Here is a 52,940-nt window from a genome sequence, read left to right on the forward strand (position 1 = left end):
TGTATTACAACGATTTTCGCGCTGTCACGGGCGTTGACCTTGCATTTGGCTCGAAAGAAATCACGGCGCTTATCGGCCCGTCCGGCTGCGGTAAGTCAACCCTGCTCCGCTCACTCAACCGGATGAACGACCTCATCGACGGAGCCCGCGTCGAAGGTACGGTCACTTTTCAGGGCGAAGACATCTACCACAAGGAAGTCGACGCCATCGAGGTGCGGCGCCGAATTGGGATGGTCTTTCAAAAGCCCAACCCGTTCCCCAAGTCGATCTACGACAACATCGCCTACGGCCCCCGAGTAATCGGTATGAAGGCATCAAACATGGATGATCTAGTGGAGGAGGCCCTCACCAGGGCTGCCCTCTGGACCGAGGTGAAAGACAAGCTCAAGCAATCCGCTTTCGGCCTCTCGGGCGGGCAGCAGCAGCGCCTCTGCATCGCCCGCACCATCGCCGTCAAGCCCGACGTGATCCTGATGGATGAACCCTGCTCCTCGCTTGACCCCATTGCCACATCGCGCATTGAAGACCTCATGTATGAGCTGCGCGAGGATTACACGATCATCATCGTCACCCACAACATGCAACAGGCCGCCCGCGTGGCCGATCGCACCGCGTTCTTCACGGCCCTAGCCAGCGAAGAATCCGGCGACCGCACCGGTCTCCTGGTGGAATTCGACCGCACCAAGAAGATCTTCGAGAGCCCGGCCGATCAGCGCACCGAAGACTACATCTCGGGTCGATTCGGATGACCCTCGTCGTTGAAACTCCAACCTGGCCGCTGCACGTGCTGGTCATCGACTCCCCCACACCGCTGCACCGTGGCAGCCCGGCCGAATTTCGCCGACGTGGCATCTCGCTCAGTCGATCGGTCAGCGGATTCGCGGCCCTACGAATGCTGGCGCACGAACCAGACTCGGTCGTCGTGGCCCCGACCGATATGACCGATATGGCCGTGCTCGATTTCATCGAAATTGTCGTTGAACTCGCCCACGCACCCGTTCTGATCGGCCTGACCGCCACTCTGCCAGACGGACTCGTCGCCGAGGGCCTCAGCCGCGGCGCGGCTGGTCTGGTCGCGCTTCCGCTGACACCGTCGCGTCTCGCATCCGCTGTGGGGCCGATGCGGCGCGGTCATGACCATGCGCCAGACGTGGAGCTGACCTGTGGTCGGCTCGTGCTCAACGCGGCAGAACACCGAGTGCTCGTGCGCGGCGTTGAGGTGAATTTCTCGCCGAAGGAATTCGAGGTTCTGCAGTACCTCATGCTCGGTTTTCCCAAGCTGGTGTCCCTCGATGAACTCGTGCGCAACTTCGCGGACGGAGATCCCACACACGCTATTCGCGTTCGAATCACCGTGTCGCGCATTCGCACGAAGTTTGCGCTCGCAGCGCCCGGCCTTCCGCCGATCATCGAGACAATTCGCGGGATCGGCTACCGGATCGCCGGCTGAACGCCCGGCCCCATCTCGGCCAAAAGTGCGTGTACTCGCGCGCTGATCTCATCACGAATGAGCCGCACCTCTTCCAGAGACTTGCCAACGGGATCCTCCAGATCCCAGTCCATGTAGCGGCGCCCGGGATAGATCGGGCAGGCATCGCCGCAGCCCATGGTGATGACATAGTCGGCGGCCTGCACAACCTCTTCGGTCAACGGTTTCGGAAACTCGGTCGCCAGCGGAATACCGATTTCGTCGAGGGCTTCAACGACGATCGAATTCACTGCCGCCGCCGGGGCTGATCCTGCCGTGCGCACGTGCACGGTATCGCCGGCAAGCTGGCGAAGAATGGCGGCAGCCATCTGCGATCGCCCGGCGTTCTGCACGCACACAAAGAGCACTTCGGGTGTGCCGCGGAGGACCAGACCTTCCACCGTTGCTAGCGCGCTGAGTCGGTCGGTGGCAAATTTGGCCGTCAGTGACGGCAGAAATCGAACGATCTGGGCACGTTCGGCGAGGAGTGAATAGCTTTCGGTGACATAGCGCGCCACGGTCTCCTGCGAGAACGTTGAGCTGAACCGGTAGGACAAATCATCGACTATTCGCGCGATCACGCCGGGAACAGCATCCGTTTGGGTGGGCGCGGTCACTGCGCTCTTCTGCTCTGTCTCGCTCGGCCCCGGCGAAGCCAGCAGGCGTCCGAAGCAAACCCAGGCATCTGCGGTCAACTGGTACTGACCACGAAGGTCCGAGGCCAGGAGGCCAACGGCAGCCAAATCCAAGAGCGCACCGCTGACCGTCGCGGCAGGCAAGACGAGGGCGCTAGCGAGCCAATTTTGGGAGTGCGGGGACTCGGGCGTCGCTGCAATCAAACTCAGCAACCTGAGCGTGACCGGGTCGGTGAGCGCGCTGATCTGGTGGGCGCGAGCGCGGGCCGCTTCCGGGTCGAGCGGGCGGCCAATCGTGCGGGGAACTTTAGACACGTGTCACCTCAGAAGATCGAGTATGGCGGATTTGCGACTGGTGGCAATGGAATGCCAGACCTGGCGCCCGCGCTGCTCCCGCACCAGGAGACCGTCGTCGACGAGGATGCGCAGGTGATGGGTGATCGTCGGCTGGGTCATCCCGAGCGTTTTCGCGAGATCGCCCACGGTCACCTCGCCCGATTGTGCGCCGGCGATCATGCTCAACAGCTGGAGCCGGGTGGGATCCGCCACCGCACGCAGGGTGCGCGCCAACAGCTCAGCGGACGTGCGGTCAAGTGGCATGACCGACTGCGCTGCGAATGCGTCGTCGTGACGAGCGGATGAGGGCATGCAATCAGTCTATGGGCGTGCCCCGACTCGGATTTCAGCGAGCTCACGACAGGGTCCAGCCTCAACCCAGCCGATGCCTGGCTTCCCTTCTCAACGTCGGGAAGCACGTAGGGAGCCGCCTGTCAGAATCGAACTGACGACCTTCTCATTACGAGTGAGATGCTCTACCAACTGAGCTAAGGCGGCGTTACCAGAATGCCCATAAGGCACGCGGTGACACAGCAGCCAAGCCTAGTCGTTTCTGCGGGTCATTCTGTACATCTCGGCGAATGAGGCGTTCACGAGCTTCGACAGTGGGCGCGCACCGTCACCCTCTGCCCAGCACCGCCACGCATGGCGGATCGCAGCGACGGCCACGAGTGTGAATAACAGGGCGCGCTGAGTCAACTCGACCCGGTCGCCGGCGAGAGCGGGAGCATCCGCTCTGAAACGTCTCTCAATGACCTGCTGCAACTGGTCTTCGAAGTCGCACAGGGTGGCCATGCGCATGCCGAACAGGTAGGAACTCTCTTTCATGACCGTGTAGCGGAGCTGATGAATTTCGCGATCGGCTTCGGTGCGCTCGAGGCTCTTGGAGAGCAGCACGGCCAGGTCATCGAGCACGTCGCCGTCTGGGCCACCGGCGACAAAACGCTCGATATCTTCAGCGGATGCCATTCCTGCCGCGTCCCCGATCAAGGCGGCATCTTTCGAGGGGAAGTAGTTGAAGAACGTGCGCGGTGAGACGTTGGCGACTCGGCTGATGTCCTCGACCGTGACGTGCTCGATGCCGCGCTCGCGCGACAGGGTCAGCACGGCGTGTTGGATAGCGCGCCGAGTGGCGAGGCGCTTGCGCTCGCGCAATCCGGGCGCTTCAGCTTCGAGAGACATGGGCCAATTGTTTCACAGCCCTGAGTTAGCACTGTGGGTCGGCGGCCGGAACTACCCCGTCGACTAGGTAGGAGTCCACGGCGTCATTCACGCAGGAGTTCGACTTGTTGTATGCGGTGTGGCCCTCTCCGGTATAAGTCACGAGGGTGCCACGCTCCAGTTGTTTGGCCAGTTGCTGCGCCCAAACGTAGGGGGTCGCTGGGTCATTGGTCGTGCCCACCACCAGAATCGGTGCGGCTCCGGCGGCGTGAATCTGGGTGCGTTCCCCGGTGAATGTATAGGGCCAGTTGGCACAGCCGATGTCGCCGAAACTCATGAACGGGCCGATCACGGGAGCCGCAGCCTCAAGTTCGGCGGCCTGCGCGCGCATCGCTGTCGGGTCGGCGTTGTAGGGATAGTCGATGCAGTTAATGGCCATGAATGCCTCGGTGGAGTTGTCGGTGTAGTTGCCATCGGCATCACGACCGTTGTACGCGTCAGCGAATTGGAACGCAGCGTCGGCGTTGCCGTGCAGAACGGTGTCGAACATGATGCTCAGCTGCGGCCACGCGGTGGCCTGATAGAGCGGATAGATGATCGCCGTGAGCAGGGCGTTACCGCCGAGCTGACGCCCATCCGCCGCCGTGATCGGGCTGACATCAACGGATGCCAGCAGCGCGCCAATCGTCGTCATCGCGCCCTCGACACTCCCGCGGAACGGGCAGTCCGCTCCCGCAATGCAGTCGGTGAGGTAGGAGCGCAGGGCGTTTTCGAAGCCGACGGCTTGAGTCTTGGTCACCTCAAAATTGCTCGTCGACGGGTCGACGGCACCGTCGAGCACAAAGCGGCCGACCATGTCGGGGTACAGCTCGGCGTAAGTGGCCCCGAGAAAGGTGCCGTAGGAGTATCCGAGGTAGTTCAGTTTCGTGTCGCCGAGCACCGCACGTAGCAGGTCGAGGTCGCGGGCGGCACTGACGGTGTCGACCGTTCCGAGCAACGGCCCGGTTTTCTCCGCACACGCGGTCGCGAAGGCGTCGGACGAGGCGGCGAGCTCAGCGATCCAGGCATCCGTACCGCGCTTGGCCGTGGTCAAACCATAGAGATACTCGTCCATCTGGGCCGAGTCGTAGCAGGCAACGGCCGAGGACCGGCCAACCCCGCGCGGGTCGAAACCGACGACATCGAAGCTCTCCTGCAGTTTTTCGTCGGTGGCGTAGTTGAGGGAATCCTTGATGAAGTCGTAGCCGGATCCGCCCGGGCCGCCGGGGTTCACCAGCAGCGATCCGATGCGGTCGCCTCCGGTGGCGACGTGGCGAATCAGCGCGAGCGAGATATCACCGGCGCCCGGATCGGTGTAGTCGAGCGGCGCGGAGGCTTCGGTGCACTGCATGCCGTCGCCGCAGTCCTTCCACTGCAATATCTGGCTGTAGAACGGGTCGAGCGCGTCGGCAACCTGCTCGCCGGTGGGGGTGGACTGGGCGGGGCCGGCATCCGTCGCAAACCAGGCGGCGCATCCGCTCAGAATGAGCGTGAGGGCCAGGGCTGCTGCCGTGGTACTGATGGCACGAATGCTGCGGTTCAACGGGGTCCTCTTTTTCGTGGCGAAGCGGATGCTGCCGCTCACGTTACCGAAAGCGGCTGGGAGTCAGTGTTTCGGTGTCACTGTTTTCGGTGTCACTGTGGGCGGCGTCACTGTGGGCGGCGTCACTGTGGGCGGCGGATCGCCGAGACGAGCATCGCCTCGAGGGCAAGGGCCGGTGCGACGTTGCCCTGGATGCGCTGCCGGGCGAGCGCGATGGCATCCATGGTGGCGACGGTGGCTTCTGGAGCGCTGGCCGCGCTCGCTGTACGCAGTTCGGCGAGCAGTTCGAGGTTGATCACGGCTTGTTGCCGGCCGAGCTGCATCATGCAGACGTCCCGGTAGAGCGAGGCGAGGTCGACCAGAATACGGTCGATTCCATCGCGCAGGCTGCGCACCGCGCGCCGCTTCTGGTCGTCTTCGAGGGCCTTGATCTGACTGCGCAGCCCCGGAGGAACCGACTGCCCGGCCTCGACCCCGAGCGAGCGCAGCATACCGTCTCGCTCGGCGGCATCCAGCTCGATCGTGATGGCCTTGGCGTCGTCACCGGCGATCGCGAGTAACCGGGCAGCCGCGTTGACGGCAGCAGACACCGAGCGGATGCCGAGGGCCGTTCGCAGCGTTTCCTCACGCCGGGCCCGCGCGTCGGCGTTGGTGGCGAGCCTCCGCGCCATGCCAATGTGACTCTGGGCGAGCCGGGCGCTGCTGGAGGCAATGACGGGGTCGACGCCGTTGCGGCGCACCAGCAGATCGGCGACGTCGGCGACGCTCGGAACGCGCAGGCGCACGGTGCGCACGCGTGAACGGATGGTGGGGAGCAGGTCGGCCTCGCTGGGGGCGCACAGAATCCAGACCGTTCGTTCTGGTGGTTCTTCGAGGGCCTTCAACAACACGTTCGAGGTGCGCTCGACCATGCGGTCGGCGTCTTCGACGACGACAACCCGGTAGCGACCCACCGACGGCGAGTACTGCGAGCGGGCGACGGCTTCCTTGACGGATTCCATCTTGATGATGACGCCCTCGGTGCTGAGAACACTGAGGTCGGGGTGCGTGCGGGCCTCCACCTGGCGGGCGGCGGCGAGGTCGCCGTCTGGCGTGCCGGGGCTCAGCAGCGCCGCAGCAAAGGCGAAGGCGAGGTTGGATCGGCCAGAACCGGGCGGTCCGGTGATCAGCCAGGCATGAGTCATCGAGGCGGACTCGGCGCTGCCGGTATCGGTCGTCGCGGCCTCCATTGTGGTGCCGGTATCGGAGTCGGAGCTGCTTGCGGACGGCACGCGTTGCGCCGCCGCCCGGAAGATGGCGATCGCATCGGCCTGTCCCGTTAGGTTGTCCCACACTGCCATGAGTCAAGGGTAACCCGCCCCACCGACACGCCCGCGCGCCCGCGCGCCCGCGCCAGTCTCCTGGCGGTCGGGGCCCGGGCCCCGTCCACGGGCCCAGTTTATAAACTAGGCCCAGGTTTCTAAGCTGGGCCCGGAAATAGTTAGAGAAGCGGGGCCACCCGGGCGCGGATGGTGGCGGCGATCTCGGCGGCGGGGGCGGCGGCATCCACGACCAAGAAGCGCGCGGGCTCGGCGGCGGCGAGCTCGAGAAAAGCGACCCGCACGCGGGCGTGAAAATCGTTCTTCTCGGCCTCGAGGCGGTCGAAGACCTTGTCGTCGGCGTCGAGGCGGGCCCGGGCGACGCGCGAATCGAGGTCGAGCAGCACGGTCAAATCGGGCAGCAGCCCCTCGGCCGCCCAGAGCGAGAGGTCACGCACCTCGGTGGCACCGAGCACGCGGCCGGCTCCCTGATAGGCAACGGATGAGTCCAGGTAGCGGTCCTGCACAATCACCTCGCCGCGGGCGAGCGCCGGTCGCAACTTCGTGCCAACGTGCTGGGCCCGGTCGGCCGCGTACAGCAACGCCTCGGCGCGCGGATCAACCTCGCCGCGGTGGTGCAGCACGATCTCGCGGATCCGGGCGCCGACATCCGTTCCCCCGGGCTCACGGGTGCGCACGACCGTGCGACCCCGCTCCTCGAGCCAATCGGTGAGCAGTTGCGCCTGCGTGGTTTTGCCCGCTCCGTCGCCGCCCTCGAGGGTGATGAAGAGGCCGGTCACGGCGCAGTTGCCGAACCGGCAGCCTTCTTCACGGTCGGCTTCTTCACCGCAACCTTCTTGGCCGGCGCCGCGATCGTGCCGGCAGCCGCAGCCTTCGCAGCCGCAGTGGCAGCCCGGGTCGCGGCCGCCTTCTTCGCCGTGGCAGCCTTCGCCGCAGCGGTCGGCACCTTGCGCACGGCCGGCTTCTTCACGACGGCCTTCTTGACCGGAGCCTTCTTCGCCCGCGGCGCAGCCGGGCCCTTCGCCCGCTTGTCCGCGAGCAACTGCACGGCCCGCTCGAAGTCGATCTCCTCGATATCCTCCGACTTGGGAATCGTCGCGTTGGTGACCCCATCGGTCACGTACGCGCCGAACCGGCCGTCCTTAATCTTGATCGCCTTGCCACTCTCCGGGTCGGGCGCTTCGAATTCCTTCAGGGCACTCGACGCCCGGCGGGCACCATACTTGGGCTGGGCGTACAGCTCGACCGCGCCCGGCAGGTCGATATCGAAGATCTGGTCTTCGCTGGTAAGCGACCGGGTATCGATACCCTTCTTCAGGTACGGACCGAATTTGCCGTTCTGGGCCAGAATCTCGGTGCCGGTCTCCGGGTCGAGCCCGACCATGCGCGGCAGGGCGAGCAGGCGCAGCGCGGTTTCCAGGTCGACCGTGGCCAGATCCATCGACTTGAAAATGGATGCTGTGCGCGGCTTGTCAGCAGCGGCTACATTTTTTACCGCCGGCTTACGCTTAGGCTTGGCGACCGTGACCTCGCCGGTGGCAGGATCGATAGTTTCCACGGGGGCGACCACGACGACCGGAGCAACCGGTTCGGCCGGAGCCGGCGCGAGCTCGGTGACGTATGGCCCGAAGCGGCCATCCTTGGCGACGATCTCCTTGCCGTTTTCCGGGTTCAGTCCGATGACGCGGTCGATGACGACCGGGGCGTCGATCAATTCGCGGGCCTTGGTCGCGGTCAATTCGTCGGGAGCGAGTTCCGGCGGAATGTTCACCCGGCGGGGCGGGGCATCCGCTTCAGCATCAGGGTCGATGACCTCGAGGTATGGACCGTATTTGCCGATGCGCAGGGTGATGTCGTCGCTGATGGTGACCGAGTTGATCACGCGCGGGTCGATCTCACCGAGGTTATCGATGACCTGGCGGAGGCCCCGGTGCTTGTCGCTGCCGAAGTAGAAGCTGGTCAGCCAGTCGAGACGGTTGGCTTCGCCGCCGGCGATGCGGTCGAGGTCGTCCTCCATCTCGGCGGTGAAGTCGTATTCGACCAGGTCGCCGAAGAATTCTTCGAGCAGGCGCACGACCGAGAACGCGATCCAGTTGGGAACGAGCGACTGGCCGCGCGGCGTGACATAGCCACGCTCGGTGATGGTCGAGATGATCGACGCGAACGTAGACGGGCGGCCGATGCCGAGCTCTTCGAGCTTCTTGACCAGGCTGGCCTCGGTGTAGCGGGCGGCCGGGGTGGTCTCGTGACCCTTGGCCTCGAGGCTCTGAAGCACTAGCTTCTGGCCCTCTTCGAGCGGCGGCAACTTCGACTCGGTCGCAACGGCCTCCGCGTTGCGCTCCTCGTCCTTGGACTCCTCGTAGGCGAGCATGAAGCCACGAAAGGTGATGACGGTTCCACTAGCGGAGAATTCGGCGAGCGCGCCCGACGCCGAAGCGTGCTCCGACGCGCCGGTCGGACCGGCCGCGATGGCCACCGAGGCGGTCGAGCCGGTGGCGTCCTTCATCTGCGATGCGACGGTGCGCTTCCAGATCAGGTCGTAAAGCTTAAAGTCGTTGCCGCGCAGGCTCGATGCCAGCGAAGCCGGGGTGCGGAAGGTATCACCGGACGGGCGGATAGCCTCGTGCGCCTCCTGCGCATTCTTACTCTTACCCTTGTAAGCGCGCGGGGCATCCGGAACCGTTTCGGCACCGTACAAGGCTGCAGCCTGCTTGCGAGCGGCCGTGAGGGCCTGTTGCCCAAGCGATGGTGAGTCGGTACGCATATACGTGATGTAGCCGTTTTCGTACAGCGACTGCGCAACGCTCATGGTCTGGCGGGCCGTGAAGCGCAGCTTGCGCGCCGCTTCCTGCTGCAGGGTCGAGGTCGTGAACGGCGCGGCTGGGCTGCGACGGTACGGCTTGGAGGTGACTTTGGTGACCTCGAGCTTCACGCCGGGGCTTTTGAGCGCGATCGTCAGCGCGTTTGCAGCGGATGCGTCGAGGGTGACCGCCTTCACGTTCGGCTTGAATGCCCCGGAATCGTCAAAGTCGCCACCGGTGGCGATGCGCTCGCCGTTTAGCCGCACGAGTTTCGCGTCAAAGGCCTGGTCGGTTTCTGAAGCGGATGCCGCCAGTCGCGCCAGCAGATCCCAGTAGCCGGCCGAGACGAACGCGAGGCGTTCCTTCTCCCGATCGACGACGAGGCGGGTCGCGGCGCTTTGCACGCGACCAGCGGACAGGCCGGGACCAACCTTGCGCCACAGCACCGGGGAAATTTCGTAGCCATAGATGCGGTCGAGGATGCGCCGGGTCTCCTGCGCGTCGACGAGGGCGGTGTCGAGGTCGCGGGTGTTGTCCTTGGCGGCCAGGATGGCGTCCTTGGTGATCTCGTGGAACACCATGCGCTTGACCGGAACCTTGGGCTGCAGCACCTGCAGCAGGTGCCAGGCGATGGCCTCGCCCTCGCGGTCCTCATCAGTTGCGAGCAAGAGTTCGTTCGCATTCTTGAGGGCACGCTTGAGTTCGCTGACGGTCTTCTTCTTGGCGTCGGAGACGACGTAGTACGGTTCGAAACCGTTCTCGACATCGACCGAGAATCGGCCGAGCGCACCCTTTTTCAGCTCCGGCGGCAGGTTTTTCGGCTCGATCAGATCGCGAATGTGACCGACCGAAGACAAAACCTCGTAGCCGTCGCCGAGATACGCGGCAATCGACTTCATCTTGGTCGGTGATTCAACAATGACCAGCTTCTTAGTGCCTGGCACCAGACTCCTCTTTATACGTAGTGGCCACATAACGGGCCAAGGCACACCATACACACTGGAATGGAGTGCCCGCCTCAGGTTCGGGCGCGGCGCGGCGCGTCTCGCTGGCATGCACGCCGCTCCCAGCCCTCATTCAGCTCGCTCTGGACGAGAGACCGGCCGCGGGTAAACCCTTGCCGTTTCGCTACCGGCGTGCAGAATAGTCCTATGGGTACAATGACGGCCACATACACCGCGAAGATGACGGACGGCCCCCTTCAGGGCAAGACAATCACGACAACCTTCCTCGACTCGGGTGATCCGCAGCCGCGCATTGAGATTCCCGCCGACGCCGGCAAACGCTATCTCTATGCGCGCGGCTCCGGCTTGGAGTTTGAGGGTTCCGACGCCTCTGGTCGCCCCAGCGCTGTTGAGTACCGGTACCTCGAGGCTCTGCTCTCTTAAGTCACTCTGGCCCGCAAGTCACTCTGGCCCGCAAGTCACTCTGGCCCATAAGTCACTCTGGCCCGTGTTCTCGAGCGTGCGCGGTAGTGCGCTATCGCTCGCGTGCGCCTCGTCGCGTGCGCTGTGGCAGGCGCCGCCTGCCGCGTGCACGCTGACTCGTTCTACCCGGGCGGCGGTCCCGCCCGGGCGCGCGCAGACACGTCAATGCCGTGCACTGTGCGCGCCACTGAAACGGATGCGATCGGTCCCGTCACCGAGCAGCGTGTGACGGTCACCTCGTTGAGTGTTGCCGTTGCATCCGCTGCCGCGCAAGGGTAGCCAGCGATCGCGCCGGACGCCGTGTCGGCAGCGGCGAGCGCTGCTGCGTCGGCAGCATTCGCAACCGACCGGCCGACGGTGAGCAGCGCGAGGATCGACACGACGAGGGTCGTCAGCAGCACTGTGGCGCCGAGGACCGCGATGGCGAGAATGGACCCTGCTCCCGTCTCTGACCCGCGCGACTGACCTCCCCCGCTCATTGGCCACCGGCGAGAGCGCAGGAACGCGAGTGGAGGGTGACCCCCGCAAACATCCCCGTTCCGGTTGCCGTGACTTGGGCGCAGACAAATTCGCCGCGGCGTTCCTCTGACAGGCTGGCCCCTGGCACTGCGCCGGCTACGAGGGCGCCGGCACGACCGACGCTATCGCCGCGGGATAGGGCGCGTGCGGCGGTGGCGGCGGCATCCGTCACTCGCACCTGCACCCCGACGACCTGAACGGCGCCGAAACAGCCGGCCAGCACGAGCACGACAGCCGGCAACGCGGTGGCGAACTCGGCGGTGATGCTGCCCCGATCTGCTCGGCTACCCGATGCTGAGCGCACGGCGCACCAGGTCGGTGAGCATGCCACGCACTTCATCGCTGCGCAGAATGACGATGAGCAGCCCGGCGAAACCGACAGCGGCCATCGTGGCCACAACGTATTCCGCCGTCGCGGCACCGGCATCATCGGCCAGCCGTCGCATCGCTCGTATCGGCACGCTGATCTTTGTATACACAGACTCGTCTCCTTTCGCGTCTATCGACGCGGGTTGGGCGGCACGAGCACGTTCATTCTGCCCGGAATGCCCGCACCGGCGGCAAGCGCGACGACTATTTGTGGACAGTTTCAGAAAGTGGCCAGTGTGGAGGAGAGCACGCTGATCAGCAGCGGCACGACGCCGACCAGCATGAACGCGGGCAGTACGCACAAGCCCAGCGGCAGCATGAGCGTCACCGACAGCGTCGCGGCCCGGCGCTGCCCCGCGCTGCGGGCGTCGCGACGAAGCTGTTCGGCCTCGCTGCGCAGTAGCTCCGCCGCCGGAACCCCGGCCCGCGTTGACAGATCAAGCACTCGCTCGATCGGATCAGCGGCCGGCGCAGAGCCGCTGGCGCGTGCGAGCGTACTCTCGTCGTCGATGCCTGACCCGATGCCGTAGCGCTCGGTGGCGGCAGACACGATCGCCCGGGAGCGGTCGATCGAGCCACCGCCGGACATGGCGATGGCCATGAGTTCTAAGCGCAGGCCGGGCGTCAGATCGGTCGGGGCCGCTCGGCGCACCAGGGCGCGGTTCCACCGGGCGGCCGCGAGCATGAGCAGGCCGCCGCCGGCGAGACAGACGAGTCCCGGAACGGTCGCAAATAGCGTGTGCAGCGAATCGAAACCCATCAGACTGCCGAAGAGAATTCCAATCAGCGGCAGCACCATCACGAGCCGACCGGTCGCTCGGGGCTCGGCGAGGGCGACTTCCAGGTCGCGCTGCACCTGGCCGAGTTCGCGCAGTGAGGCGGCAAGCTCGCGCAGGCAGCCGGCCAGCGGAGCTCCGGCTTGGGTGGCCACCTGCCAGGCCGCTGCGAGTCCGAGCCACGCCGATTCGGTCTGGCCCGACGCGTCGCTGGCACGCCGCGACGCTGCGCGGCCCGCCGATCGCGCTGCCTCGCGCGCCGGTGCACGCGGCTGATTTCGCGCCTGACCACGTGCCTCACCCCGCACCTGCCGCCGCGCGCGACCGCGTGCCTCACCGCGTGCCGTCCCAAGCGTCTGCCGCCGCGCCTGACCAGCAATCGCATCGGCCACGCCGTCTCCAGCCGCCGCGGCCCGCGCTGCCGCTCGAAGGATGCCCGTGGTCGCCGAAACCGTCGGGTTCGCGCCGCGCAATACGGCACCTGGAGCGCCCCGAGTACCCCCGGGTTCGGCACCGCTGGCCCGGCCCGGCGGCAGCAGATAGCCCCAGGCCGAAACCGGGGACACGCCGGCGCTCAGCAGCACGGCGAGACGCTGAGTCACGGCGGCCACCTCGTCGATTGGCGGGGGTGGCGGCTCCCGGCGGCGCATCAGTCGGCCACGATGCTGAGTCGGTCGCGGCCGTCGAGAACAAACCGGCCGAGCGCCACTAGGCGGCGCACCCCGTCGTGGCGTTCCAGGTGGAGCACGAGCCCGATCGCGCTCACGGTCTGCCGGGCAACGGCCGCCGAGCTCATGCCGGCCAGCGCACCGAGCGCCTCCAGCCTGGCCGGAACGTCGCCGAGCGAATTCGCGTGCAGCGTGCCGGCTCCCCCGTCGTGGCCGGTATTGAGGGCGGCGAGCAGTTCGCGAATCTCTGATCCGCGGCACTCGCCAAGCACCAGTCGGTCCGGCCGCATGCGCAGCGCCTCCCGTAGCAACGCCTCGAGGCCGATACGTCCGGCACCCTCCAGGTTGGCTTGCCTCGCCTCGAGTGCGACCACGTGCGGATGCACGATGCGCAATTCGGCGACATCTTCGATCGCGACGATGCGCTCATCGGCCGGCGCCTCACCGAGCAGTGCGGCCAGCAGTGTGGTCTTTCCGCTGCCAGCCGCGCCGGTGATCAGCAGGTTTTCCCGCCCGCGCACAGCGGCGCGCAGCCGGTCCACCCGGTTAACGGATGCCTCCCCCGCGCCAAACAGACCGGCCTCAGCGAGTGCACCGAGGCTGCGGTGCGCGGCGTGCGGAAGTCGAATGGACAGCAGGGTTCCCGTGCTCGATACCGGCGGCAACACCGCGTGTACCCGGATGCCATCGGCCAGCCGCACATCAACGCAGGGGCTGGCCTCGTCGATGTGCCGCCCGCCGAGCGCGATCAGGCGTACGGCCAGCTCGCGCACGGCCGGCTCGGCGAGGTGCCAGGCCGGAACACAGGCGAGCCCCTGCCCCGCATCGATCCACAGCCCGGAGTCTCCGTTGACGAAGAGGTCTGTGGTGTCAGGGTTCTCGGCATAGGCGGCCAGCGGGCCAAGCGCCCGCACATCACGTCGGCTGCTGTCACGTCGAGCCGGAGCAGAGACCGGTGGGGCTAACGGCGGTTCGTCTAACGGCGGTTCGACAAACGGCGACCTGACACCCCGCAGAGCAACGCCCGGCGATCCCGAAGCCTGCACAGCGACGATCTGCGGAGTGAACGTGTGCGCGGTGGCATCCGGGGCATCCGTAGTTACCGTGCCATGCCGAGGGGTGCGCGGCGGTACCGCGGCCGCGCGCTCACTCGCACCGGTCGCCGGACGAGCGATCGGGCCCGTCTCGGCGCCAGCGACAGAGCTGCGTGCCGTCGGAGGCGGAACGGCATAGGACGGTACGGCAACGAATGGCAGGCCCATGCTTCGACGGTACGACTGGTCACCCACGTCGAACCATGCACGGCCCCGATCTGTGCGGAATCCGGCGCACTCCTCTCTGTGGAGGAGTCGGGAATAACTCACCGGACCGGCAGCAGCACGATACGACGTATCGCGACCGCATGCCACAACTGCGCAGATTCAGACCGTACCGGGTCACCCCAAACCGAGTTCGAGGGCTGTGGATGGAAATTACCGCAGTTCTACATACGACCGAAGCGAAGTTCGAAGCGAAACCCACCGAGCCGAAACAGGCCAGGTCATGAAAAATAAAGGGGCGGCACCTATTGGGGGGAACAGGTGCCGCCTAGCAAAACGTCGATTGGGGGGAACCATACGTCTTGCTGGTCAGAACTTTCGTTCAGACGTGATTCAGTGTACGCGGCACGGGACAAATTGCAAGTCCGATGTCCCCCCAAGAGAGGACACTTTCTTGGGGGCGTATAAAAATTCGATTTCGTGGGCTTCATTCACCCAAAACATCTCTCTGTATACAGAGATTGATCGAGAACCGATAAGGTTCACTTGGGCTGGCAATGTCTTGCATGCACGTAACGCAAAGGAGCGAACTACACATATGACGGTTAACATCGATACCCTCCTCCACGAATCGCGCCGATTCGCACCGACTCCGAAGTTTGCAGCGCAGGCAACGGCTACACCGGAACTGTACATCGAAGCCGAGAAGGACCCGGCCGCATTTTGGGCTGATCAGGCCCGCAATCTGCTGCACTGGCACAAGCCGTTCACCAAATCCCTGGACTGGTCAAACCCGCCGTTTGCCAAGTGGTTTGAAGACGGTGAATTGAACGTCGCCTACAACTGCCTCGACCGTCACGTTCTGGCCGGAAACGGCGACCGTGTGGCCCTCTACTTCGAGGGCGAGCCGGGCGATTCGCGCAGCTACACCTATTCCGAGCTCACTACCGCAGTCAAAAAAGCCGCAAATGTGCTGCTCGGCCTCGGCGTCACGGCCGGCGACCGCGTGGCCATCTACCTGCCGATGATTCCCGAAGCGGTCATCTCGATGCTCGCCGTGGCCCGCATCGGTGCCGTGCACTCCGTTATTTTCGGCGGCTTCAGCGCGGAAAGCCTGCGCTCACGCATCGACGACGCCAATGCCGTGCTCGTGATCACGGCAGACGGCGGTTACCGCAAGGGCAAGATCAGCGCCCTCAAGCCGGCCGTCGACGCTGCCCTGCAGACCAACGATTCCTCGGTGAAAAATGTGCTCGTGGTCAAGCGCACTGGCCAGGACGTGCAGTGGAACGACCGCGATATCTGGTGGTCCGATGCCATGGAAACCGCCTCCCCCGAGCACGAGGCCGAAGCGTTCCCGGCCGAGAACCCGCTCTTCATTCTGTATACATCGGGCACGACCGGCGCGCCCAAGGGCATCCTGCACACCAGCGGCGGTTACCTCACCCAGAACGCTTTCACCCACCAGAACGTGTTCGACCTCAAGCCTGAAACGGATGTCTACTGGTGCACCGCCGACGTCGGCTGGATCACCGGGCACAGCTACGTGGTCTACGGACCGCTCGCCAACGGTGCCACCCAGGTGCTCTACGAAGGCACCCCCGATTCCCCGCACACCGGTCGCTGGTGGGAAATCATCGAGAAATACAAGGTCTCGATTCTGTATACAGCACCGACGGCCATCCGTACCTTCATGAAGCTGGGCCGGCAGATTCCGCAGAAGTTCGACCTGTCCAGCCTGCGCGTGCTCGGCTCGGTGGGCGAGCCCATCAATCCAGAGGCCTGGATGTGGTATCGCGAGGTCATCGGTCGCAACATCACGCCGATCGTCGATACCTGGTGGCAGACCGAGACCGGAGCGATCATGGTCTCGGCTCTCGCGGGTCTTACCGAGACGAAGCCGGGCGCCGCTCAGGTGCCAGTGCCGGGCATCACCATTGACGTGGTCGACGATAGCGGCGTGCATGTTGGGCACGGTAACGGCGGACTCCTCGTGGTCACGCGGCCCTGGCCGGCCATGCTCCGCGGCATCTGGGGCGACCCCGAGCGCTTCAAGGAGACCTACTGGGACAAGTTCGCGGGCACGACCGGCGCGAAGGACGGCCCGCTGTACTTCGCTGGCGACGGAGCTCGTCTCGACCACGATGGTGACATCTGGTTACTCGGCCGCGTCGACGACGTGATGAACGTGTCAGGTCACCGTCTATCCACCGCCGAGATCGAGTCGTCCCTTGTTGCCCACTCCCTCACGGCTGAAGCCGCCGTGGTCGGTGCCGCAGACGAGACGACCGGTCAGGCCGTCGTTGCATTCGTCGTGATCAAGTTCAGCCAGGCGGAGGTTGCCTCGCACGAAGACATCGTCGACATTCTGCGCGCGCACGTTGCCCAGCAGATCGGGGCGATTGCCCGCCCGCGCGACATCTACATTGTCGACGAGCTGCCCAAGACCCGCTCAGGCAAGATCATGCGCCGTCTGCTGCGCGATGCGGCCGAGGGGCGCCCCGGCGGCGACGTAACGACCCTCGCCGACACGATGGTGATGAACACCATCACCTCGCAGATGAAAAAGAAGTAACCGGCCACCGCCTACGTCGGCCGCCTTCCACCTGGAAGGCGGCCGACGCCGTGCCACCGGGCGTCGCAACTCCTACGATTCACGGCCGCAGTTCACCCGGCCTCTAAATTCAAGCGGATGTTTCGAGCGGCACATTCGCAACGCAGCAGTTATGCGGGTTTCCGCCCCGAAACCGGCGTGTGGTCCTACTGTGTGGGCATGACCGAAGCAGCCGCACCCGTGCGCGGTCGCCTGGGCCGGCTCGATGCACTGCGCGGGGTGGCCGCCCTCGTCGTCCTGGCCCATCATGTCTCCATGACGGTGCCGCAGATCGCCGCAGCCTACGAGTCGAGCGCCGGGGTCACGCTGTTTTCCACCGGGTGGTGGGCCACGCTCTCCCCGCTCAAAGTTCTTGTCGCCGGCCCGGAATTCGTGTTGGTGTTCTTCGTGCTCAGCGGTTTCGTGCTCGTTCGTTCCCCCCTGGCCGCCCAGATGGCTGACCCACGGTACGACTGGACTGCCTATTACGTGCGCCGCATCATCCGCTTGGCGGTACCCGTCGTGGTGTCGGTGGGGCTCGCCGTTGTCTGGATTGTCCTGGTGCCACGCGCCGTCGGCGCCGCTGGCGGGCCCTGGCTAGCCCGGCAGGACACTCCAGATCTCAGTATCGGCAGCCTCCTGCGGGAAGCCAGCATCATCGGTGCAACCCGGCGGCCCGACATCAACCCGCCGCTGTGGTCACTGGTCTGGGAAATGTGGTTCTCCCTGCTGCTCCCGGTGTTCGTGGTCCTCGGAGCGCTCACCCGCAGACCGGTCAGCAGCCCGGTGCTGCGGGTTCTGCTCTGGGGCGCCGCGCTGTGTGCCCTGGCCAGCATCGGCTATGTCACGTCGGCCCAGCCGCTCATGTACTTGCCACCGTTCGCTCTCGGCGCCCTGCTGGCGGCCAACTTTGACGAATTGCAACGCTGCGGTGACCGGCTGGTCAAGAGCACCACGGGCCGCGCCCTCGGGTGGACGCTGGCCGCGCTCGGCCCGTTTCTGCTCGTGGCCTACTGGATGCTGCGCCCCCTGACTGGCGGAATGTGGAGCGATGCCACGCTCTCGTTGCGGGTGGCCGGCGCGTTTGTGATCGTGGCAACCGTGGCCTTCTGGCCCGCCTCATCGTCGGAGCGGGTCCGGATCTCGAGGACGCGCCGAGCGCTGGCTTGGCTGGGCTCCATCAGCTTCAGCCTGTACCTCGTGCATTTTCCCATCGTGGTGGCCTTCGCCGTGCTCGCCGGGCCGGGCCGCTGGTGGCTCGGCGCCCTGGCTTCTGTGCCGATCAGCCTGCTACTAGCCCACGTCATGACGCGGTGGGTGGAACAGCCGGCGCAGGTATATGGAACGCAAGCCGGGGCATCCGTTTCACAGCGGATGCACCGGCTCGCAAACCGCCCGTAGGCGCCAATTCAGTTACCGCAAAGGCTGTTCAGTTACGCGAAGGCTACGACGAACTCGATCTCCACCGGAGCGTCAAGTGGCAGCACCGCAACGCCGACGGCGGAACGGGCGTGCCGGCCGATCTCGCCGAAGATCTGAACGAGCACGTCGGAGGCGCCATTGACAACGGTCGGCTGGCCGGTGAACGACGGGTCAGACGCGACGAAGCCGGTGACCTTGACCACCTGCGTGATGCGGTCAAGCGACCCGATCACGCTCTTGATGGCGGCGAGGCCGTTGAGCGCACAGGTACGGGCGTACTCCTGGGCGTCAGCGGCGGGAACCAGTCCGTGGCCGTCACCGACCTTGCCGGTTGCGGGCAGGGCACCGGAAACCATCGGCAGCTGGCCGGCGGTGTAAACGAAACCATTGCTGATCACGGCGGGCAGGTACGCGGCCACCGGCGGCACGACGCTGGGCAGTACGAGGCCGAGTTCGGCGAGACGGGCTTCAATTTTCGACACGTTTATGCCTCTTCCTTGGCTGCGAGCGGGCGTTTCAGATAGGCAACGAGACCGCCTTCCGGGCCGGGTACGATCTGCACGAGTTCCCACCCGTCAGAGCCCCAGTTGTTCAAAATGGCGGCCGTATTGTGGATCATCAACGGCGTTGTGAGGTATTCCCAGGCGGGCATGTGACTCCTATTGAGGCTGACTTTCAGATTTGTCGCTTACGCTCAAGTCTATGTCTGCCAAAAAACGAACCGTGAGCGGTGCCCTGGGGGGTTTTCTGGGTCTCGTCGGGATGAGTGCCGTCGCCGGTATTCTCGTGACCGCCGCCGTCGCCCCAGCCGTTGCCATTTCTGGCATGGCCGCCACGAACACCATCAACGTGTTCGACAGCCTGCCCGAGTATCTCTCCATCGATCGTCTCTCTCAGAAGAGCAATATCTACGCCTCGACCGACGCCGCCGACCCGATCGGTACCCGGGTGCTGCTGGCCTCGTTTTACGAACAGAACCGGGTCGACGTGCCCTCCGACGCGATCAGCCAGTTCGCCAAGGATGCCGCCATCGCCGGTGAAGACCCGAACTTCATGGAGCACGGCGGCGTTGACATTCAGGCGAGCTTCAATGGCGCAGTGCAGACGCTGGCCGGTGGCGGAACCCGCGGTGGCTCATCGATCACCCAGCAGTACGTCAAGAACGTGCTTATTCAAAAGTGCGAGGTGATGACCGATGCCGATGAGGCCGACGCCTGCTACGACGATGCCGTCCAGAAGACAGCCGACCGCAAGCTGCGGGAGATGCGCCTCGCCATCGGCATCGAGAAGAAGTACGAGAAGGCTGACATTCTTCGCGGCTACCTCAATATCGCTGGCTACGGCGGAACGGTGTACGGCATCGAAGCCGCCGCGAGCTACTACTTCAACACCACAGCGCTGAACCTGACGCTGCCGCAGGCGGCGAGCCTGGTGGCGATCGTGAACAACCCAGTCAAGTTGCAGCTCGACTACCCCGACAGTGAAACCAACGGGGCGGCCAATGGCTACGCGGCCAACAAGATTCGTCGTGACTACATACTCGACCGCATGCTCGAGTACAAGAAGATCAGCCAGGTCGACCATGACGCCGCCGTGGCCGCTGCGGTCGAGCCCGTCATTACCGTGCCGAGCACCGGCTGCCAGACCGCCGGCGACAGCGCCTTCTTCTGCGACTACGTGACCAAGATTCTCAAGAACGACGTGACCTTCGGCGCGACCGCAGAGGAACGCATCGAAAACTTCACCCGCGGCGGATTCGACGTCTACACGACCCTCGACCTCGGGCTTCAGGCCACCGCGGTGGCCGCCCTCAACGCTAACGTTCCCAAGACCTACAACGACTGGAACGTCGGCGGCGTGGTGACCAGTGTGGGCGTCGGCACCGGCAACGTGCTGGTCATGACCCAAAACAAGGACTATAGCCAGGACCCGACCGTTCAAGCCACCGGCGCCAATTACACCAGCGTCAACTACAACACCGACTTTGCCTATGGCGGATCCGGCGGATTCCAGCCCGGTTCTACCTACAAGGTGTTCACCCTGGCCGAGTGGCTCAAGGAGGGCCACGCCCTGACCGAGCGGGTCGACTCCCGGCGCAAGGCCAACTGGGGCAACTTTCAAGACAGCTGCCTCGGCGTGCAAAACTGGGACGGCAAATTCAACCCGCGTAATGACGCCAACGAGGGCGGTGCCAACTATTCCGCGTTGCAGTCCACCACCGGCTCGATCAACACCGGCTTCATCGGCATGGCCAAAAAGCTCGACCTGTGCGGCATCCGCAAGACCGCCGAAGCCTTCGGCGTGCACCGGGCCGATGGGAACGCCCTCGATCAGGGCGCCGCGGCGGTGATCGGTACCAACGAGATTGCACCGCTGACCATGGCGGCGGCCTTCGCCGGAATCGCCAACAACGGCATGACCTGCACCCCGGTCGCCATCACGAAGATGCTCGGTTCTGACGGCACCGAGCTGCCGATCCCCGCGTCGACCTGCACGCAGTCGGTTGAGCCCGGGGTCGCCGCTGGCATGCAGTACGCCATGAAAACGGTCATGGCGTATGGCGGAACGGCCTCAGCGTCAAACTACGCGACGTCTCCCCGCCTTCCGATGATCGGAAAAACCGGAACCACTGACGGCGCCAAGGACACCTGGATGAGCGGCGCCAGCACCAAGGTGGCCACCGTCGTCGGCGTGGTCAACGTCGGCGGGTTGAACTGGAAGAGTCAGCGCAGCAGTCGGAACAACCTGTTGGGCAAGTATGCCGCCACCGCGCGCCACCGCATCTGGCCGATCGTCATGTCGGCGGCCAACGCGAAGTACGGCGGAGACGACTTTCCCGAGGCGTCCTCCAGCGTGATCAACGCGGTTGCCGTTCCGGTGCCCGACGTGCGCGGCAAGTCGATGGCCGCCGCCAAGTCCACCATTGAAGCTGCCGGATTCCTGTTCGTGGATGGCGGCATCACCAGCTCCGCTATGCCAGCAGGAACCGTCGCGAGCACCGATCCGGCCGGCGGGTCGGCATCCACTCGCGGCTCGAGCATCACCGCATTCTCGAGTGATGGCGCCGGGGTGACCATTCCAGCTGTTATCGGCAAGAGTGAAGCGGATGCCCGCACCACACTCACCGCGGCTCCCTACGCGTTCGCCGTGGCTAAGACCGAACAGCCCACCACCGACAAGGCTCAGGACGGCAAGGTCATCGCCGTTTCGCCCGGGGAAGGAACGGCCGGTCGGCCGGGCGACGCCGTGACGATTGTGATCGGCAAGTACGCCGCTCCGGCTCCCGCCGCTACCGCCCCCGACAAGAAGAACGAATGACCGCGCTTCGTCGCAGCGGCGAGGGCGGTCGCCTCGTCGGCACGTCCCTCGCCGCCGCTGGCGCGATCGGCGTGGCCGCCTTCGCCTGGGGCGCGCTCGTTGAGCGCAAACGGTTCACGCTGCGCGAGGTGAACGTTCCGGTGCTCGCGCAGGGTTCCACGCCGATTCGCGTGTTGCACCTCTCCGATCTGCACATGGCTCCGTGGCAGACCGACAAGCAGGAGTGGGTGCGCAGCCTCGCCGCGCTAAAGCCCGACCTCGTCGTCGACACCGGCGACAACCTCGGTCATGCAGACGGTGTGACCGGCATCGAGTACGCCCTCGCACCGTTTGCCGGAATTCCCGGCGTGTTCGTCAACGGCTCCAACGATTATGTCGGGCCGCAGCTGAAAAACCCGTTCACCTATTTCGGCGGCCCGTCGATTCGCCGCACCGTTCGCCGTGAAGAGCTCGACACGGATGCCCTGCGCCGGGTGTTCGCTGATCTCGGCTGGACCGACATCAACAATGCCGCAGAGGCACTCGATCTGCAGGACACCCACGTGGAGTTCTTCGGCGTGGACGACCCCCATATCGGGCGCGACCGCCTCGACCTGATCACGCGTGCGATCGACGACCTGCGCTCGAACGATCCGCTCGGCGACGACGTCTGGCCCGATCCCGAGCAGGCAGCGCCTGAACGTTCCACGCTAACCATCGGCGTGGCTCACGCGCCATACCAGCGGGTGCTGAATTCCTTCGTGAACCACGGCGCCCAGCTGATTCTGGCCGGTCACACCCACGGCGGCCAGGTCTGCGTGCCCGGATTCGGGGCACTCGTGACCAACTGCGACATTCCGCGCCGTCAGGTGAAGGGTTTGAGCACCTGGAACCACGGGCTGCGCACCGCGTTTCTGAACGTCTCGGCCGGTCTCGGCACGTCCATTTACGCGCCGGTGCGCTTCGCCTGCCCGCCAGAGGCGACCCTGCTCACCCTGACCGCAGCCTAAGCGCCGGCTCAATTCGTCATGGGGGCCCGAGAGCGCCTATACTGATCACGGCCCACGGGCCATCGGGGTATGGCGCAGCTTGGTAGCGCGCGTCGTTCGGGACGACGAGGTCGCAGGTTCAAATCCTGTTACCCCGACAGCAGTCAGTATGGCAGTAGCAAACACCGCACAACCCCCACTCCAATCGAGTGGGGGTTGTGCGTTAGCGGATGCGGGTGAGCTCCGTGAATGACATCGTCGCGCTCGAGCCGTTGCGGCATGTCTGGTACAGCAGATCGAAGCCGTGCGGAATGGCCGAGACACGATCAGTCGCCACGTTCAGCTCGGCGGCAACCGGCCCGACCCGAAAGGTTCCGCCGAGCTCGCCACTGAGGGTGATCGTGCTGCCCTCCCGCGGAAAGTGCGCTCCCCCACACGACCAGTGCTCGGCAATGACCGGCACGCCGTAGCGTGCGCTGAGGTCAACGGGGCCCCGGCACTCATCGATCTCCTTCTGCCAGCCGACCGTCCAGACCGACCGAGCAAAGACCACGGGTGCCGACACGACGTAGTGGACCGGAGCAGAGAGAGAAAACGGCGGCACAGCACCGGCCAGCAGCCAGGGAACCAGCGAAAGCACCAGAGCCGCGAGTTGACGAGGGGCGAACCGGAGGAAGAGAGCATGCCACGATCTGACCACGACAATCCTCCACGCTGAGGGGTTCCATCACGATTACGGCACGAGCAGTGGCGATAGTCAACAGCTGCATTCACCAACCCACCACCCCCAGATGGAGTAGACCGAAAGTTGGCGCGCGCATTTTGAGGCATAGTTGGCTAGTTGCCCGGCCAGCACTGAGGAGGTTTCATGAGTGTCATGCGACGACGTCGACACGGCCTGCTACGCCGCGCCGCCGGCTGGATCGCGCTGGCGTACCTCATAGCGCTGGCCTTGATCGCTTTCTGGCCGACGCCGGTGGACCGCAATGTGCACGGCTCAATCTCCTCGGTCGTGCTGTGGCTGCACGAGCACGGGGGTCCGCTCTGGCTCGGCTACGACACCATCGAGTTCACGGCGAACATCGCCCTGTTTGTTCCGGTCGGTCTGCTCGTCGTGGTGCTCACCGATCCATTTCACTGGTGGTTTGCCCCGTTAATCGGCACCGTGACTAGCGTCGTTATCGAACTGGGCCAGTTTGCCTTTCTGCCAGATCGATTCGCGACCGTGACTGACGTGGTGGCCAACAGCCTCGGCGGCGTGCTCGGCACACTGCTGGCGTTTATTGTGCTGCGACTGACATTCGGCCACGCTCGGGCCGACGCACCCTGACCGAGACGTCCGGGTTGTACCGCATCGAGTCTGTCTGCTATCTTCTGCAGAATGAACAGGCGAGGATTTATCACATTGACAACTGCTGGCGCAACAACGCTGGGGTTCGGTGCACTTGGCGCACCCGCCGCCATGGCTTCCACGGCTCCGCGACTGCCCGGAGAGGTCTCGCGCACGGCCAATGTGCTCACTCAAAAGGGCAGAAAGCTCTACGACAATATTGAAGTGGACATCGGCGGTGACCGCGCTCGCCTGTTCATTCCCCAGACGGTGTCGCGCAATTCGACCGCGGCGATCGGTGCCGTCTGGTTTTTTCACGCGGCCTCGAGCTCGCACAACGCGCTCAACGGTGGCTACAAGTACCCCGGTGAACTTGTCGTCGACCAGAACGCCATCGCCATCTGTATCAATGCCGGGGGCACGCAGTACACGAACTCCATCGCCACTAACGCGCAAAAGAATGCTTGGACCTACCTGAACGCGTTGTACACCGTGCGCCGCAACTTCTTGCGCGCCACATCATTTGGCGGATCGCTCGCCTGCTACACCTATGGCAAAAAACTCATTCCCTATATTCGCGGCCTGTACCTGGTCAACGGACTGTACGACAACGAGTGGCTCTACGGCTACGATACCGAGAACCGCGCCCACGTCGGCGACGCGTACAACAACGATATGACCCTGATCAAGGGCACCAACCCCGCGCGGATCAGCGCAGCCCCGTGGGCAAACAGCCGAGTGAAGGTGCTCGTCTCCGACGATGCCCACCCCGATGACCTTGTCATTCCCAGCAAGAACGGCCTCGCCCTGATTCAGAAGATCGCGCCCGTCGCCACGACAGCCCAGGTGATGTATCACACGCTTGGCCACGACACCCCGGGGTTCGCTCACACCGACATGATGAAAACGTTTGCCCAGTGGTCGATCTAACAGGGAGATAATTCGTGGCAGAACGCGCGCGGGTCGACTGGGTTGATGGGGCGAAGGGCCTGGCAATTGTGCTCGTCGCCCTCGCGCACGCCGTGCAGTTGACGGTGATCTCCGGCCTGGCTCCGGAGTTCTGGAACAAAATCAACCTCGTCTTTATCGTTTTTCGCATGCCCCTATTTTTTCTTGCCTCCGGCCTATTCGCACGGTCGATCATTCTCCGCACCTGGCCAGCACTCTGGCGCACCCGGCTGAGCCTGCTGGCCTGGGCTCTGCTGCTCTGGACGCTCGTGCAGTACGGCTATTTCGCACTACTGCCGAGCCCTGCCGGCTTGGAAAAGACCGACTTGATCAACCTGCTACTCTCCCCCGTCCGCCCGAGCAACGGTCTGTGGTTTCTCTACGCCCTCGCCCTGTTCTTCGTCGCGGCGAAGCTGATGCAGAACCGCATCGACTGGCGGGTGCAGGTCGGCGGCGGCGCCGTTCTGTCTGTGCTGTTCTTCGCCCGGGCCGACACCGGCAACATCGCCTGGAATGGCATGGGCCGCTATTTTCTGTTCTTTCTGCTCGGCTGCTACCTGCGGGAGTGGATTCTGGCCTTTGTGAACCGACCCAGCCGTTTCGGCGCGCTCGGCCTCGGACTCGGCTTCGGCGCGGCTTTTCTGGCGTTGGCCGGCATCATTCTCACCGTCGACTCGCGAGTACCAGTGATCACCGGCGCGCTCGTTCTGGTGAGCCTGCTCGCCCTCGGTTCCGGGCTTCTGATTGCCCGTTTTCTGGTCGGTTTTCGCGCCATGGCCTGGCTCAACTATGTCGGCCGCAATACCCTGCCGATCTACGTCATGCACGTTCTCTTCCTGTCCCTCATCACGAGCCTGCTGCTGCCGTGGCGCGGCCAAGCCTGGCTCGATCGATTCGGCCCGGCACTACCGCTGCTCGTTGCCGGCGGGGGCGTCGCCGCCGCTCTCCTGTTTTGGCGCGTCGTGCGTGACCTGCCCGTGCTGCGCTACGGATTCGAGGTGCCCCTCTGGTTCGCCGGACGACCCCGGATCGTTCAGGCCGTGGCCGGGGCGGCCGGCGAGGCTGCGGCATCCGCTTCACCGAACACAGTAGAACGGATGCCGCCACGCAACGAGTGAAGTCACCGCGCGTCGGCCGCCAGCGCGCGTTCGTGCTGCTCATGGGGGCCGTGCTAATCCTGGTGGCCCTGGTGGCCGTGACCACGCGCACGGTCATGTTTCCGCGCGAGGACTCGCCAGGCACCGCCGACGCCATCATCGTGCTCGGCGGCCTCGGCAGCGCCGCCGTCGTGCAGCGCGCGCTCGCCCTGGCCGAAGCTGGGCACAGCGATCACATACTCATCTCCGACGCGTTCGGCGGCGATACCCGCCCGGCCAACCTGTGCGCGCGCGATGCGCCAGTGGCCGGCACCACGATCGAGGTGGAATGCTTCGACCCGCACCCCACGAGCACGCGTGGCGAGGCCGAGGCGATCGCCGATTTCGCGAAGTCCCGCAGCTGGTCACGGGTGATCGTGGTGACGTCGAGCTACCATGTGAGCCGCGCCAGACTACAGATCAGCCGGTGTTATAACGGCGTTCTCGCGGTCGTCGGCGCCGAGCAGCCGATGGATCCGCTGAAATGGGCCTACCAGTTCGCCTATCAGAGCGCGGGTTTTGTGAAGGCCTGGGTGGTGCCGTCCTGCACCGGCAGTGCTTCGGCGATCGAGTCGACCCGTTCGCGGTAGGTCTGGCCGACCATGTCAGTCGCAGCCGACCAGCGGCTCAGCCCCGCGTAAAACTCAGGCCAGGCCTTGATCGGCCGTGCTGGAACGCCAGCCACAACGCTTTCGGCTGGCACCGACGCGGTCACGACCGATCCAGCGCCAACGACGCAGCGGTCGCCGATACTCACCCCCGGTAGCACGGTGACTCCCGCCCCGATGAACACGTCGGACCCCACACTAATCGGCGCGAACCGAAAGCGGCGGCCGCGTATGTCGCGGTAGAGCCAGCCGCTGCCGTCATGGGTGATGAAGGTCACTCCCGAGCTGATGGTCACCCGGTCGCCGACCGAGATGAGCCACGGTTCGGTGGTGGCGATGTCGGAGAGAATACGGCAGCCGCTGCCGATCTGCACGCCAGCGGCGCGCAGCGCGCACACCCGGCCGCGGGTACGCCGAAGAAACTTGTAGGTCAGGCGCGACATTTTCACCGAAAACTCCACTTCATTATTCGGTCGGATGGAGACTGATCCGCCTAAAGTATCGGTTTTCGCCTCGCCCCGCTGGCGTTGAGGAAAATTCACGTGTTATCGTGGCGGCTAATCGCATCAACAGCGCTGCGCTTTACCACCCACTGAGCCACAACCACCCGAGGCGGCCGATGTTCGAATCAACCCTGCGCCGATTGCGGAGCCTGCCCGTCGTACTCGTGACGCTCGCGGCACTGTTCGTGATCGTGGCGAGCCTGGTGCTGCCGCGTTTCACCACCCAGTTCGGCATCCTGCTGGTTCCCGTGGTGTTGCTGGCTTTTGCCGCCATCGCCGCGTTACTTCTGTTACCGGCAGAGATTCTACCGGCGGTCGCCCTGACCACCTTCGCGCTGATTCCGCCGCGCATCCTGCCGCAGGACGGCCCGCTCGGCGCCCTCCCGCTCACCACCATCATCCTCGTCATCTGGGCCGTGCGCCGGCTGCTGTCGACGACCCGTGACGCACAACGGGCGGTAACGACACCGCCCACCCCCTACAAGTCAGCGGCGGGCTATTTCGCCCTGCTCCTGCTGCTCTGGATTCTCTTCACACTCGCCCGCACCAGCGACCTGCAGACCAGCCTCGGCTGGACCATCAGCTTCAGCGCCGCCGTGCTGCTGCCCCTGTGCATCGGCACCAGCACGAGAGAGGCCTTCTGGATTCGCCGGGTCTGGCTCCTGCTCGGCGCCTGGCTCGGCGCCTACGCTGCGATCGAGGGTGTGCTGCGCTTCAACCCGATCTGGGGCACCGTGTACCAGGCCCTCGGCCTCTCCGACCACCAACACTGGTCGGTCTATCGTGCGGATGCTTCATTCGGGCATCCGCTGTTTGCCGCCCTGTTCTTTGCCGTGGCCTGCGCGCTCGCGATCGGAATCTGGCTGCGAGAGAATTCGAAGCCGGCCCTCGCCGCCGCCGTTTTCAGCGGTCTCGGCCTCGTAGCCACGGTGTCACGCGGGGCCCTGGTCGCGGCGGCCGTGGCGGTCGGCTTCGCCTACCTGGTCTCGCTGCTGCTGCGCGGTGAGAAACGCTGGGGCAAATTCGCCCTGCTGGCCGGGCTAATAGTGGTGGGCGTGATCGGACTGTTTCAGTTCGACGCGTTCACGGCCCGCAACAACTCGATCGAGGCCGAACTCTCGTCGCAGGCCCGCGACCTCGGCGTCTGGGTGTCTTTGCAGGCAGCGAATCTCACGAACTGGATCGGATCGGGCCCCGGCACCTCTGGCATCACCGGGCGACTGATCAACGAGGTCACCATCGAGAACTCCATGCTGCAGCTGTTGATCAGCATCGGCCTGCCCGGCTTGGCGCTGTTTCTGCTCATGATCGGGTTTGCGGTGGCTCACTCGCTCACCCAGCGGGCGGTCGGCGCCGCTGCAGCCCTAGTGGCATACACGGTCTGCATCACCGGCTTCAACGCAATCGACGCCCTACGCCCGATGCACCTGCTGCTCGGCTGCCTGCTCATTTTGGCGCTGAATCCCAGCAGAGCGGATGCCAGCGACCGGCTCCGTCCCGCACCTGGGCGCCAGCCGCTCGCCCGCCCCAAACGGGGGTATGCGCGCGTCTAACGGGCCGGGGTAGGGCACGCTACTCTAAACCGACAGTTTCTCAGTTACCACCGGTTTTTTCTACCGGCTTGTAAGGGGTATGGGCGTGACGACCACAGGCACGACAAGCGCCGACACACTACGCGCAGACACGACACGGATCACCGTGTTGCAATCGCTGAGCGCACCCAACGGCACCACCCGGTACGTCAACCAGGTCGTCGAGGGCGCTCCGGAGGCCGTGACCATGCGGTTCTTTACCTGGCGCACCGCGTTGCTGGGCCGCTATGACGTGTTGCACGTGCACTGGCCGGAGCTGCTCATTCGCGCTCCCCGGCCGCTCAAGGCGAAGCTGCGCCGCGTGGCGCTGTATTCCCTGTTGCTGCGCGCGAAGCTGCAGCGCATTCCGATTGTGCGTACCATGCACAACCTCACCCCCCACGAGGCCGGACACAGCGCGGAAACCCGCGTCCTCGAGGCGCTCGACGCCCGCACAGCGCTCGTCATTCGGCTGAACCCGACCACCCCGGTCGAGCCGGAATCTCGCGCCGTGACCATTTTGCACGGTCACTATCGCGACCGCTTTGCCGGCATGCCGCTGCCCGAGTCCGTGCACGGACGCATCCTCTATTTCGGTCTGATTCGACCGTATAAGGGCGTCGAAACCCTACTTCAGGTTTTTCAGAAGCTGCCGGACGACGACCTCACACTGCGCATCATTGGTCGGCCATCGAGCGGTCTCGGTGCGGTCATCACCGCCGAACAGGCGCACGATGACCGGATCAGCTCGGTGCTGCGCTTCGTCTTGGACGAAGAACTCGTGGTCGAGGTCGGCGAGGCAGAATTGGTCGTGCTGCCCTACCGCGAAATGCATAATTCGGGCGTGCTGCTCGTGACCCTGTCGCTCGACCGGCCGGTGCTCGTGCCGTCGACACCGGCAAACCTGGCCCTGGCCGAGGAGGTCGGCCCCGGCTGGATCTACCTCTACGAGGGCGAGCTCACGCCCCTGATCGTGCACGACACCCTCGAGCGGATGCGCGCGGCTGGCCCCCGCCCCCGCCCCCAACTCGACGGGCGGGACTGGAAAACGCTCGGACTGCAGAGCTATCGCACGTACCTGCTGGCCTTGCAGCTGACCGGTCGTGCTGGCCGGAGCATCCGTTGACCAAGACCGTGCCACCGGACGCTGACCGGGCCCCGCGCTCGACCGCTGGCCTCGGGCGCACCGCAGGGCGAGGTGCGTCAACGACCCTGGTCGGCCAGCTCATTCGCATCGGTGTGCAGCTCGGTGGCATCGTTGTACTCGGGCGACTCCTGGCCCCGAGCGACTACGGGCTGGTCGCCTCTGTCGCCGCGATCATCGGCGTCGGTGAAGTTTTGCGCAACTTCGGACTCTCGTCGGCTGCCATTCAGGTGCGCGACCTCAGCCGGCATCAGAAGGACAACCTGTTTTGGATCAACAGCCTGATCGGGCTCGCCCTGATGCTGCTCGCGGTGCTCTGCAGCCCGCTGATCGCGACGCTCTACGGCGACGACCGGCTCGTGTTGCTCACCCAGGTGCTCGCGGCCACCTTCTTGCTCAACGGCCTCGCCACCCAGTTTCGCGCTGATCTCAATCGCAACTTTCACTTCAGGGCCCTCGCCGGGTCGGAGATCGGCGCGCAGGTCGGCGGGCTAGCCATTGGCATCGTCATGGCGCTGAATGGCTTCGGTTATTGGGCACTCGCCGGGCAGCAGATCAGCCAGGGAATTCTCACCATTATTATTTTGATTCCGATCACCAACTGGTTTCCGGGCTGGTTTCATCGCAAGACGCCCATGCGTCACCTGATCCTGTTCGGCTCCAACCTCGCCGGCACCCAGCTGCTCGGCTATGCCAGCCGCAACACAGACACCATCGTGATTGGCGCCACTCTCGGCGCCGGCCCACTCGGCCTGTATAACCGGGCCTTTCAGCTGTTGCTGCTGCCGCTCAACCAGATCAACGGTCCGTCCACCCGGGTGGCGCTGCCGGTCTTGGCGCGGCTGCAAGACGATCAGCCCAAGTACGACCGGTTCATTCTGCTCGGGCAGACCATCATGTTGCACGCGGTCACGCTCGTGCTCGCGTTCTCCTGCGCGCAGGCCCTGCCGATCATCAGCATCGCCCTCGGCAATAAATGGCTGGAATCGGCACCGATCTTTCAGATTCTTGCCATCGCCGGTTTCTTCGAGGCGGCCGCCTACGCCACCTACTGGGTGTTCCTGTCGAAGGGCGTTACCAAGCAAAATCTGTACTTCGCGCTCTGCACCCGGCCGTTGCTCGTCGTGTTCGTACTGCTCGGATCGTTCTGGGGCGTCTACGGCGTCGCCGCCGGGTATTCGCTCGGCGTCGCCCTGATCTGGCCGATCGGCCTCGCCTGGATCAGCCGGGTAACGGATGCCCCCGCCCGCGCCATGTTTCTGGCCGGCGTTCGCGCAATCCTCGGTTACGGCTTCGCCACCGGGGTGTCCTGGGCCGCTGTGCAGTGGATTCCGATCGAACTTCCATTCGCCCGCGTCGGGCTCGGCGGGGTGGCCCTGCTCTCGGGGCTCGGAATCGTCGCGCTGGTCTGGCCCACCTTTCGCCGGGACGTGCGCTCGATCACCCAGGCTCGGAGCTTTCTGCGCTCGGCGAAGGGGCCGAAGACTGTGGATGCTGCGGCTACGGCTACGGCTACGGCTACGGCTACGGCTACGGCTACTAGCGCCGATGCTGCCAGCGCTAGTCGGCCGGCCGCTGGTGTGCCGAGCACCCGCTCGCCCACTGCCGAGCCGTCCGATTCCTCGCCCCGCGACCACAGACAAGGCCCCACATGACACCGCCCCGCTCGCTGCCGCCCGTCCCGACCGCCCTGCACCAGCCGCGCGCCGAGCGGCCACGCGTTGATCACTCACGCGTTGATCAATCACGCGTTGATCAATCACTCCGGCGCATCCTCTTTGTTATTCCCGCACTGCACGGTGGCGGGGCGGAATTCGTCGCCCGCACCTGGATGGGCTGGCTCGCCGATCAGGGCTACGAGGTGCGCGTTGTGCTCACCGCCGGGGTCGTGTTGCCGGAATACCTGCCGGGCGGCGTCACGGCCCGCTCGCTCGTCGACCAGCACGGGCATATCGCCAAGACAGCGGCGCTGCGCCGCAGCCTGCTCGACTGGCAGCCAGACGTCGCCGTATCGCTGCAGGTGTATCCCAACCTGGTGTTGCTCGCGGCGGCCCGCCTGCTGCCCGAGCGGCTGCGGCCGCGGGTGCTCGTGAGCGAACGCAACCTGGTGTCACTCGGCCTGCCCGGCTCGAGCCAGTCCCACCGGTTCAAGATCTGGATCGCCCAGCACGCGTATCGGTGGGCCGACCATGTCATCGCTATTTCGCATCCGGTCGCCGCGGAGATGGTGGCCGCGTTTGGCGTGCGCGCAGGCCGCATCACCGTCGTTGCGAACCCGGCAACCGCGAAGCTGCGCGGCACCCCGCGCGGGCAGGGCACGACGGTAGCTGGCGCTGTCATCGTAGCGGGCGCTGGCACGGAAGTGGGCGCAGAAGTGGGCGCGGAAATGGGCGCAGAAGTGGGCCCGGTGCTGCGCGCCGGAGCCGACAGCGCGGCGGTGCTGGTCGAAGCCGAGGGCGGCACCGGCACCGGCACCGGCACGATCGTGGCGCCCCCGACACGGCGCCCCGGGTCAGCCAACGGCATCCAGATCGTGCTGGCTTGTCGGCTGGTTGAACAGAAACGTCCGCTGCTGGCCATCGAGGCGGCGGCCGAACTGGCTCGCCGGGGCGTGGCCGTCACGGTCGTGTCGTTCGGCGGCGGCCCGTTGCTGGGCGACGTGCAGGCCGCCGCGCGGCAGGCGAACGTGACCTTTCACCACCGCGGCTGGGTCGAGAACTGGTTCGACCACTTCGGCGACAACGCCGTGGCGCTGCTCACCTCAAGCCGAGAGGGGTTCGGCAATGTGCTCGTCGAGGCTGCAGCGGCCGGGTATCCGTCGGTTGCGGTGTCAGGCGCGCTCGGCGTAGCGGATGCGATTGTGCCCGGCATCACCGGCGAACTCGCGCTGTCCGCGCATCCGGTCGATCTCGCCGACGCCATTCTGCGCGCGGCCGACCTGCCGCTAACGCACATCGAACCGTGGCTGGCCCGCTTCTCGGAGCAGTCAAGCGGCGCCGACCTGGAACGCGTGCTCACCCGAACCCTGGAACGCGCATGAGAATCTTCGCCTCGGCCATGGGCCAAATCGATAACGTCGGCGATACCGTTCTGCGCCGGGCGTTTCTCGACGCGCTGCGGGGCGCCGGGCAGCTGCAGGTGTTCGTTGGATCCCGCGCGGATTCCTACCTGAGCGGGCTCGGCCTGCAGGGCGAAGACCGGGTGTATCGCACGAGTGCCGAGTGGCGGCGCGAGATTTCGCGGTCGACGCTGCGGGAGGCATCCGTTTATGCCTTCAACGCCGGAGAAATGGAACTGCAACGCGCCTACGCCCTGCGCTACCTGCGCATCGCGCCGCACCTCGCGCTCAACCGGTTGCGCGGTGGGCATGCCGTGCACGCTGGGTTTGGCGTGCGGCAGAAGACCGGCTGGCGAATTCCGGTAGCGGCGACGCTGCGGCTGTGCGACCTCGTGGCTTGGCGCGACTCCTATAGCCGCGGCGCGATGGGGCTTGGCCGCATCGCGCCCGACTGGGCCTTCGCCACCGGGGCAGCGGATGCCGACCTGCTCGCGTCGACCGCCTCCCGGCCGCTGCTGGCCGTGTCGGTGCGCTACAACGGGCAGCGTCCAGACTCCGAGTGGATTCGTGCCCTGCGCGGCCTCGCGGACACCCTCGGGCTGGAGATCGTCGCCGTATCGCAAATTGAGCGCGACGGGCCGCTCGCCGAGGAGCTCGCCAGGAAGCTCGGCGGCACCGCTTTGGTCTGGGACGGTCCGAACCACGCCCAGCAGGAACTGAAGCTGCGCGAGGTGTACCAGCGGTCGTTGCTCGTGGTGACCGACCGGCTGCACGCGGCCGTGATCGGGCTGACCGAGGGCGCCCTGCCGCTCGTGATCGCCGAGGACATCCATTCGAAAGCGGCGCGCACCCTCGACGCGGTCGGTATCAAGGGCGCAACGATCGGCTGGACCCTGCCCGACACTGCGGCGCTCGAACGCCGTGCCCGCGACGTGATCAGCCGCCGCGATCCGATTCTGCGCCACGTCGCCCGGGCCCGCGGGGCCCTGCTGGAACTGACCGACTCCATTCGAAAGCTCACCTCGTGAGCGGGGCGGTTGCGGGCGGCGCAGGCGCGGCGGGCGCCTCGGCCAACTCGGCCCACTCCGACGGCGCGGCCGGTGTTCCGGTCGTGAGCGTCATCGTTCCGGCCTACAACGCCGCGGAATTTCTGGAGCGCGCTATTGAGCGGCTGCTGGACCAGACGCTGCCCAACGTCGAGATCATCGTGGTCGACGACGGTTCAACGGATGCGACGGCCGCGATCAGTGCGCGCGTGGCCGGCGCACACGCATCCGTTCATTTCTTTCAGCAGGAGCGTAACGGCGGTGTCGCGCGGGCCAGGGAAAAAGCGGTGGCCGAGAGTCGCGGCGAGTTTCTGTGGTTTGTCGATGCCGATGACGATTGGTCGAACACTGCGCTGGAGAAGCTCGTGGCGGCGGCCAGATCGACCGGAGCCGACGTCGTGGTCTGCGGCGCGGAATACGTCTATCCCGACCATCGACGCCCGCTGACTGCCCCCGACCTGGCCCGGCCGATCAGCGGTGTGGAGGCGTTTAGCCTGCTGCTCGACGGCGGCATCACCGGTCACCTCTGGAACAAGCTATTTCGGCGTTCAAGCGCCAGCGTGATTGAATTCACCCCCGCCCGCGTGCACTCCGACATGGCCATGGTCGCCCAGCTGCTCGCCGCCGCGGAGAAGGTGGCGGCGATCAGCGACACGCTGTACTCCTATGTCGTGCGCGGGGGGTCAATCATTCGTTCGGGGTCGCGCAGGGCCCAGTCGCTGCTCCTGGTCGAGCAGGCCGTCACGAACGCTGCGATCACCCTCGATATCCGCATCATCAGTTCGAACTCCTACGGCTACTTTCGGCTGCGCTACGTGCTGTTGTCCGGGCTCAAAGACGCCCTGACCGGTCCCTATGACGCCCGCGAACGCGACGATATCGTCGCCGAGCTGCGCTCCCGGCTCACCTGGCGGCTGGTGCTACTCGCCGCGCGCCGCCGGGACTGGAAGCGCCTCGCCCTGGCCGGTACCGCCAAGCTGAGCGTTCCGCTACATCGCCGAGTGCTGCGCGCCGCCGCCGAGCAGGGCGCTGCCTGAGCAGCCTGAGCCGGCCTCCCACCAGTCCACCCTGGTCGCGAGAGCGGGAAAACTGTTGCTTCAGCACCCACGAAGCAACATTTTTCTCGCTCGCGCAAAATCCAGAAGAGCTGGCCGGCTGCCGCGGATCGGCACGGGGACCCCCAAGATTCTGCGCACTTTCACAGGAAAGTGAAACGGATTCAACTTTGGCGCTCGATAGGCTCGAACCCGTTCGTGAAAGTCTGGAGGACTCCACTATGCCGTTCCCCGCCTCAGCGCGCCACGCCATCATCACCGTCGCTGCACTCCTGGCCGTGACCGTTGCGATACTAGCCCCCCTCACCATTCCCGTGCCCGGCAGCGAATCGGCCGTTGCCACTCCCGCAAAATCCGTGGTCGACAGCTCCTCGCCGAAGATCAGCTACAGCGGAAAGTGGCGCACCACGCGCAACGTCGCCGACCGCGGCGGCTCGGTGCGCTTTCAGTTCACGGCCGGCAGCGCATCCTTCACGTTTCAGGGAACGAGCGTCGCCTACCTCACCCGCACCACCCAGAGTGCCGGCACAAGCACGGTCTCGATCGACGGCACGGTGGTCGCCACGGTGAACGGCTACTCCGCGACCACCGTGCACAAGAAGACCGCGTTCAGCACAACGAGCCTGCCGCAGGGCACACACACCATCACGATCAGCCGTACCGGAAAAAAGGATGCCCGCTCCAGCGGCACAAACAGCATCGTCGACGCCTTCGTTGTGAACGCAACCTCCAGCACCCCAACTGCCGCACCCGTTCCCGTGCTCGCGCCGACGCCTGCCCTACACCGCTACATCGACTGCCCCGCCGCAACGACAACCGTGCGGAGCGCGGGCGAGCTCATGGCGGCCGTCGACCGCGCCCGGCCAGGCACCGTCATCAAGATGGCACCCGGCACCTACAACGAGCAGATCGACCTGACCGCGAACGGAACGGCTGTCAAGCCAATCTGGGTCTGCGGACCCCGCTCGGCCGTAATCGACTCCGGCAGCATTGCCCACCACCACGGCATTCAGATCACGAATTCGTCCCACCTGGTGATCGCTGGCATGACCGTGACCAACAGCCTCAAGGGCATCAGCGTGGTGCGCAGCGAGAACGTGACGATCGCCGACACCCGCATTGACCACATTGGTTACGAGGCCATTCACCTGCGCGCCTTCACCACCGACAGCACCGTCGTCGGCAACACGATTTCGAACACCGGCCTGCACGGTACCCAGTTCGGCGAGGGCATCTATATCGGAACCTCGGATAACAACTGGTGCGCCCAAACCGAGTGCAAGCCCGACCGAACCGACGGCGTGCTCGTGCAGGGCAATCACATCAGCCTGACCAGCGCCCAGCCCATCGAGGTCAAGGAGGGCACCTCCGACGGAGTCATTCGCAGCAACGTCATCGACGGCACGGGCGGTATGGCTGATTCGAAGGAGTGGGTTAAGGTCAAGGGCAACGACTGGACCATCGTCGGCAATGAGGGCAGCAATAGCCCCCTGCACGGCTTCGCGGTCAACGGCAGTGTCGACGGATGGGGCCTGCGCAACGTGTTCTCCGACAACTCGGGGCGAGTCAACGGCGATGGGTACGCCTTCTTTGTGCACGAGAAGGGCGGCACCGGGTCGAGCAAGACCACAGTGTCCTGCTCCAACACCGTGACCAGCGCGGCCGAGGGAATCTCCAACATCGCCTGCACGCCGTAGTCGCGGCCTCGCGCTACGCAGCTATAGTGCGCGGGGACTGCGCCAGTACGCGGGAGGCACGCCAGTGCGCGGGCGGCACGCCAGTGCGCGGGAGCTCCAGGCCAGCCGAAACTCCCGCGCGGCCACGCGATACGCGGGGACTGCGCCAGTACGCGGGAGGTACGCCAGTACGCGGGAGCTCCAGACCAGCCGAAACTCCCGCTCGGCCACGCGATACGCGGGGACTGCGCCGGTACGCGGGAGGTACGCCAGTACGCGGGCGCTCCAGACCAGCCGAAACTCCCGCGCCACGCGATAGGCGGGAGGTACGCCAGTACGCGGGAGTTCGGCCTACCGCGTAGCGGCGCAACCCCCGCGCAACGTGAGACGGATGCCCACAGTGAGCGCTTGCATCACCCAGCGGCCGGCATCCGTCGCGACGTAGCCCCGGTAGCGGCAATCCCGCGCGCGGCATCCGCTTCGCGCGTTGGGAAGCGATACTCGCGGCCGGAAGTAGCTGCGGCGCGTGACAGCAGGTTGCGGCAGCTCCAGCAGCAACCCCGCACCGGCGCACCGACGTACCGACGCTAGCTGCGGTTTCCGCATGGTGATCTCGGCAAGCTCGATCAACGGTTGGTAGGTAGATGGGTGGGTGAATGGGAGTATTCGTACCTGCCGTAGTGGAACGCTGCACCCGAACGGATGCTGTTCTCGCGGCATCCGCTTCTCGCCGCGGGAAGCGGAACACGCGGCCAGCAGTAACTGCGGCCTCGCGGCCGGTGGCGACCGCGCGCCACAGGTGCCGCAGGTGCCTCAGGTGCCGCAGGCGCGGCAGACACCACAGACACCACAGACACCACAGACACCACAGACACCACAGACACCACAGGTACCACAGGCGCGGCCACGGCCACAGGCGCGGCCGCCGTGACGGAAACTCAAGGCTTCGGAAATTACTCTCGGCACTTTCACAGGAATGACAAATTGCTCCCGGCGGCCGGCACCGTCGGCATCCGCTCGGCCGTGTTGCCGCACGGGGTCATCACCCACAATGAGCATTTGCACTGGTCAGCGCGAAATCGTCGAGACGCCCTCAGCTTCGTCGATTTGGCGAGCGGATGCGGAACCTGATACTCGCGCGTGAGGAGCCACCGGCATCCGCTCAGAGAACACCCACAAACCCATTTACACACGGGTAACGCGCAGCAGCTCAGGCGCTAATTGACGAAGTGAACTCGGCGGCAGAACCGGCCGGAATCACCACAATCATGTCGTCGGAACCCGTCGGGTTCGCGGACGTAACACCCCTGTCCATGAACGTCCGGAAGGTCCACTATGTTGTTCCCCCGCTTCTCCCGACGCGGCGCCTTAGCCGCCGTCGCGATTGCCGCGCTGGTCCCGCTCACCGCAACGATTCCCGTTGCCTCGGCATCGGCCGTAACGGCACCGGCAGGCAGCATCGTGGTCGACAGCTCCTCGACGCAGGTCACGTACGTTGGAACCTGGCTCAGCACCGGCTCCCCCTCCGACAATGGAGGGTCGATCAAGTACTCCTCGACCGCATCGAGCGCCTCACTCACCTTCACCGGCACATCCGTGGCCTACGTCACGCGCATGACCAGCAGCTCCGGCACCAGCAACATCTCGATCGACGGCAAGGTCGTCGCCACGGTTAACGGCTACTCGGCCACGCCCAAGTACCAGCAGAGCCTGTTCAACACCTCGAGCCTGTCAAGCGGAACGCACACCATCACGGTCAGCCGCACTGGCCAGAAGGATGCCCGTTCCACCGGAACCAGCAGCATCGTCGACGCCTTCGTCACCGCAGCCACAACGACCACGCCAACCCCTGCTCCGGCGCCCGCGCCCAGCCCGGCCCCGCTCGCCACCACAGCGCCCGTGCAGGCCCCGGCCGGCACGACCACCTTCGAAGGCGACTCCGCCTCGGTCAAGTACTCCGGAACCTGGCGCACCTCTGGCTCGGCCAACGACTCCGGCGGCGGCGTGCAGTTCACCACGACCGCCGGCAACGCCTCGTTCACCTTCCAGGGCACGAGCGTCGCGTTCATCACCCGACTGACCAGCACCTCTGGTATGAGCCAGATAGCCATTGACGGCACGGTCGTCGCCACGGTCAACGGCTATTCCGCCACCACCGCGTACAAGCAGAAGGCGTTCAGCACGACGAGCCTCTCCGCTGGCACCCACACCATCACGGTCACCCGCACCGGCCAGAAGGATGCCCGTTCCACCGGAACCAGCAGCATCGTCGACGCGTTCATCGTCGCGGCCGTACCGAGCACCGCGCCGACCCCCGCGCCGATCAGCGCTAACCGCTACGCTAATTGCCCCGCAGCGACCGTCAACGTGACGACCGCCCGAGAGCTCATGGCCGCCGTCGCCCAGGCCCAGCCCGGAACCGTCATCAAGCTGGCCCCCGGAACCTACAACGAGCAGATCAACATGACGGTCAACGGGACGGCCACAAGCCCGATCTGGGTCTGTGGACCGCGTAGCGCCGTGATCAACGTCGGCAGCATCCTGAACAACCACGGCATTCAGGTCTCCAACTCCTCGCACCTCGTGATCGCCGGAATGACAGTGACCAACAGCCTCAAGGGCATCAGCGTGATCCGCAGCAAGAACGTCACGATCGCCGACACGCTCGTTGACAACATCGGCTATGAGGGCATTCACCTGCGGGCCTTCACCACCGACAGCACCGTCGTCGGCAACACGATCACGAACACCGGCAAGCGCGACCCGTTCTATGGTGAGGGCATCTACATCGGAACCAGCGACGCCAACTGGTGCGCTCAGACCGACTGCCTGCCCGACCGCACGGACCGCACGCTGCTCATGGCCAACACCATCGGCCTGACCGGCGCCCAGCCGATCGAGGTCAAGGAAGGTACCTCGAACGGCATCATCCGCGACAACATCATCGATGGCACGGCAGCCATGCCGCGCGCCGAGGAATGGGTCAAGGTCAAGGGCAACGACTGGAGCATTTACAACAACCAGGGCAAGAACAGCACCCTGCACGGCTTCGCGGTCAACGGAAGCGTCGCCGGTTGGGGTCTGCGCAACGTGTTCTTCGGCAACACCGTGCCGGTCAATGCGTCCGGCTTCGGCTTCTTTATTCACGAGCAGGGCACCAAGGGTGCCAGCGGCACCAAGGTCTACTGCTCGAACACGGTCACCCTGGCAGGGTCCGGGTTCTCGAACCAGGCCTGTATTTCTTAGCAAGACGCTCTGTTCGTCGGTCGAGCGCAGCACTCCAGCTGCGCTCGATCCGCGGAAAGACGGCGGTCGCCGAATAGGTGGCCTCGAAGACGCTTCTGGCCAGATCCGCCTTCTCTGCGCGCCAGGCGGCATCCGTTATCGCCCGGCTCAACGCCTGCTCCAGCCCGTCGACGTCACCCGGCTCCACGAGCACGCCGACCCCGTCACCGAGTACGGCCGCAACCCCGCCAACGCTCGTGGCCACGACGCAGTTGCCGCGGGCCATGGCTTCGAGAATGAACATCGGCATCGCCTCATCGCGAGACGGCAGCACCGCGATCATCGATCGGTCAAGCAGCTCCATCAGCGCCGCGTGATCGAGCGCGCCGACGAATTCACAGCGGTCCAGCTCCATACTGATCGGCTGATCCACAATCGGTCCGGCAATAACGAGTTTCCAGAGCGGATGCCGCGGCGCCAGCCGCTCCCACGCTGCCACTAGCACGTCGACGCCCTTGCGGGTGCTGACGGCACCGCCAAACACGACGAGCTGTTCCAGTTCACGCACGACTCCCTCGGCAACGGCGTTCGGAACGAGCACGACCCGCTCCCCCGGAACGAATCCGGTCGCGGCCGCGCGCGACGCTGCCGACAGGGTGAGCACCACGTCGGCCGTGCGCAAAACGCGTCCGACCAGGCCGGGGCGCTTCTGGGCGAAATCGGCAAATGAGCTGCCGTGCAACTGGGCAACGGTGGCAAACCCGCGAGCGTGCGCGAGAGCGAGCAGCAGCCCCTCACGCACAAACGATCCGCCCTGGGAGAGATGCGCAACGACCACGGTGCGCTCCGGGTTCTCTAGTCGCACCAGCTTCCAGAAAGCGGATGCCGCCACCCGCAACGCGCGCGCCCCGCCGCTGCCGTCCCGCGAGGCGAACATGCTCAGGTCAAAGTCGGCGAAGGAATGCGCGAGGTAACCGTTGACCACCTGGCTCATTCCGCCGGCGACCTCGCCGCTGCGGCCGACGTGCACGGCGGTGAAACGCTCGGCCGTGCGCCGGGAAACGTGCCGCTGAGCTGCGACCGGCGCGGTGTCGATCTGCTCAAGATCGAGCGGGTCGATCCTCCACGATGCGCTGGGCACGGGCACGGGCACGGGCACGATGTCGCTCGGCTCGGTGCTGAGGGGCTTGGTGCTGATCGGCACCGTGTCGATCGGCTCCGTGTCGATCGGCTCCGTGTCGGCCGTTTCGCTGAAGCTCACCGCGGGCTCTCGATGCTCAGTACCTGGTCGAGTAGGCGGCGCGCGGTCTGCAGCTCTCCCTGAGCGGCGGCGAGTCCGGCCAGAATGGGCTCGCGGCGGCCGAGCAGATTCTGCAGCCGGGCCGCGATTTCGGCGGCACTCACGCCGGTGCTGTCAATGCTCACGTCGTACAGTCCGGCGGCAGCGAAGTGCCGGGCTATCTTGTCCGACCCGCTGCTGGCCAGCAGCGCGGCCGGAACAGCGCCCTCGGTGAGCGCGCCAACCAGCACGTGCAGTCGGTCGCTCACGGCGAGCGCCGCCCGTCGGTAGAGATCACGCAATCGTTGCTCCTGTTCGTCATGGCCGGTGCCGTTCCAACGCAGGGCCTGCCCGCCCAGGTCTACCGCGAGCTGAGCGCACTTGTCGTCGTCGCGCAACACCTGGGTGACGCACCAAATTGTCAGATTGTTGGCCGCCGCGACGGCCCGAACACCGGCAAACCACGCGGGGCTCGGATAGTCCAGGTCGGAGCGCATCGATACCACGAGCACGTCGCGCACACTGTCAGAGCGTGGTGCCTGCACACTCGCAAAGGCCAGATCGGGCATAACGCTGCCCCGCCGAAGATAACCGGCGGTTTCCGCATCGCGCCAAAGCGACAGATTGGACAGCGCGATTGACGGGCCCATCAGGGCGCGCGGCACCCGCGCAAAATTGCGACTGCCGACCCCGACGCGCACGACCCGGCCGTGGCGGGCCCGCACGACGGCGAGCACCGGAAGCATGGCGAGGTGCTCCTTCATGCCGATCAGGGTGAGCTGAATCTCCCCCGGCTTGAAGACGTACGACGCGCGTCCCCTGGCTGCACTGCAGAGCGCCGCCACGTACCAGTGTCGAAACGACCGATACTGCACGTCGCTGGGTTGCAGGCCAAGCCCAGTGGTATACCCGTCGGGGGCAACCCCCACGTAGACGTGCAGCGGTCCGCTGGGTCGCAACCAGTCGAGCAGTTGCCGGCGCAGCAGGATGTCGCCGATATTGTCGTATTGGCCGCGGGCCGGCACGAAAATTTCGCGCAGCATCCGCTCGTGTGGCACCGTCGCGGTCATCACTCGGCGGGAATTCGAATGCGCACACCGGTGTCGATGGCTCGACTGGCAGCAAAGCGGATGACGTCGGCCGTCAGGTCGGGCGCGTCAACGGCCCGAGCGACTCCGAGGGATTCGGCAAGTTCGGCGATCTGCATCTGGTGATCGTCGACGTGTTCGCCGCGGTGCTTACGGCGGGTCACGATCACCGGGAAGATGCCAAGCTCGAGCAGGCCCATGAACGTGCCGACGCCGGCGTGAGTGATCACGACGTCGGCGGTGAGGGCTGCCGTGACAAAGCGGGCGGTCGGCATCATCTGGTACACATCCCCGGGGAGATCGGCGCGCCCGGTGGTGAATCCCAGCTGCCAGACGGTGCGCTCGTCGGCCAGGCCGCTCGCCAGCACGGCATCGACGAGGCTATCGAAGCGGTATCCCTCGATGGTGCCGAGGGTGACGAACAAGCTGGGGCGTTTGGGTGCGTCTCGGCGGAGCGACTGATAGGTGGAGAGCACGCTCGGGTAGGTTTTCCAACGCTCGTTTGCCCACGCTGGATGCTGGGTGCGCACGCTGACCAGACGGCTGGCGGCCAGCATCCGCCCGCTGAGGGACGGGCCCTCGACGCGGGAGACGCTCTCAATGTAGAGACTCGGCACTCCTCTGATCGCTGCCTGCGGAAGCGCGGCGACGGCGAGGCCGGCTCCGGTACTCACGGCACCGTCGAAGGTCTCATGCTTGAGCACGCGCCGCACGATTATAGCCGCGCGCATCATGCCGACGTAGTCCCTGGGGCGCACGTATGGCACGTGGATGCGGCGCCGACCCACCAGCAGAGATCGGCTCTGCATCGAATCAAAGGTGATCCAGAGCGAACTTTGCGATGCACCCAGACCGGGGGCGAGGCGCACGAGCTGGGCAAGATGGCCGCCGGTGGAGGCAACGAGCAGAAGCTTCCGCTGCGTAGGGGGCAGCGGATCGATCGGGTATGACGAGTGCACGGACACAGAGGGTCCCTTCGGATAAAGCCTGGGTGGGACGGTTTCAAACGTGCGCCATCGAACGAGCGTTATTCGGGCGATCTGACTGCAAGCGGTGCAACTGCCAAGCGGTGCAACGGAACTACCAGGTGACTCTGGTTGGGACTGAGCTATCGGTCGAGGCGGCATCGGTATCGGCATCGGGCGCTGGCGTGCCCCGATCGCTTGCGACCGCTGTGGTGGCGCGACTCGGGCGAAGCGCCGGGCGAGACGCCATGGTGAAGCCGCCGTCACGCACGAGCGCGTCGGGGCCACGGGTGGGAACCATGGCCAGAACAATGCCGAGCGGCGTCGTTCCGACGGCTTCGAGGGCGTCGAATGCTGCCAGCAATTCGGCTTCGCGCACCCGGGTGGCGCCGACGACGAGAATGGTTCCGCCGGTCCACCGGCTGAGCACAGCGGCATCCGTCACGGCCAGCACAGACGGCGCATCAATGAGCACATAGTCGTAACTGCTGCTGAGCACGTCAAGCACGGTGCCCATCGCCGTCGAACCGAGCAGTTCACTCGGGTTGGTGGGGATCTTGCCGGAGGACAGCACGGTGAGCGGATGCAGCGTGCCCCACGATTGCAGCGAATCCTTCAGCAGGATGTCGCCGTTCAGCACGTCGGTCAGGCCACGGTCAGCGTCGAGCCCGAGAAAGTCAGCCAGGCGCGGAGTCCGCAAATCGGCGTCGATGACGGCGACGGTCGCACCGCTTTCGGCGAGCACGATCGCGAGGTTGACCAGCGTGGTGGTCTTGCCCTCACCCGAAACGGAGGACGTCACGACCAGGCTGCGGCGGCTGGTGTCGGCGTCGGCGAACTGGAGGTTGGTGCGCAGCACGCGGAACGCTTCGGCCCGCGCGGTGGCCGGACCGTCGGGCGTGATGATCGGGTTGGCCCTGGATTCGAGCGGGATGCCGCCGAGCACGGGAACCTCGGTGAGCCGTTCGATGTCATCACGGTTGCAGACACGACGGTCGACCAGCCCGAGAATCAGCGCGGTGACCAGACCGACCAGCAGGCCGATCAGCAGGCCGACGGCGAGGTTGAGGTAGAGCTGGGGCAGCGCTGGGTTGTCGGGAACAACCGCGGGGTCGAGCACACCGACGGTGACGGGGCTGTCACCGCCGTCGGTGGGCGTCTCCAGCTGGTTGATGACGACGTCGGTGAAGCTCTCCGACACGGCCTGGGCGAGCTGCTGGGCGGCATCCGCTGCCCCGGCGAGAGCGGAGATTTCAATGACGGCCGAACCGGGCTCTGTGGTGGCAGTGACGCGCTGGGCCAGGTCGGTGGCGTTGTCGCTGAGGTTCAGGCTCGTGATCACCGGGTTGAGCACGCGGGGGCTCGTGGCGACGTCGAGGTAGTAGGGCAGCTTCTGCACCACGAAGTTGTTGCCCTGCACCAGGTCACCGGGAGAGGAGCCGGTCTGAATCTGAGCGGCCACGAACACGCGGGTGGACGATTGGTACTGCACGGGGGTCAACAGCGCGGCAGCCGAGCCACCGGCCACGCCCAAGAGCACGAAAGCCACGATGAGAATCCAGCGCTTTCGCAGTATTTTTACCAGTCGTTTCAGTTCCATGTGCGCTTCTTTCCACTCGACCTACTCGTCGTGCTTCGGGTGCACGACGACAGGGACCCATATTGGCATAAAAATCCTCACTTTTGGACCTCCCCGATGGGGGATTTAACCAGTCCGTGGCGAGGCGTTCACGAGATGGTCAACGAGAAACTGACGAATGCTCGCCCGAGTAGCCTCGTCGAGCATCTCCAAACCGTGTCGTTTACCGCTTTTCACGTCGAGCGTGACGGGAACGTCGACCGCGGTGAGGGCGAGCGCCATCGCCTGCCCCTGCTCCACCGGAACGAGTTCTTTTTTCGAGATGGCGATGTAAAACGGCGGATCGCTCGCATCGACCGAATACACCGGCGACGCGTCCCGCGAATTCGGGCAGTCGGTGACGAAGTCGCAGCCGAGATATTGCAGAATCGGAGTAACGGCCAGCGCGGATGGCTGGCCCAGCTGCAGGCCGGTCTCGGTTAAATCAACCGCCGGCGACAGGGCAACGACCGCGGCAACCCTGTCGCCCTCGGTGAGGCTGCCGGAGCCGTTGGTGCCGATCGTGGCCGCGATGATCGCCCCGGCCGAGCTGCCCAAGAGTGCGATGCGTTTGGGATCGATATTGAATTTCTTGATCTGCTGGGGGCCCCGCAACCACTCGAGCGCATCGGTCACGTCGTTCACCTGCGCCGGAAAGACAAACTTCGGGGCGAGCCGGTAGTCAACGGCGAAGGCGGCAACGCCGTTGCTGGCGAGTTCCTCGCACAGGGCGGTCATGCCGCCGAAATCCTTGGTGCCGCTGTCGAATCCGCCGCCATGAATGAGAATCACGGCCGGGGTGCGCCGCTTCTGGCCGTCGGGCAGGCAGGCGTTCAACATGAGGTCCTGCCGCTTGGCCGTTCCGTATTGCAGGTCGCGCTCCACCTCGACTGGGCCGGGCGCAGCGGCCTGGGCCGGCCCGGTCGACGTGGCGGAGCATCCGCTGAGCAGGAGCAGACCGAGAGCCAGCGTGAGCGCCGTCGCGGCACGCCGTTGCGCGCGTTTCACAGCGGGTCTCCCTGGAGGCGAACGCGCCGCGAGACTATCGGGGTCTGCCGCTTGCGGAACGGGCTGACCCAGAGAAACGGAAACCGGTGCAGAAATTTCGACAGGTATACCGAGAGCACGAGCACGATGGCGGCGAGCGCAAACGGCAGCACGTTGGCGGCGCTTTCGAGCCAGGGTAATTCGGCGATGGGCGCGACCAGCGCGAGGGCGCTCGCGACCAGAAACAGGTGCACCAGGTAGATCTGCAAGCTGAATTGGCCGAGCACATTCATGAAATTGAGCCACTTCACGCGCACCAGCAGGGTGGCGAGGGCAACTCCCATCGCGACAGCGACCACACTTTCGATCAGAACCAGGCCGGGCACTCGGGACAGGTGCAGCGGCACGAGCAGCACCGCGAGGCCGAAATAGGCAACGACGAGCGCTGCGGCATGCCACACGCGCACCCGGGCGGCCAGCCGATAGGCGGTGTGGGGAAAGTAGACCGCGACGACAAAGAAGAAGAAGTTAGCGGCGACGCGGTCCCAGCCGACGTTGTCGAAGTCGAGCATATTCGGAGTCGTGGCCAGCACAGCCAGCAGGCCGGCGACGCCGATTTGAACTCTCACCGGGACCTCGCGCAGGAGCCAGGCGAGCAGGGTAAAGATGGCCAGGGCCCAGATGAACCAGTTACTGCTCGTCGGCCAGACCGGCAATAGGGCGATGGTGAGCAGATCGGTCGGGGTCGTGTCGGTGAGGCGCAAGTAGGGCACGACCAAGTAAAAGAGCACCTGGAGGAGCGACCAGAGCAGGTACAGGTAGACCAGGATCAGCAGGCGGCGACGCCACAGGTCTCTGAAGCTCCAGGTGAGCATGCGCCGGGAGGTGAGCCCGGCGATGAAAAAGAACATCGGCATCGGAAAATAGCTGAGCACGACGCGGAGGCGCGTGGTACTGCCGGCCAGATCCACGTCGTTGAGGAACAACGACGAGTGGTACACCACGACCAGAATAATCGCCGCGCCCTTGGCAAAGTTGATCCACTCACGGTTTTCAGGGGGTCTGATCTCTGTCACAAGCGAAATGTACACGAGAAAAGCTCATGATGGTATCGCGCGAGGGTCGCCGGCCCGTCTCAGCCGGCCGTCAGGCGGTCAGACGGTGACGTAGCGGGGAATCAGGTCTTCGAGCAGGGCCGCGGTCTCTGGCCAGCCGGTCACGGCGATGCACTCGACACCGAGCGCCTTGACCGGGTAGTCATTGCCGTGTTCATCGAGGCGGTCGCCGACGAACAACATGTCGTCGAGTCCGATGCCGGTCAGGGTGGCGAGGCGCTTCATGCCGTAGGCCTTGTCGATTCCCTGCCGGGTGATATCAACGGATGTCGACCCTCCGCTTCTCACCTCGAGGTCGGGCAGCACGGCCTGAACGGCCTCACGAAGGGCATTTTTCTTCGTACCAGACGGGTCCCAGGCGATTTTGGCCGAGACCGGAGCAGCCTGTCCGAGCGCGGAAAACGTGATCTGCGAGCCGCGGTCTTCAAGAATCGGGCCCCAGGTGTCACTCTCCCAATAGCCCAGGCCACGAGCGGTCTGCTCGACGGCGTGCAGAGCGCGCACCTTCTGGTCGTCACTGAGGTTCTCGGCGTAGACCTGAGTCCAACCCTGAGCGTCGCTGCGGTAGTACTGGGTGCCACAGGTGGGCATGAGGTGCAAACGGGCCAGCGCCGGCTCCCTGATCTCGGGCAGGTTGTCGATGATCTGCGCCTGAAACTGACCGAACTGGCCGCCGGAGATGACACAGACCTCGGTGACCTCGAGCAGTTTGACCAGCAGGTCGATCATGGTCGGATCGAGCGCGGACTTGGACGGCGCGAGCGTATCGTCGAGGTCGAAGGCCACCAGGCGGGGAAGAGTAGGCATTCGTGTACTCTAGCGCGGACCCGAGCCTGGGCCCTGTGAGCTGCTGCCCGAGTAGCCTGAGCTGATGCGCACCGACTTTCATCCCCGAGACCTGCCCCGCCGCGACTTCTACAAATTGCTGACCTCGCTCGTGGTGCCGCGCCCCATCGCCTGGGTGTCGAGCCGGTCGGCGGCGGGAGTCGACAACCTGGCGNTCGCCTGGGTGTCGAGCCGGTCGGCGGCGGGAGTCGACAACCTGGCGCCGCATTCGTTCTTCACCGTGGCATCCGTTGACCCGCCGATCGTGCAGTTCACCTCGGTCGGGATCAAGGACACGGTGCGCAATATTGAAGAGACCGGGGATTTCGTGGTGAACTTCGCGCCGGAATCGCTCTTTCACGAGATCAACGCCACCGGCACAGACTTCGGGCCTGACGAGAGTGAGTTCGACCGCGCCGGGCTCACCAGGGAGCCGAGCCTGACCGTGGACTCCCGCCGGGTGGCCGAGTCCCCCGCTGCGATCGAATGCCGCCTGCACTCCACGCTCGTGATGGGCGACTGCACGCTCGTTTTCGGTGAGGTCACGCACGTCGCTGTGTCGTCTGCGGTGCTAGACGGGCAGCATCCTCTGGTCGAGAAGTTGCGACCGCTGTCCCGGCTCGGCCTGGACGAGTGGGGAACGGTCGGCGAGGTCAAGCACATCACACGCATCCGCGCGTCGGACTGGCCCCGAGATTTTCGCCCGCGCGAGCGCTAAGCGATCACGGCAAGCGGATGCCGCCGGCGCCCCCTACGAGGCGGCCGGGAATAGGGCCTCGGCGAGCAGCGGGCCGAGCTGACTGCTCGCCTCGCGCACGAAGTGCTGGCCGTCGAAGAACACCGGGGTGTTGTCGATGAAGGCCGGGCAGGCGCCATCCACGCAGAGCCAGGGCACGACGTTGACGTACCGGGCGAATTCGCCGACCGCAGTGACCGCGGTCTGCTCCGCCGCAATAACCTTCTGGTACAGGCTCGACGGGCTATAGCTGCAATCAGCGGGTGAGCTGGTGAGGGTCTTACACTCGGCAAACGACGTGCTGGCTGGCGGGGGCGCAAGCACCGCCACCTGGTCGGTCATTCCCTGCAGCGCTGTGATCGTGGTGTTGGTGGCGGTTTGCCATTCGGCAAGGGCCGCAGCGCCTTCATTGCCACTGGCCAGGCGCACGATCGACCCGGCCAGGCTCGACATGATCACGAGGTCCGGCGAGATTGTGGCGACCTCGTCGTACACCCAGGCGTGATGGTCATCGCACTTGGCAGCGGATGCGTCAGAGGCGCTCTTGGCGGCCACTGAGATATTGATCGCTGGGCAGGAGAACATGGTCAGCGAGCGCACGTTGAATCCGAGCGGTTCGAGAGCCGCTCGAATGGCCGGCATGTAGCTGATCGCCATGGAATCGCCCAGGAGCACCGCGGTTTTAGGCGCGGCCGGGTCACCATAGATGCAGCCGGCCGCGTTCTTCTCACTGACCGAGAGGCAGTTGTCGTCGACCCATTCCGGGGCACCGGAGTTGTCGCCGAGCGCATCGAAGGCCGGAGTGGTCTCTGGCCAGGCCGCGGCCCGGAGGGCCGCAGTAATCGCGGACTGCCGCGTCGATAGCAGGGTCGGAGCCTCGGCCGGAGATGTCGGAGGGGTGTCGGTGGCCCCCGCGCCGATCGGCGCGGCACCGGCGGCGTCGGACGTCGGGCGGGACTTGGTTGCCACGAACGACACGGAAACCAGAACCGGGGTGATGACGACGAGGGCACCAACCCAGGCCACGGCGTTGCGTGAGTCGCGCGTGCGAACCGGGCGGCGCATCCGTTCTCGTTGGCGGGTATGGGAGGTTTCCAGCCATAGCGAGTGCCGAATCGGGTCCTCCACGAAGTGAAAGGAGAATACCGACAGCGCCAGCATCAACACCAGGGCGAGCGGCAGGTAGATCGGCGAATCGGTGGCGAAGATGACGGCGAGCAGAATGACCACCGGAAAATGCCAGAGATAGAGGGAGTAGGAAATCTTGCCCAGGTACCGGCTGACCGGATTGGTCAGCGGAAACACTAGGCGCTGTTCCGGCGAACCGATTCCGGCGGCGATGACCAGGGCGCTGCCGGCCACGGGCAGCAGAGCCCAGGGCGCTGGAAACGGCGAGTCACGGCTGATCAACACGAGGCTCGCTACGATCAGGCCGAGACCGAGCCAGGCCAGCACGGGGCGCACGCGCGCGGGCAGCCGGGCGATGCCGGGTGCTGCGGCGGCAAGGAGGGCGCCGATGCCGAGTTCCCAGGCGCGGGCTCCGGTCGAAAAGTAGGCGATGGCGCTGCTGGTGGAGGTTTCGACGAAGCTCCAAGCTAGAAAGGCCACGGTGATGACGCCCGTGGTGACGGCGACCGTGGCGATGAGGGCCCGGGCGCTGATATTCACGCGGCGCCCGGCGAGCGCGAAGATGATGATGAGCAGAAACGGCCAGACGAAGTAGAACTGTTCCTCCACCGCGAGCGACCAATAGTGCTGCAACGGCGAGACGGCGTTGGTGGCCTGCAGGTAGTCGGTGCCCACGAAGGCGAAGCGCCAATTGGCCACGAACAGGGCCGAGTAGATGCCGTCCCACAGCGTGTTCATGGCGCGATTGGCGGGCAGCAGCAAAAACCCAACCACGACGGTCACGACGAGCACGAGCAGCGACACCGGCAGAATGCGACGGATGCGACGGCGGTAGAAGTCCACGAGGGAGATGCGCCCGGTGCGTGCGTGTTCCTTCAGTAGCAGACTCGTGATGAGAAAGCCGGAGATGACGAAGAAGATGTCGACCCCGATGAACCCACCGGATGGCCAGCCCAGCAGGTGATCGAAAATAACGACGATCACGGCTAGGGCGCGCAGACCCTCAATATCGCCGCGGAACGTGCGCGTGGCGGACGTGCCGCCGGTGGCGTAGCGCGAGGCTGGCGCGCGCGGTTCTCGGGTGGATTGAACGGACATGTAGCCTCCGACTCAGGTTTCGGACCTCGTGCGTGTTTTCACCCGTCGACCGGGCACATCCTGTGAGTATGACGTAATCTCAGCTACCGAGGCAAACCACCCGAATTGGTGACACGAGTTGTTTACATGACCGTTACGGTTCCTGCTTTTTCGGCGAGCGGATGCCGCGGCTCGGCACTGCCATCGCGCGACAACACAGGACACCCATATAGAGGAGTGCACGTTTGAGGCGGGTGGCGCGGTGTTGTCAACGACTACAGTGATTGAGAAGTCTCATTTTCGATCAGTATCAATCAGTTTTGGACCACCCTTCTGCTGACTTCCCACGAAAGCGAGCGACCATGAACCGCGCCGAACGGCTCGCCGCCGTGCTTGATCTGCTCAATGATTCGGGGCAGGTCGAGGTCGACGACATCATCACGAAGCTCGGGGTGTCGGCGGCAACCGCGCGCCGTGACCTCGATACCCTCGCCGAGCAGCAGCTGCTCACCCGCACGCGCGGCGGCGCAATCGGGCAATCTGTTGCCTATGACCTGCCGGCGCGGTACAAACAGGAGCGGCACGCGCCCGAAAAGTTGCAGATTGCTCGGGCGGCGAGCGCGCTGGTGACCCGCGGCGACGTGGTGGGGCTGTGCGGCGGCACGACCAGCACGGCGATTGCCGGAGTGCTCAGCTCCCGCGCGGACATTGCGCAGGCGAGCCCGCACGCCAACCTCACGGTCGTCACGAACGCGATTAATATTGCCGCGCAACTCGCGATGCGGCCGCAGATCAAAACCGTTGTCACCGGCGGAGTCGTGCATGCGCGCTCCTACGAGCTCGTCGGAGCCTACGCCGAATCGGTGCTCGCCCAGGTGCGGCTCGACCTGGCGTTCGTCGGGGTGAACGGTATCGATCCGTTCGTTGGCGCCACGGTGAACGACGAGCGCGAAGCCGCCGTCAACACCCTCATGGCCGGGCAGGCAGCCCGGGCGGTGCTCGTGGCGGATTCGAGCAAGATCGGACGCGTGGCCTTCGCCACGCTCGGCGCCCTCGACCAGTTCAGCGCGCTGATCACCGACGCCGGCATTTCGGCGGAGCAGCTGGCGGCGTTTGGCGAGGCCGGGCTTGAGGTGATTGTCGCGTGAACGTGAGCAGCATCATCCACTCGGCCCGGTTGGTGTCTGGTGGCAGCGTGACGCCCGATGCGTGGGTCGCGTTTGCCGGGGATACGGTGGCGGCCGTCGGCACGGGCGAGGGCTGGCACTCCCTCGCCAGGCCCGCCGCAGAGGCTGGTCGGGGTGCGGCCTCGGCAACCGGCCTGGTCTCGGCGGCGGACGCCGCGGCATCCGCTGCCGAGATCGTTGACGCGCGGGGGCGCTGGTTGACGCCGGGATTCATCGACATTCACTGCCACGGAGCTGGCGGGGCCGCCTTCGATGACGGCTTGCAAGCAATCGGCACGGCCCTCGCCGTGCACCGAGCGCACGGCACGACCCGGTCGGTGCTCTCGCTCGTGACCGCGAGCTTGGCCGACCTCGAAACCCGGCTGGGCGTGATCGCCGCCGTCGCTGAGCGCGACCCGCTCATTCTTGGCGCGCACCTCGAGGGCCCGTTTCTCGACGACGGGTTTCGCGGCGCGCACGATCGCACGCTGCTGCGGGTAGCGGATGCCGCCGCAACCGCGCGGCTGCTGCTCGCCTCCCGCGGGCACCTGCGTCAGATCACGCTCGCCCCGGAGCTGCCCGGCGCCGCCCCCGCGATCACTCGCTTCGTCGACGCCGGCGTGGTCGTCGCGGTCGGACACAGCGCCGCCGACTACTCCGAGGCCTGCGCAGCCTTCGACGCTGGAGCCTCGGTACTCACGCACGCGTTCAACGCGATGCACGGCATCCATCACCGCGCGCCGGGGCCGGTCGTGGCGGCGATGCGGTCGGGCGGCGTCACGCTCGAGGTCATCAATGACGGGGTGCACGTGCATCCCGAGGTCGTGCGTCTCGCTTTCGCCGGAGCTGGCGGGCGCATCGCGCTGGTCACGGATGCCATGGCCGCGACCGGGTTTGGCGACGGGGAGTATCGGCTGGGGTCGCTCGCGGTGATGGTCACCGACGGGGTTGCTCGGCTGGCGGGGGGTTTGGCGGCATCTGTTGGCGGCGGGATTAGCGGCGGGGCGGCATCCGTTCTCGGCGCGACCGAGGGCG

General features: G+C 65.5%; 46 protein-coding genes and 2 tRNA genes (1 of these 48 cut by a window edge). 23 read left to right on the plus strand and 25 right to left on the minus strand.

Annotated features, from left to right (window positions below):
• Window positions 1-749, plus strand: partial view of a phosphate ABC transporter ATP-binding protein PstB gene (gene pstB, locus CXY75_RS09065; RefSeq protein ID WP_104082504.1) — the 3' portion only. It extends 142 nt beyond the left edge of the window; the window shows 749 of its 891 coding nt (coding positions 143-891); its start codon lies off the left edge, out of view; its stop codon occupies window positions 747-749.
• A complete protein-coding gene (locus tag CXY75_RS09070; RefSeq protein ID WP_104082505.1) occupies window positions 746-1,450 on the plus strand; it encodes a winged helix-turn-helix domain-containing protein in 705 nt (234 codons plus the stop codon). The genes pstB and CXY75_RS09070 overlap by 4 nt, the downstream gene beginning before the upstream one ends.
• On the opposite strand, the gene CXY75_RS09075 is transcribed toward CXY75_RS09070, so the two are convergent.
• From CXY75_RS09075 to topA, 8 genes are all read right to left on the minus strand, one after another.
• Entirely contained in the window at window positions 1,432-2,418 is a 987-nt protein-coding gene (locus tag CXY75_RS09075) for an arsenate reductase ArsC (RefSeq protein ID WP_369826706.1), read from the minus strand. The two genes, CXY75_RS09070 and CXY75_RS09075, sit on opposite strands and share 19 nt — an antisense overlap.
• 3 nt (window positions 2,419-2,421) lie before the next feature.
• The gene (locus tag CXY75_RS09080) at window positions 2,422-2,751 is read right to left on the minus strand and encodes a helix-turn-helix transcriptional regulator (protein ID WP_104082506.1); all 330 of its coding nucleotides are present in this window, start codon (window positions 2,749-2,751) and stop codon (window positions 2,422-2,424) included.
• A gap of 113 nt (window positions 2,752-2,864) precedes the next feature.
• Window positions 2,865-2,937, minus strand: a tRNA-Thr gene (locus CXY75_RS09085).
• Window positions 2,938-2,982: 45 nt separating this feature from the next.
• Window positions 2,983-3,621 carry a TetR/AcrR family transcriptional regulator gene (locus tag CXY75_RS09090; RefSeq protein ID WP_104082507.1) on the minus strand — a complete coding sequence of 213 codons (639 nt, stop codon included), beginning with the start codon at window positions 3,619-3,621 and terminating at the stop codon, window positions 2,983-2,985.
• Window positions 3,622-3,646: 25 nt separating this feature from the next.
• On the minus strand, window positions 3,647-5,182 hold the full coding sequence (locus CXY75_RS09095) for an alpha/beta hydrolase (protein WP_233201822.1): 1,536 nt from the start codon (window positions 5,180-5,182) through the stop codon (window positions 3,647-3,649).
• Window positions 5,183-5,304: 122 nt separating this feature from the next.
• Window positions 5,305-6,522: a DNA polymerase III subunit delta' gene (locus CXY75_RS09100; RefSeq protein ID WP_104082508.1), complete on the minus strand. Its 1,218-nt coding sequence runs from the start codon at window positions 6,520-6,522 to the stop codon at window positions 5,305-5,307.
• 140 nt (window positions 6,523-6,662) lie between these two features.
• On the minus strand, window positions 6,663-7,280 hold the full coding sequence (tmk, locus tag CXY75_RS09105; RefSeq protein ID WP_104082509.1) for a dTMP kinase: 618 nt from the start codon (window positions 7,278-7,280) through the stop codon (window positions 6,663-6,665).
• Window positions 7,277-10,246, minus strand: a complete 2,970-nt coding sequence (topA, locus tag CXY75_RS09110) for a type I DNA topoisomerase (RefSeq protein WP_104082510.1) — start codon at window positions 10,244-10,246, stop codon at window positions 7,277-7,279. The genes tmk and topA overlap by 4 nt, the downstream gene beginning before the upstream one ends.
• Window positions 10,247-10,453: 207 nt before the next feature.
• Here topA and CXY75_RS09115 point away from each other — a divergent pair, with 207 nt between their 5' ends.
• Window positions 10,454-10,690 carry a hypothetical protein gene (locus CXY75_RS09115; RefSeq protein ID WP_104082511.1) on the plus strand — a complete coding sequence of 79 codons (237 nt, stop codon included), beginning with the start codon at window positions 10,454-10,456 and terminating at the stop codon, window positions 10,688-10,690.
• Between the two features lie 161 nt (window positions 10,691-10,851).
• Here the strand turns inward: CXY75_RS09115 and CXY75_RS09120 are convergent, their stop codons facing one another.
• The 5 genes from CXY75_RS09120 to CXY75_RS09140 all read right to left on the minus strand — a co-directional run bounded on the left by CXY75_RS09120 (window position 10,852) and on the right by CXY75_RS09140 (window position 14,323).
• Window positions 10,852-11,208: an Rv3654c family TadE-like protein gene (locus tag CXY75_RS09120; RefSeq protein WP_104082512.1), complete on the minus strand. Its 357-nt coding sequence runs from the start codon at window positions 11,206-11,208 to the stop codon at window positions 10,852-10,854.
• Window positions 11,205-11,552, minus strand: coding sequence for a TadE family type IV pilus minor pilin (locus CXY75_RS09125; protein ID WP_233201823.1), 348 nt, complete (start codon window positions 11,550-11,552; stop codon window positions 11,205-11,207). Before CXY75_RS09125 ends, CXY75_RS09120 begins: the two co-directional genes overlap by 4 nt.
• A complete protein-coding gene (locus CXY75_RS09130) occupies window positions 11,533-11,694 on the minus strand; it encodes a DUF4244 domain-containing protein (protein WP_104082561.1) in 162 nt (53 codons plus the stop codon). Before CXY75_RS09130 ends, CXY75_RS09125 begins: the two co-directional genes overlap by 20 nt.
• Before the next feature lie 143 nt (window positions 11,695-11,837).
• Complete coding sequence (locus CXY75_RS09135; RefSeq protein WP_158251166.1) at window positions 11,838-12,995, minus strand: type II secretion system F family protein; 1,158 nt, start codon at window positions 12,993-12,995, stop codon at window positions 11,838-11,840.
• 47 nt (window positions 12,996-13,042) lie between these two features.
• Window positions 13,043-14,323, minus strand: a complete 1,281-nt coding sequence (locus tag CXY75_RS09140) for a TadA family conjugal transfer-associated ATPase (RefSeq protein ID WP_104082515.1) — start codon at window positions 14,321-14,323, stop codon at window positions 13,043-13,045.
• 595 nt (window positions 14,324-14,918) lie between these two features.
• On the opposite strand from CXY75_RS09140, the gene acs reads away from it, so the two are divergent.
• Complete coding sequence (gene acs, locus CXY75_RS09145) at window positions 14,919-16,895, plus strand: acetate--CoA ligase (protein WP_104082516.1); 1,977 nt, start codon at window positions 14,919-14,921, stop codon at window positions 16,893-16,895.
• 198 nt (window positions 16,896-17,093) lie between these two features.
• On the plus strand, window positions 17,094-18,314 hold the full coding sequence (locus CXY75_RS09150; RefSeq protein WP_158251167.1) for an acyltransferase: 1,221 nt from the start codon (window positions 17,094-17,096) through the stop codon (window positions 18,312-18,314).
• Window positions 18,315-18,346: 32 nt separating this feature from the next.
• On the opposite strand, the gene CXY75_RS09155 is transcribed toward CXY75_RS09150, so the two are convergent.
• Both CXY75_RS09155 and CXY75_RS19465 read right to left on the minus strand, forming a co-directional pair.
• On the minus strand, window positions 18,347-18,817 hold the full coding sequence (locus tag CXY75_RS09155) for a RidA family protein (RefSeq protein WP_104082518.1): 471 nt from the start codon (window positions 18,815-18,817) through the stop codon (window positions 18,347-18,349).
• 2 nt (window positions 18,818-18,819) lie between these two features.
• The gene (locus tag CXY75_RS19465) at window positions 18,820-18,987 is read right to left on the minus strand and encodes a DUF4177 domain-containing protein (RefSeq protein ID WP_146069425.1); all 168 of its coding nucleotides are present in this window, start codon (window positions 18,985-18,987) and stop codon (window positions 18,820-18,822) included.
• Window positions 18,988-19,037: 50 nt separating this feature from the next.
• Here CXY75_RS19465 and CXY75_RS09160 point away from each other — a divergent pair, with 50 nt between their 5' ends.
• From CXY75_RS09160 to CXY75_RS09170, 3 genes are all read left to right on the plus strand, one after another.
• On the plus strand, window positions 19,038-21,653 hold the full coding sequence (locus CXY75_RS09160) for a transglycosylase domain-containing protein (RefSeq protein ID WP_104082519.1): 2,616 nt from the start codon (window positions 19,038-19,040) through the stop codon (window positions 21,651-21,653).
• A complete protein-coding gene (locus CXY75_RS09165) occupies window positions 21,650-22,642 on the plus strand; it encodes a metallophosphoesterase (RefSeq protein ID WP_104082520.1) in 993 nt (330 codons plus the stop codon). Before CXY75_RS09160 ends, CXY75_RS09165 begins: the two co-directional genes overlap by 4 nt.
• 63 nt (window positions 22,643-22,705) lie before the next feature.
• A tRNA-Pro gene (locus tag CXY75_RS09170) sits at window positions 22,706-22,779 on the plus strand.
• A gap of 65 nt (window positions 22,780-22,844) precedes the next feature.
• Here CXY75_RS09170 and CXY75_RS09175 read toward each other — a convergent pair.
• The gene (locus CXY75_RS09175) at window positions 22,845-23,261 is read right to left on the minus strand and encodes a hypothetical protein (protein ID WP_233201824.1); all 417 of its coding nucleotides are present in this window, start codon (window positions 23,259-23,261) and stop codon (window positions 22,845-22,847) included.
• Between the two features lie 228 nt (window positions 23,262-23,489).
• On the opposite strand from CXY75_RS09175, the gene CXY75_RS09180 reads away from it, so the two are divergent.
• From CXY75_RS09180 to CXY75_RS09195, 4 genes are all read left to right on the plus strand, one after another.
• On the plus strand, window positions 23,490-23,951 hold the full coding sequence (locus CXY75_RS09180; protein WP_104082522.1) for a VanZ family protein: 462 nt from the start codon (window positions 23,490-23,492) through the stop codon (window positions 23,949-23,951).
• Between the two features lie 75 nt (window positions 23,952-24,026).
• Window positions 24,027-24,881 (plus strand): hypothetical protein, encoded by an 855-nt coding sequence (locus CXY75_RS09185; RefSeq protein ID WP_146069426.1) that lies wholly within the window; start codon window positions 24,027-24,029, stop codon window positions 24,879-24,881.
• Window positions 24,882-24,895: 14 nt separating this feature from the next.
• Window positions 24,896-26,017, plus strand: a complete 1,122-nt coding sequence (locus tag CXY75_RS09190) for an acyltransferase family protein (protein ID WP_104082524.1) — start codon at window positions 24,896-24,898, stop codon at window positions 26,015-26,017.
• On the plus strand, window positions 26,014-26,625 hold the full coding sequence (locus CXY75_RS09195; RefSeq protein WP_104082525.1) for a YdcF family protein: 612 nt from the start codon (window positions 26,014-26,016) through the stop codon (window positions 26,623-26,625). The genes CXY75_RS09190 and CXY75_RS09195 overlap by 4 nt, the downstream gene beginning before the upstream one ends.
• Here CXY75_RS09195 and CXY75_RS09200 read toward each other — a convergent pair.
• The gene (locus tag CXY75_RS09200) at window positions 26,541-27,086 is read right to left on the minus strand and encodes a DapH/DapD/GlmU-related protein (RefSeq protein ID WP_104082526.1); all 546 of its coding nucleotides are present in this window, start codon (window positions 27,084-27,086) and stop codon (window positions 26,541-26,543) included. The genes CXY75_RS09195 and CXY75_RS09200 overlap by 85 nt on opposite strands.
• A 176-nt stretch (window positions 27,087-27,262) precedes the next feature.
• On the opposite strand from CXY75_RS09200, the gene CXY75_RS09205 reads away from it, so the two are divergent.
• From CXY75_RS09205 to CXY75_RS09235, 8 genes are all read left to right on the plus strand, one after another.
• The gene (locus CXY75_RS09205; protein WP_104082527.1) at window positions 27,263-28,699 is read left to right on the plus strand and encodes an O-antigen ligase; all 1,437 of its coding nucleotides are present in this window, start codon (window positions 27,263-27,265) and stop codon (window positions 28,697-28,699) included.
• An 85-nt stretch (window positions 28,700-28,784) separates the two neighbouring features.
• Window positions 28,785-29,843, plus strand: a complete 1,059-nt coding sequence (locus CXY75_RS09210) for a glycosyl transferase (protein ID WP_199182417.1) — start codon at window positions 28,785-28,787, stop codon at window positions 29,841-29,843.
• A complete protein-coding gene (locus CXY75_RS09215) occupies window positions 29,840-31,516 on the plus strand; it encodes a lipopolysaccharide biosynthesis protein (RefSeq protein WP_158251168.1) in 1,677 nt (558 codons plus the stop codon). Before CXY75_RS09210 ends, CXY75_RS09215 begins: the two co-directional genes overlap by 4 nt.
• A complete protein-coding gene (locus CXY75_RS09220) occupies window positions 31,513-32,901 on the plus strand; it encodes a glycosyltransferase (RefSeq protein ID WP_104082530.1) in 1,389 nt (462 codons plus the stop codon). The genes CXY75_RS09215 and CXY75_RS09220 overlap by 4 nt, the downstream gene beginning before the upstream one ends.
• Entirely contained in the window at window positions 32,898-33,947 is a 1,050-nt protein-coding gene (locus CXY75_RS19815; protein ID WP_158251169.1) for a polysaccharide pyruvyl transferase family protein, read from the plus strand. The genes CXY75_RS09220 and CXY75_RS19815 overlap by 4 nt, the downstream gene beginning before the upstream one ends.
• Window positions 33,944-35,002, plus strand: a complete 1,059-nt coding sequence (locus tag CXY75_RS09225) for a glycosyltransferase family 2 protein (RefSeq protein WP_158251170.1) — start codon at window positions 33,944-33,946, stop codon at window positions 35,000-35,002. Before CXY75_RS19815 ends, CXY75_RS09225 begins: the two co-directional genes overlap by 4 nt.
• A gap of 239 nt (window positions 35,003-35,241) precedes the next feature.
• Entirely contained in the window at window positions 35,242-36,717 is a 1,476-nt protein-coding gene (locus CXY75_RS09230) for a right-handed parallel beta-helix repeat-containing protein (RefSeq protein WP_104082532.1), read from the plus strand.
• A 1,314-nt stretch (window positions 36,718-38,031) separates the two neighbouring features.
• The gene (locus CXY75_RS09235) at window positions 38,032-39,942 is read left to right on the plus strand and encodes a right-handed parallel beta-helix repeat-containing protein (protein WP_104082533.1); all 1,911 of its coding nucleotides are present in this window, start codon (window positions 38,032-38,034) and stop codon (window positions 39,940-39,942) included.
• Here the strand turns inward: CXY75_RS09235 and CXY75_RS09240 are convergent.
• The 7 genes from CXY75_RS09240 to CXY75_RS09270 all read right to left on the minus strand — a co-directional run bounded on the left by CXY75_RS09240 (window position 39,896) and on the right by CXY75_RS09270 (window position 47,780).
• Complete coding sequence (locus CXY75_RS09240; protein WP_104082534.1) at window positions 39,896-41,182, minus strand: glycosyltransferase family 4 protein; 1,287 nt, start codon at window positions 41,180-41,182, stop codon at window positions 39,896-39,898. The genes CXY75_RS09235 and CXY75_RS09240 overlap by 47 nt on opposite strands.
• Complete coding sequence (locus CXY75_RS09245) at window positions 41,179-42,273, minus strand: polysaccharide pyruvyl transferase family protein (RefSeq protein WP_146069428.1); 1,095 nt, start codon at window positions 42,271-42,273, stop codon at window positions 41,179-41,181. The genes CXY75_RS09240 and CXY75_RS09245 overlap by 4 nt, the downstream gene beginning before the upstream one ends.
• Window positions 42,270-43,253 carry a glycosyltransferase gene (locus tag CXY75_RS09250; RefSeq protein ID WP_199182418.1) on the minus strand — a complete coding sequence of 328 codons (984 nt, stop codon included), beginning with the start codon at window positions 43,251-43,253 and terminating at the stop codon, window positions 42,270-42,272. The genes CXY75_RS09245 and CXY75_RS09250 overlap by 4 nt, the downstream gene beginning before the upstream one ends.
• Window positions 43,254-43,368: 115 nt before the next feature.
• Window positions 43,369-44,853, minus strand: coding sequence for a polysaccharide biosynthesis tyrosine autokinase (locus CXY75_RS09255; protein ID WP_104082537.1), 1,485 nt, complete (start codon window positions 44,851-44,853; stop codon window positions 43,369-43,371).
• 105 nt (window positions 44,854-44,958) lie between these two features.
• Window positions 44,959-45,879, minus strand: a complete 921-nt coding sequence (locus tag CXY75_RS09260; RefSeq protein ID WP_104082538.1) for an alpha/beta hydrolase — start codon at window positions 45,877-45,879, stop codon at window positions 44,959-44,961.
• The gene (locus CXY75_RS09265; protein WP_158251171.1) at window positions 45,876-46,934 is read right to left on the minus strand and encodes an acyltransferase family protein; all 1,059 of its coding nucleotides are present in this window, start codon (window positions 46,932-46,934) and stop codon (window positions 45,876-45,878) included. The genes CXY75_RS09260 and CXY75_RS09265 overlap by 4 nt, the downstream gene beginning before the upstream one ends.
• A gap of 78 nt (window positions 46,935-47,012) precedes the next feature.
• Window positions 47,013-47,780, minus strand: coding sequence for an HAD-IIB family hydrolase (locus CXY75_RS09270; protein WP_104082540.1), 768 nt, complete (start codon window positions 47,778-47,780; stop codon window positions 47,013-47,015).
• Window positions 47,781-47,844: 64 nt separating this feature from the next.
• On the opposite strand from CXY75_RS09270, the gene CXY75_RS09275 reads away from it, so the two are divergent.
• A complete protein-coding gene (locus CXY75_RS09275; RefSeq protein WP_104082541.1) occupies window positions 47,845-48,516 on the plus strand; it encodes a flavin reductase family protein in 672 nt (223 codons plus the stop codon).
• Between the two features lie 33 nt (window positions 48,517-48,549).
• Here the strand turns inward: CXY75_RS09275 and CXY75_RS09280 are convergent, their stop codons facing one another.
• The gene (locus CXY75_RS09280) at window positions 48,550-50,760 is read right to left on the minus strand and encodes an acyltransferase family protein (RefSeq protein WP_104082542.1); all 2,211 of its coding nucleotides are present in this window, start codon (window positions 50,758-50,760) and stop codon (window positions 48,550-48,552) included.
• Between the two features lie 341 nt (window positions 50,761-51,101).
• Here CXY75_RS09280 and CXY75_RS09285 point away from each other — a divergent pair, with 341 nt between their 5' ends.
• Window positions 51,102-51,887: a DeoR/GlpR family DNA-binding transcription regulator gene (locus CXY75_RS09285; RefSeq protein ID WP_104082543.1), complete on the plus strand. Its 786-nt coding sequence runs from the start codon at window positions 51,102-51,104 to the stop codon at window positions 51,885-51,887.
• Window positions 51,884-52,940 (plus strand): N-acetylglucosamine-6-phosphate deacetylase (locus CXY75_RS09290; RefSeq protein ID WP_104082544.1); only part of this gene is annotated, 1,057 nt, incomplete at its 3' end. The genes CXY75_RS09285 and CXY75_RS09290, both read left to right, overlap by 4 nt.

Source organism: Cryobacterium sp. Y11 (genome assembly GCF_002929535.1).
Taxonomy (GTDB): Bacteria; Actinomycetota; Actinomycetes; order Actinomycetales; family Microbacteriaceae; genus Cryobacterium.

Excerpts from the sequence above, each read along its gene's own strand:
- CXY75_RS09255 (WP_104082537.1), bottom strand. The coding sequence starts at position 44,853 with ATGGAACTGAAACGACTGGTAAAAATACTGCGAAAGCGCTGGATTCTC.
- CXY75_RS09150 (WP_158251167.1), top strand. The coding sequence starts at position 17,094 with ATGACCGAAGCAGCCGCACCCGTGCGCGGTCGCCTGGGCCGGCTCGAT.
- CXY75_RS09200 (WP_104082526.1), bottom strand. The coding sequence starts at position 27,086 with ATGTCGCGCCTGACCTACAAGTTTCTTCGGCGTACCCGCGGCCGGGTG.
- CXY75_RS09140 (WP_104082515.1), bottom strand. The coding sequence starts at position 14,323 with ATGGGCCTGCCATTCGTTGCCGTACCGTCCTATGCCGTTCCGCCTCCG.
- CXY75_RS09070 (WP_104082505.1), top strand. The coding sequence starts at position 746 with ATGACCCTCGTCGTTGAAACTCCAACCTGGCCGCTGCACGTGCTGGTC.
- CXY75_RS09120 (WP_104082512.1), bottom strand. The coding sequence starts at position 11,208 with ATGAGCGGGGGAGGTCAGTCGCGCGGGTCAGAGACGGGAGCAGGGTCC.
- CXY75_RS09280 (WP_104082542.1), bottom strand. The coding sequence starts at position 50,760 with ATGTCCGTTCAATCCACCCGAGAACCGCGCGCGCCAGCCTCGCGCTAC.
- CXY75_RS09230 (WP_104082532.1), top strand. The coding sequence starts at position 35,242 with ATGCCGTTCCCCGCCTCAGCGCGCCACGCCATCATCACCGTCGCTGCA.
- CXY75_RS09160 (WP_104082519.1), top strand. The coding sequence starts at position 19,038 with ATGTCTGCCAAAAAACGAACCGTGAGCGGTGCCCTGGGGGGTTTTCTG.
- CXY75_RS09180 (WP_104082522.1), top strand. The coding sequence starts at position 23,490 with ATGAGTGTCATGCGACGACGTCGACACGGCCTGCTACGCCGCGCCGCC.
- CXY75_RS09080 (WP_104082506.1), bottom strand. The coding sequence starts at position 2,751 with ATGCCCTCATCCGCTCGTCACGACGACGCATTCGCAGCGCAGTCGGTC.
- CXY75_RS09165 (WP_104082520.1), top strand. The coding sequence starts at position 21,650 with ATGACCGCGCTTCGTCGCAGCGGCGAGGGCGGTCGCCTCGTCGGCACG.
- CXY75_RS09235 (WP_104082533.1), top strand. The coding sequence starts at position 38,032 with ATGTTGTTCCCCCGCTTCTCCCGACGCGGCGCCTTAGCCGCCGTCGCG.
- CXY75_RS09115 (WP_104082511.1), top strand. The coding sequence starts at position 10,454 with ATGGGTACAATGACGGCCACATACACCGCGAAGATGACGGACGGCCCC.
- CXY75_RS09130 (WP_104082561.1), bottom strand. The coding sequence starts at position 11,694 with ATGCGACGGCTGGCCGATGATGCCGGTGCCGCGACGGCGGAATACGTT.
- CXY75_RS09100 (WP_104082508.1), bottom strand. The coding sequence starts at position 6,522 with ATGGCAGTGTGGGACAACCTAACGGGACAGGCCGATGCGATCGCCATC.
- CXY75_RS19815 (WP_158251169.1), top strand. The coding sequence starts at position 32,898 with ATGAGAATCTTCGCCTCGGCCATGGGCCAAATCGATAACGTCGGCGAT.
- CXY75_RS09090 (WP_104082507.1), bottom strand. The coding sequence starts at position 3,621 with ATGTCTCTCGAAGCTGAAGCGCCCGGATTGCGCGAGCGCAAGCGCCTC.
- acs (WP_104082516.1), top strand. The coding sequence starts at position 14,919 with ATGACGGTTAACATCGATACCCTCCTCCACGAATCGCGCCGATTCGCA.
- CXY75_RS09205 (WP_104082527.1), top strand. The coding sequence starts at position 27,263 with ATGTTCGAATCAACCCTGCGCCGATTGCGGAGCCTGCCCGTCGTACTC.
- CXY75_RS09220 (WP_104082530.1), top strand. The coding sequence starts at position 31,513 with ATGACACCGCCCCGCTCGCTGCCGCCCGTCCCGACCGCCCTGCACCAG.
- CXY75_RS19465 (WP_146069425.1), bottom strand. The coding sequence starts at position 18,987 with ATGCCCGCCTGGGAATACCTCACAACGCCGTTGATGATCCACAATACG.
- CXY75_RS09270 (WP_104082540.1), bottom strand. The coding sequence starts at position 47,780 with ATGCCTACTCTTCCCCGCCTGGTGGCCTTCGACCTCGACGATACGCTC.
- CXY75_RS09285 (WP_104082543.1), top strand. The coding sequence starts at position 51,102 with ATGAACCGCGCCGAACGGCTCGCCGCCGTGCTTGATCTGCTCAATGAT.